Below are 50856 nucleotides of genomic sequence, written 5' to 3' on the forward strand. Positions count from 1 at the left end.
ATAATTCGTAAACCATTTAGTCAAAGTAACAATGATGGATTATCATATTTGAAATAGTTTCAAGCGAAGACATATCGCATTAAGCGTCGGCGGATTTTTAGTTATGGTCACTAGGCAAATGACCAAAAAAAAATATAAAAAAAATATTGATAGTTTTTTGATAACATTAATCTCAAAAAAATCAAACATATGGTTAACACTGTTTAACGTAATCGGGCCAAATGTTGCTGCTAGCTTGATGCGTATAGAGGAATAAGTTTAATCTCGACAAATTTATAGGGGCAGTTTTTGCTACTACTTAAGCTGTACCGTAGCGGTGCCAGTAAGCATGTCCAAAAGAAATAACCAACACAGCTAAAGTAACTCCGACAAATTTTGGCGCGGACGGCTTTTTTGTATATGCTCCTGGTGAACGCAGCGCAATATCGGCCAGGTTTTATATAAGAAATGTGTAAAGTGCCAACAGTAGCGCGTTTTCTTGCCATTTTGAACTGTCAGCAGAATGAACAAGTTAGGCCATCAATGTAATGGCCTTTTCTTTACTTTTTATGGAGCGTCATAATCCACCCTGGAGGGTTGATGTGGATGTTCTTCACTTGGTCTTCAGATAATAAGTTGAATTCAGAGATATCCTTCGCAAAACCCACGTCAGCATAAGGTTGCATACGAAAATCTCGACTCACCAAAAGCAGGGTGAACAAGCACAGGGCTGGAAGGGCAAACTTACCTGCTTTGCCGGCCTTAGAAATCATAAACAAAATAAAGCAGAAGAAAGCAAAATTAGTAACGAAAAAATATCTTTCGCCACTGCCCGGGATAAAAAATACTGGCCACTGTGGGTCTGTAATGCTCATCATTGGTTTAGCTAACGCAAACCCAATCATCAATGTGGGAAAAATGAGCGCGATCTTAAATCTCCATCCCGCCCGGAAGAAGTAGTACACTGCCGGTATGATAAAAAGAAGGAACAATGCCAGGCAGAGCCACTTATTGAATAGAATAAAAGGTATTGCGTCATTAGGCAAAAAGGTGCCAGCAATAATTCGATAGGATACAATTTTTATCAAAACACCTATCGATGCACCGAGAGGGGCAGAGGATCGAGCAGTGTCAGGAGATAAGAGTATAGCGGCTACCTGAATAACGCAGCAGGAAGCCATAATGAGATCGAAGGAATTAATTCCCTTTATAGCATTTAAAATACCGCCTCTTTCATAAACTCTTTTAATGAATAAGCATGGCGCGATAAATACAACAAATGGACCACTGAGCGAGCTCAGTATTAGCAGGCCATAATCATGGATCTTCCATGATACACTCTTTGGTTTTTCAGCCATCACAACCGCAACCAAATACATCGAAAGATACCAGTGGGAGTTAGTAGAGTTGGTATTATATGCTAACCTATTGAGTTAAAATGATTTTACTTATACCGAACACCTTGTGGGGCGCTGATGGGGCAAAATCGTTTAATTTACTGTTAAGAAGGTCAACCTGATCGTTGTTATTTTCGCTCATCCAGCGCCCATAAACGTTGTACACCATTTGAGCATTTCTGTGCCCCATCTGGCTGGCAATGAAGTTGGGGTTAGCTCCTGCAGAGAGTGACCAGCACGCGTATGTGTGGCGCGTCTGGTATGGCCGGCGGTGCCTGACGCCCGAACGTTTGATTATATTTTTCCACATGCCATTTATAGACATCACCGAATAGTTTCCCAGGCTTCTGCTGTTGGTATCCGTTACTGACGAGTTGAAAACGAATGTTAGTTCCGCTTCCTCTGTTCGGGCGTACTCTCTTCCGGAAACTCTGACAGCCTTTGGTTTGAGCATCCTGGTTATAGCCATCTGACTTTTCAGTGCCTCAATCGCTGGCGCTATAAGATGAACAACTCGTTCACCAGATACGGTTTTCGGCATGCAAAACTCACCCAAAGGCGTCAGGCTTCTACGAACCTTAACTGTCCCGTTAATCATATCTATATCCTCCCATGCCAGCGCACAAAGCTCACCGTGCCGCAAGCCCGTGTAGACGGCAAACGCCCAAAGATTTTTGATTTGTGGGTGAAGTGCCGCTTCGATCAACCTGACAAACTCATCTTTAGTGAGTGGGTCTGGTTCATTGCGGTCCTTTTTCATTGGGTTTATGCCTTCAGCGGGGTTGCTTTCCAGGTATCCATTTCGTACGGCGAACGAAAGCACCTCTTTGAGTAAAAAAATAGAGTTATTGACTGTAGATACGGCTCTTCCTTTTTTCGTTGATGGCTGGAACATTCTCTGAAATTGGGTTCCATTGAGCAGCTCATTTCTCAACCTGAGAACGTCCTCTTGCCGGATAGTGGATATTTTTCTGTCTTCGCCAAGCAAGAGGCATACCGTTTTCAGCCGAGCCCTCGTATTTTTCATCGTTATGGCGGTAATGGTCGGCTGTTTTAGGGCCAGAAATTTATCACACATTTCTTTCAGTGTGATAGTAATCATTTCTCTGGTTTTTTCGGACCTGGTTGAGTTGGGAAACTGCTCCTCATAGTTGAATGTTCCCGTTTTGATGCGGTACATGATCACCATGCGAAGCTCACCTGCCGCCTTTCTATTCTTCGGCGTGTCAGGCACACCAAGCGACTCACGCACTCTTTTACCCTGATAGACAAACCAGATCCGCAGAAAGCCGCCATGGTTTTCTACTCCGGTCGGATACGCTGACTTTGACATGCGTCTTCTCCATTGGTTGAAAGGGAGGTCAGGTTAAGCTTTTTTCCGCTCAGCCGCATCTGGTTGACGTTGCGCCTGAGCCTCGATCCACTTGTCGATGGCCTCGCGGTTGTACATTGCCTCACTGTTTGGTTTCGGATCGTTGACCGGAGAGAAGAGAAGGTACTCTCTGCCCTGTAGCCAGCAGTTCTCTCTGGCTCTCTTGATTGTGCCTGGTCGTAAACCAGTGATTGCGATCAGGACATCTTCAGTAACCCACTTGCTTGGCATCAGCTGAATTACGTTTTCCATATCTACTCCTTATCAGGCCAGTACCAGGCCACTATGCAGGCGATAAAAAAGGCGAGCCACAGAGTGAACTCGCCGGGGGAGATGTCGCTGAGGGTATTCATGCTGCACGGTCGTGACTTCTTGGTGCGCCGCGATAGCGAGGCTTCGGCTCCCGCGCTGGGCTGCAGATGGCGCTTTTTAGAATGACGTCCCAGTTTGCTTTTGTGTTGGGCACCCATGTGCCACCATCTCCGTCGAGCCATCCCGGCTTAACATCGGCTGCCATCTCCTCCAAGGCCGAGCAGGGAACAGCAAGAGTGTGGTAGCCATTGTTGTAATAGGAAGGATTAGAAATTACACGCTCATATCCATAACGGCCGGATGTCTCTAACCGTGCCCGATATCCACTGTCATCATGGCCCCACAGCGTAATATAAGGCTGGCGCCGCTCCGTCCACTTAACTGAAACTATGAAATATTGTTGCTCTTCAGACATAACAACTCCTCACGCAGAGCGCGATAGTGAATAGGGTGAGTGGGGCCGGGAGGATTACTTAGACTTGAGTGCTTCTTTTTCTGACTTCGTGGCCAGGCGCGCATACCCCATGCGGCTGCGGATCAAGACGGGCTCATCCTTCTTCCACTTTGCCACCTCGCTTTCGCGGTACTTACGAGGCGCGTTTCCATTAACCGACGCAATTACGTGGTCTTCGTGCACCTCTTTAATGCTCACGCGATACATTGACACGGTGTTAATGGTGGTATTGCCCATTTTATGGCGGGAAAGGCTATACACAGTATCGCCTGGCTTTAATGACTTAATCTTCACGCAACGCTCCTCTGCTTCTGCGCCCATAATAATCGTTCATGGTCCTCGCGACACCCTGCATCGCAGTAATGCCCCTTGCTTATCGTCTCCTCGCAGTAGTGACATTTGCCGGTGAACTCGACCGCCGGCCGTGGCCTGTTCGCCAGCGCTACCTCAATCATCTGCTGCTCTCTTGCTGCCGCTTCATCTGCTGCATCTGGAAAATTCATACAGCCTCCTTAATCGCCTGTTCGCATTGCTCAGACACCCGGCGAATATGCCGTTCCATCTCCTGCAGCGACTGCACATCCGACATCTGCACGTCCAAATGAATAAGGCCAGCAATTGCCTGGCTGAGCTTCGGGAAGTAGCCGACCAGTGACAGGTATTCCCCGCCGGCGTTCTTTCCTTCCTTCACGACTTTCCTCTCCTGCACGATGAACTGGAACTGGTCAGCGGTCAGGACGTACTTGTCACCAATATTAATTTTCATGGTTATCTCCAAAATTCAGGCAATAAAAAAACCGCCTCGTGGGCGGTCATTTCGTTAACTGTTTTCTTTGTGCGTCACTCAGCGCAGAACTTCTCGTAGGCGAACACGAATGCGGCATTCTCCGATTCAAACAGGCTGTCGCTTAACCTGAACCATTCATTGCCCACGCACTCCATCACGTCCCAGCCACCCTTGCGCGGCCAGATTACGAAGCGCACCGGGTCGTAGCGGTGAAATATCTCATTCTTGGTGAGCTTCTCACCCTTATCGAGCATGTAGAACGCTACTGCGCCACTTACGAATTTGCGCATATATCCACCAATATACTGTTTATGCGAACAGTATATCAGAGGTGGTCAGATGGGGAAGGCGCTGCTGCCAGCATATCGTCATAGATTTCCCGCGCCATATAGCTAGTAACGCAGCCCCCTTTCCCCGCGCTAATCATCTCAGGCGTTGGCTCAACCGGCACTATCTTCCAGCCATCGGGCACTGCTGGCGCGGTGGCGTTCATGGCTGCTGGCAGCGGGTCACGAAAAACGGCTGCGATTCGACCCATCAGATCAGCCTGAATTTCCTCCGGCGTCTCAGGCTCACCCGGCGAGCCTATTCCCGCGCAAAAGTCGGACACCTCGCTTTCAATCAGCAGGCGAAGCGTTGGAAGAGTCAGCGCGGCAACGGGCGGGGCAGCCAGTGCAGCCAGGGCGATTTCCATCAGCTCGACCATATAGCGCATATTCGGGTTCGCTTCTGATGCGACTTTCCAGCGTTTGATCTCGATATTGCAAAGTCCAGCCAGCGCCTTTCTCTGCTCTTCCGTAAATTGCATCATTTGGCCTCCTGCATATTTGCATTGAGAAAGTCAGCCACTTCATGCGCGGTTGCTCTAGCCACTGTCTCTGAGCACTCATCGCAGCCGAGATAAAACAGCCCTGAGACCTCATGCAGTCTGAGAAGGCCATCTTTGACGCTGGTATTTTTGACGACTGTGGCATCCCATGTGAGCGACTTGCTGCCACATCGGGGCAGCATACGATGTCAGTTAGTTGCTTCATTTGGCCTCCTGTGAGCGGAGTTGGGCAGCGAAATCATCAGCGCCCAAAGCGATCATTTTGCAAACCGATAGTTCGGTCGCGTCACTGCGAAGACGAGCTGCGAACATCTCCACGCCCTCAGCCCGCACAGAGTTGAGGTAGGCGTTAATGTCCGGGGTATTGAGCAGGCATTTAAATCCAGCGTTATTGGCATACTGAATTGCGATTTTTGCTGCGGCGCACTCAACTGCAAACTTTTCCCGCTCCGCCGCCAGCGCATCCAGCTTTTGCTGCAGGGCGGCATTTTCTGCAACCACATCGTTGTAGGCGTCAAGTCGCACGTAAAGCCTGTCGTCGCCCAGGTATGGGCCTTTATAAATCGCAACTTCACTCATCTGTCATCTCCTGAGCCGCTGAGCGGCGAAATAGTTAGCCAGCCTTTTTGCGCTCTTCACGGAACGACACGCGACACTGATACGCCATGCGGCGAACAGATTCGTATGAGCGGTTAAGTTGTCTGGCGATTAATTTGGGCGGGGTAGTTGCTGCGAGTTCTTTGAGGATGCCGAGCTCTGTGTAAGTCCACCGTCGGCCGAGGCTTATCTGGTTGCCCCGGCGTTTGTAGTCGGGCGTTTGTATCATGCAGCCTCCTTGCCGCGGTTAAGAATCGCCTCCACTTCCTTTTCCAGTTCGGCGATAAACTTCTTCACCTCTGCCGTAATTTCATCAACAAGCTGGCTGTCCAGCGCTACACGGGTTTCAAAGTAAGCCAGTTCAGGGGGCAGCCTGTCGTCGTAACTGACGAAGTCGCACCAGTTACGGCCAGTACACATCATCTGCGCGTGCATCTGCAGGAGATACTTTCTTGCCGGTTGGCCGGTCTTCAGCGTTTCGAGATGCGTCCAGGTGTTCGGGCATTTAATTTCCAGAAGCCCGTCGCTATTGACCAGACCGTCCGGGCTGGCTCCGAATCCCTTCAGGGTTGGGTGGTTAACAAATCCCGCTTCGTTAACGTTGGCGTCAAACTGATTCAGCACATACATTTCTCGCGCGACCGGCTCCAGCTCCGTACCGCGCTGCATTGCTGCATTACTGAATCCTTCCTGAGATTTCCCGGTCAGACGCTGGCAGATAAGCTCTGCCATATAGTTCTGCCGGCTGGCAGCGTAGCCTGACTTTGTCTTTGCCATTACGTCAGCCAGTCGGCTTGCTGTGACCTTTCCACAGCGCGCCGCGAACCACTCGTCAGTTCTCTGTTCCATTCGGCACCTCGCTGAATTCTGCGTCTATAGCGATGCTGTTTTTGATGCGCTCTTTCTCTGCGTTGCCGATAATCTGGCGCTCTTCCTGGCTGAGGTTCTTCCATGTCTCAGCGAATATTTCGAGGCTTATTTGCGCAGCTTCTTCGCACTTCGCAATCAGAGCTGGACGGCGTCCGTCGCTTTCCTTGCCTGCGGTAACACCTGCTGGAGTGCTCTCGATAATCCGCTCTGCTTCGTCCTGGTCAAATATGCCGGCGAAACCGAATGCCATGCGGGCGCACTGGATAAGTGACTTATGGCGAAGCATGCGGGTAGGGTGTGACTGCCATGGCTGCGTATTGCGCTTACACTCCGCCATGTACTCAGTTACTACGGTCGGATGATTGCGGTCTTTGCGGTAAATCTTGCAGGTACTGGCGCCTTCTTCCTTGTCGTAAATGAACTCCATGCCATCAAACTGCGGATGCTCGTTGATGATGCGAGCCCAGCCATCAACGCCAACGACCGGAACGATGCCGCCTTTATCAGGAAAGGCGTAAATCTCTTTCGTCCACGGGTTGAGGCCGAACTGGTTAGCAACAATGAGCAGGGCGGTGAACTGCTCATCCGTGACGTTGCCACCTTTGAACGCTGTATTCTTCAGCGTGTTCATCAGGTCGGTGCCGGGGTCCATTCCAAGGCGTTCTGCCAGCTTGCCGGCCATCGTTGTTAATGCAGTTGTCATCACGCTACCTCGTCATAGCTGTTTTTGTTTTTCCAGATACCGATCGCCATTTCCCGCTTTGCCACCTTCACCAGCGCATCGCGCAGGAAGTTTTCGGCGGCTTCGTACTGCTCGTCGTCTTCGTCGACCATTTCTATGGCCGGGTAATCGAAGTGCTTCGGCAGGAACGCGCACAGCGCGGTCATCAGCGGGTTAATCTTGTGCCGCTCCATCATCGCGTCAACTTCATCACCGATGCGCTCTAAATCGGTCTCAGAGAGGTTTTTCATGATCTCTTCGACTTCCTGCTTAGCACGCCATGAAAGTTTCACTGGTGCGCCCTCCGTAACAACAGCATTGCCATAGCCCATTTCGCGCTGTCGCCGAACAGATGGGCCTCACGTGAAAGCTCCTGCGCTTTCTGGAAATAGCGGATTCTCATGGCTGGCCTCTTTGGTTCAGGGTTTCGATGAGAGAACGCCAGCCAGCACGAAGGCGGCGAGTAATGGTTTCGAGTAAAGATTCAGAGCAGCCAGCAACGGGCCACCCTGCAACGGCGATCTGTTGCATGGCTTATTCCTTGTTGTGAGTGGATTATTTAGTTTTCAGAAAAAATTCGCCGTGGTTTTGTTTAGCGAATTCTTGGTACTTTTTGATGGCATCTTCTTTGTTAGCAAACAGGCCTAGGTAAATTTTCTTGCCATCAATCTTTCCAGTAGCTCTCCACCTCCGTTTCCGCTTGACCCAATCAACCCCCTTGCACCCAGATGTATTGGCGCAAGATAGCTTGCTGTTCATCATGTTCTGGGAGTAATCGGCTTCTCTTAGGTTGCAGAATCGGTTGTCGCGCTTATCGCCATTGATATGATCAATAAGCTTTTCTGGGGGGCTTCCTGTCATGTAATACCAGGCAAGTCTGTGAGCAAAATAAACGCGCCTGTTTATGCATATTCGGGTGTATTCAGAGCCGCTATTGGATCCTGCTGGCCTTTCTTTTTGGTATTTGGTTAATGCTTTCTTTGTAAACAACCCCGTATCAGGGTCATAGCGAAAATTCTTTGTGAGCTCCTCCCAAGAAAGGTGGGCACTCATATCTAATGGCTTCACGTTTCTATAGCCTCAAAAAATGGCCCCTGCATTCCTGCAGGAGCCAAAGGCGAAAAACTCTCGTACCGCATTGCGGCTCATTACGCGTCTGGTGCAAATGCACCGCAATGACCTGTCAAAACAGGTCATTGCGGTGTCACTCAAGGCTGACGCCACAGAAAGGGCAGTGACTCATCTTCACGGCCATTTCTTTGCGGCTGGCGTTCTTAGCGCGGCTGCCGTCTTTCTTGCGTGGATACCAGCCCATTTTGTAATTGAGCATCACGCGAATTTTGCCATCGCCGAGCGACATGACTTGATTGTCCCAGCCGCTGGCTCCCCAGCTTTCGTCGATTTCGGCATCATCCGGTTTGCTTTTGAGCATCTGCTCCCGGACCTTCTGGCCAACCTCTTCAATGCAATTGCACATCGTTACTCTCCTGAATTCGGGCGTAAAAAAAGCCGCTTATGCGGCAAGTAATTTAATTTTTTCTGGCTAAACCTGAGAAGGGTGCCAGGGTTAGCTACCACTAACTAAAATTTAAGCGGAGTCTCCTAATGGGCCGGGTTAAGTTTCGGTGCCCTGAGTGCGGAGCTCGCCGTTTTCAGTTCACCTTTCAAGACGAAAAAAAACATACTCCGCATGGGGCTGTCTGTTCCCTATGCGGGAAACAGGTTAAAGCCAGCAATCTGTACCAGCTTCACCTCGCTTACCGACGCAGAAGCTGGGATGAAAGAGATTAGATAAGCGGTACGCTTTTCCCGCGCATCTTCTGCACTGCGTGAATCTGACGACCAGCTTCGTTGCTGACCTTCTGGTATTTGGTGCTAACGCGCAGTGCTACTTCATCGTTCTTTTCACGAAAGCTCGGCGCCAATACAGCGCGCGAGACGCGCTCGGCACTGACGTCAACGCGTGCTTTGCCTTCTGCCGCTTCTGCACGGCGTTTTGCGATCAGTTCGCCACGCTTGAGGTAGCGACGGCTGACGCTGTTGGTAGCTGCAAACATATTTACCTCCGGTAATTGGCTTAGGTGATTGGATGGCCGGTGCTGATCTCCGGCTTTCGGAAGTCGGCAGCTTGTTCATAGCCTGAGCCGTGTCCGCCACGCTCGATCCGACTGAAATCTATGTCGGCATGGGTGCCGCTGCCTTATCGCGCATCAGCCTGCGCATTCATCCAATCCCAAAGCCAACTGCTCTTTGGTCTCCCACAAGGGCGGGAGAAATAAACCCCATCAATGTTAAAGAGCGATCCAACATCCTATTGGGTACTGCGTCCTGCTGATGGAAAGGATATTCACATATTGTGATTTAATGGTCAATCACGATTTGTGTATAAAATGCGTGTAACACGTTATGTGTATGATTTCGGTGTGAATTTATTTTTGGCGGTGATCGGCAGGCACAAAAAAGCCCGTCACTCGAGGAGAGATGACGGGCAACGTGGTAGATAGCGAGTTGCTTTTAGAATCCCACCCATGACACACGATTTATCTGGCTGGTCTGCTCATAATAATAACCACGCTTCAATATGCAAGCGTAAGCGGTTGATTTAATTAGCGGTTGCGCTTATTTCATAAAAAAAGCCCGCTGCAAGAGCGGGCAATTGAAACATCGCTTCAAATGGGGAAAGCCATCGCACACAGCAAATGTGCTCTACAATCTTAGGCAATTGCCGCTGCGCTGCTGTAAAAGATAGCGCAGTAATTTTACTCGTCAGGATTGCGTTACTTGATGTATTGAAAAGAAAAAAGCCCGCTCAGTGGCGGGTTGCAGGTTTAGCAGCAGAGTGCAGGAGAATGAAAAAAGTGCAGGAGTAAAGAAAAGGTGCAGGTGGTGCAGGTATGAAAAGCCCGGCGCGGTGGCCGGGATACTTAAGCAACCAGTGATTCAATCCAGGTGTCCCTGTTATGGAAAGGAAGCACAAGGGCGCTATCGTTGAACAGCAATGACAGCTGTTGCAGTTCGGGACTTAATCCCTCGCTATCGACAATAACGAATCGATTGCTGATTTGAGGTACTGAGTGACTAATATCTACAATCTTTCCAACTGTAGAGTGGGCTGTATTCCAGCCTCTTGAGCCTGAAAGGCTGACAGTGAATCCTCTCTTAGGTGCAAGAAGTTTTGATTCTTGTTTAAGCGTTATGGGAATAGTAATGTCATGACCACTTATTCCTCTCACTTTTTCTTTAAGAGAAAGCCTGGCGCCTAGCCCCTGCGATTTCAGGTAGCTAATGACACACTTTTCAAACCGGTCATCTTTAACTTCTGCATACCAATCAGCCGATTGGGCTGAGGCAAGTAACCCACCTCGAATGACATTTGCCGTCATTGACCCGACATTCTTTTCTGTTGCCCATGCCGAAATCTCACCAGACTCGTTAAGTGTCACGCCTTGAGAGGCTAGAGAAGCCCGGATGAGATCGATTTTTCTTTTTGTCAGGTTTATCCCTCGAGACTCAATGTTCATCAAGGTGTCGCAGTAATCGGTTATGCGATATTGCCCACTCATCTCTTGAACAAAGACGCTGATTTGTTCGCTATCATCATAGTACGTGAACGGGCTAATGACGCGCAGCAGTGTATCGCTCATTGGGTGACATTCGAACCCGAGCTTAGTTATGACTGTTGAACACGTTACATTTCCCATGATAGCTGGCCTGAGTTGTCTTGATGTGGCAAAGGAGGGTTGCCTGTATAAGTGATATTAAGCGCAGAACAGAAGTAATTCCAGTAGCCAAAGAAGTCGTCTGGTTTGATGTCTACATCTAGCTTTAATGCAACCTCTTCCCCAGCAGACTCAAAGTACAGGTGGTAATGAGGTCCAATGGCCACGTCAACGAAATCAGGATGATCAACCTTGCTTCTGTTACGGTGAGGCTTGTTGTCGGCAGGATATGGGTCTAGAGCAAACACCCTGCGGTCATGCAAAAACATGACATAAGAAAGTTTGACAATATCCACGCCCTCGACAATTGGATAACGCCAATGCAGCATAAATCTTATGCCAACTAAGGGGTTTCCATTGCCATCAAAAGCTTTAAGGTCGAGCTTATACCAGATTGGCGTCCTGCCTTCGCTAGCATTCCAGGCTACCCCCGAGAAGGTGACTCTTTTTGGAACGCTAATGGCATCATCAACCTGTTTTTGTGTAGGCCTGAAATCATCTTTCTTAGCCACTGAATGTTTTCATCCTGAATAAATTTAAGAAATTGGTTTTCTATCTCACCCAAACGTCTCTTCCGGCCACTGAGCCTTAACCACCTTGCCGATGATTCTAATGCTGTGGTCACAGTCCAGAATCCTGTATGCAGGGTTCAGCGGCACAAGGTAACTAACGCCGCCATCCAGCTCGTACTTCTTGAAAGTTGCCTCTGAATCACCATTCGCTGAAGCGACGCAGAAGTCGCCCGTCTCAACCGGTTCGGCCGGATCAACCAGAATCAGCATGCCCTCTGGAAAGCTCGGACGGACGCCTTGCGGTGCCGTCATAGAGTGACCTTTTACCTCAAGCCAGAAAGCGTTCTCGCTGGCTTTCTTTGTCGTTGCCACCCATGCCTTAGCATCGCTCGCGGTGTAGCTGCCCACTTCAGAAAATGGGCCAGCCTGGACGTAGGCGAACAATGGGTATTCGTATTGCTTGAAAACAGAATCGGCTTCATCGCCAAACATGATTTTGGCTGGTGATACTCCAAGGGCTGAGCCAAGGACTACCGCGTCGTCAGCACTTACCTTACGCGTGCCTAATTCATAATTCCCCAGACGAGACGGAGCTGCCCAACCGCAAAGTTTGGCTAGCTGTACCTGGCTAAGTCCTTTTGCTTCACGCAGGGATTTGATCCTTTCCCCGATTAACTCATGCATTGTTTTCATCCAGTAAATTTACCACGGTTCGTGATTGCACTCCGTACACGAATTGAGGTTGACTGTTAATCACATTTTGTGTGTAATGGTTCTGCATTTAATGTTATGGAGGCTGCAATGAACAACATTGCTCAGCAGCGAAAAAAAATCGGAGTTTCGCAAGCTGTCTTGGCTTCAGCCATTGGTTGGGGTCAATCCCGTATCGCCAACTATGAACTGAACATCCGTACTCCAAGCCTTAATGACTGTCGAGCAATCATTGAAGGTTTAAAAAAACTGGGCTGCAAGTGCTCGCTGGATGAAGTTTTCCCACCGTCCAAAGACAAAGCAGCTTAAGCATTACCGCTCTTTAACACTCTGAAACCCGTCCCCGCCCGTGTGGGGAAACCTTAAGTGACTTGCTCACCGAAATGTCGCGCAACCAATTAACCAACAAAGGAATTATCCAAGATGGAACATGCAACTCAAAGCAAGAACGCGCGCCGCATTGAATCGGCGTTGCTGAACAAGCTGGCGTCTATCAGCCAGAAAACATTCGCGGAAAAGCTGGGGATCGCTGAATACCAGGTCAGCCGCATGAAGAAGAACTTTTTCCGCCAGATGAGCATGGCTATCGACATCCTCGAATACGGAATTGTTGATGACGATGCTGCGCAGTTGGCTAAAGCGGTGGCGAAGGAAGTGGCCCTGATTCTGGGCAAAGAAAAGGCCCCGAGCTGCGCGAACAGCTTCGAGGCCTGATGCGAAAAGACTGGATCAATTCACAGGGGTAATTATGAAACAAGTGGCTGAAGTTTTCAATCTCGGAGGCGCCAATGGCTAAGAACTCAATCGACGCTTACGGCGCCAGTGGCAAAAGCAATGTGCTGTTTTTCGAACCGGTCGCCCTGTATCTGGTTACTGACCCGGCGCACCCGCTTTATGACGAGCGTATTCATCTGCCTATCGACGAAGCGATGGTGCTGAACATCATGGATCAGGGCGTTCTGGAGCCTGTTCTGTGCTGGAAAGATCCCGAATCCGGCAAGGTCTGCGTTGTCGACGGTCGTCAGCGGGTCCGGCATAGCCTGGAGGCAAATATTCGCCTGGCGGCAGAAGGTAAAGAACCGGTACTCGTGCCAGCAATCGCTAAGCGGGGATCAGCAGTGCGCATGTCCCAGTACATGGTCAGCGCGAACGAAATCCGGCGTGCCGATACCCCACTGGGGCGGGCGAAGAAGATGGCGGCGATGCTTGAACGCGGACACGATGAGCAGGATTTAGGACTGCTTTTCGGCTGCAGCCTTCAGACCGTAAAAGCGACCATGTCGCTGCTGGATTGCACGCAGGCAGTGCAGGATGCAGTGGAGGGCGGACAGGTCACAGTCACTCATGCTCGCCAGCTGTCAACAATGCCGCCGGAAGAACAACGCGCCAAGGTGAAGGAACTGACGCAAGTCGGCGCAGAAGTGAAGGGCCATGAAAGAGCCCGCCGTCAGCGCGCCGTGATGGGCGAAAGCAAACCCCGCATGAGATCCCGCAAAGAAATTACCCATGCACTGACAGAGGCAACCGGCGATTACGCTGCAGCGCTCCGTTGGGTGTTAGGTGATGCAACAGAGCCGGAGGAGGCAACATGAGCCTCGCTCTTGCAAATGTAACACCAATCAGGCCCGAACTCCGGGTCGTGGAGCAACGTGTGGCAGACACAGACGACGGATATACGCGTCTGGCAAACGAGCTGTACGAAGAGCTGATAGGGGCCAACCTGACCAGGAATCAGGCGAAGGTTGCGCATGCTGTTTGCCGGAAAACATACGGTTTCAACAAAAAGATGGATCGCATTGCTGACAGCCAGATAAGCCAACTCACCAGACTGCCGCGGCAGAAGGTGAACAAGGCGAAAAACGAGCTTATTCAGATGGGGGTTTTGGTCCGGGAAGGCATGCTAATCGGGCCTAATAAGAACCTCGCTGAGTGGCAAATTCCAGAGTGTCACCAAGATGGTGTCACTGTCACCAAAACAGTGACAAAAAGTGTCACCAAAACGGTGACAGGGTTGTCACCAAAACAGGGACACACAAAAGACACTATTACAAAAGACAAAAAAGACATTAAAAATACGTCCGAGAATTCTGGCGAATCCTCTGACGAGCGTCTGAAAAGTCTTCCTGTTGTCCGGCCTGATGCAGCGATTCATTCACCGAAAGGAGACAAGTGGGGAAACGCTGACGACCTTCTGGCTGCTCAGTGGATATTCAGCCGGGTTCAGGTGATCACCCCGACAGCACAGCAACCCAACTGGCCAGCCTGGGCAAACGACATTCGCCTGATGCGCGATTCCCTGAAGGTCAGCCACCGGGAAATCTGCGAAGTATTCACCTGGGCGAACGGCAATCAGTTCTGGCAGACAAATATCCTCAGCCCGTCGAAGCTGCGAAAGCAATGGGCGACCCTTAAAGCGCAGATGAGCCAGCCGGCTCGCAACGCGCCATCCAGTTCACAGCAGCAGATTCCACACTGGAACGACCGCAGAGAGTGGGAGGAAAATTTCATATGAGAAACCTCGTAGCCGCAATAAACAACCGCGACAGCAGCGCGCTGGCCCGCATGGCTGGTGACGGCCCGCAGCCGGTAGATCGTGGCGTCAACGAAACCGTTGAGCGTCTGGTCGACATGCTGTTCATGAGCCTCAAGCAGGTTTTTCCTGCATCGGTCAGCACTGCGCTGAAAGACCCGCGGGACGAAGCCTCGGCAAAGCGCCAGTGGGTTATCGCTTTCGCAGAGAACGACATCAGCAAGAAGCAGCAGCTGTCGGCCGGCATGAAGCACGCCCGCGCCAGTGCCTCGCCGTTCTGGCCGTCGCCGGGCCAGTTTATCCAGTGGTGTAAGCAGGGCGAACTCCGCTCCGCTGGTCTGCCGGACGAAGACGGCCTGTATGACATGGTGATGAAGTACTCCGCCCGCCGCGGTCTGATCGACAGCCCTGAGGCGTATCCGTGGGAAAGCAACGCCGCATACTGGATGGTCACCGGCCTGTACAGCACCATGCGCGCCAACAACCTCTCCGAGTCTGAGCTGCGTGCAAAATGCCGCGCCGAGCTTCGCAAAATGGCGTCGCGCATCGAGTCTGGCGAAGAAATTCCGCCACCGCGCGCGCAGCTGGAGAAAATGTATATGCCAACCGCCAGCGAAAAGGCTCTGGACAACGTTGCCCGGCTGAAAGCACTCGTCAGGAAAGGGAGGTAATCATGAGCGAAAGCATCAGAAACAGCTTCGAGCGTTTTTATCACAGCGTTCACGGCGACAAGCACAGCATGACCCGATCGCACCTCGGCTATCAGGATGAAACTGTCGACCGCGCGTTTTTCTTCTGGCTGGCAGGACGGGAAGGAGCAAGGGCATGACGCAGGTAACGCAGCTGATTATCCGACCTTCGCAGGACCAGACGCGCAACCTGGTGCTGGCGATCATTGACGTCGCCCGGAAGCAACCGGCATCGCAGGACACGCTGACGCATATCAGCACGCTGGCCGCAGAAGCTGTCGACCTGATGGGCTGTCAGTCACCTGATGATGCGCCACCACTCAGGAGCAGCAAGCAAGTCACCATCTCAAAGCGAGATTACCGGCAGATCTGCAACGCCTACATCAACGCCGTGAACGCCCAGCAGCAGCTCCTCATGGTTCATCGGGGTGACAAACCTTTTTCAGATGCAGCCGTAGGGCGCCTGGAAGATGCGTTTCACGTAATTATTCAGCAACTGAAGGAGGTTGTTGATGGAGATACCGAAAGAGGGCCTTCGGCTTCATAAGACTAACTTCAACGCCATCGGGCAACAGCTTCAACCTCTGCTCGAATCCGGCGACTGCTACCGCCTCATCTTAAAGCCCTGGCGGGACAAGAGAAGCCTTTCACAAAATGCCCTTTCCCATGTTTGGTACGAACAGCTTAGCGAATACCTCATCCGCCGCGGGAAAACCATCGCTACCAAAGAGTGGGTCAAAGACGCCATGAAGCACACCTATCTCGGCTATGAGCAGCGAGAAATGGTCGATGTTATCACCGGCGAGAAAACCACAATCAGTTCGCTTCGCCACACCTCAGATCTTGATACGGGAGAGATGCACTTTTTCCTGACGCAGGTAGAGGGCTGGGCTTTAAACATCGGCTGCAAACTGACGGTGCCGGCCGACAGCGAATACATGAATCTGAAGGAAAAACAAAATGGGTAAGCACTACACCACCGTTGAGATTAGAGCGATACGGGAAATGGGCCAGACCATGACGGCTGCGGAGATCGGAAAGCGTTTGGGTCGCTCACCAAGCTCGATTTATTGCGCCGCATCCGCATACGGCATCAGCCTCAATACCGGCTGTCGAAAGCATCACACCATGGAGCAGGTGCGGGAAGTAGTCCGACTTCGCCGCAGCGGCATGACGTTTAAGCAGGTTTCAGAGGCTACTGGCGTAGCGCTGTCATCATGCATGTACCTGTTCAGGACGCACGCATGAAAAAGACCTGGTTCACTCATGATCCGGTAAATACCGACACCGCCAACGAACTCCTTTCACGCTACGCCGCCCGCAACATACAAGCCCAAAAGACACTCGCTGCCGATCCCCGCTTCTGGCTGGTCAGCGCGCTGCTGCCTGAAGGGAATCGCGAACCACGGAGAGACACAACCTATGAGCACAAATGCTGGGCGTAATCGCTGCTGTAGCTGCAACACCGTGCTGACCAGTGAAGATAAATACCGATTCGGGATGAGCTGTGAAATCTGCGAAGAAGACAACTGGTTCTACGAGCACTTCGATTACGTCCCGTTCCACACCATCTGGCGATACGCCTGCTATCAGCTGCGCTGGCTGCGGTTCAGCATTGCCGCCGGAATGGGTGTATGCCTGCGCCCGCTGCTGCGCCGGCTGGATGCAAGACGACAACCTAAGAATGCACGGAGGGGACGATGAGTAAATTACGCAAAGAAGCGCGGGGCAGGGAATGTCAAGTGAGGCTTCCAGGCATATGCAATGGCAACTCGGAAACAGTCGTTCTCGCGCATTACCGGATGGTCGGCATTTGCGGCACAGGAATGAAGCCTGACGACCTTTTCGCCGCTTGGGCATGCTCATCCTGTCATGACGAGATAGACCGGCGTACGCGTCGCTGTGAAGTGACTGAGGCTCGCATCGCACATCTCGAAGGCGTCATCAGGACGCAGGATGCTTTGCTCAGAGAGGGGAAGCTAAGGCGATGAATGAATACAGGCTCGAATTACCCTGGCCGCCCGGAAACAATCATCTCTTCTCAGTGTTCCGCGGACGAAAGATAAAAAGCAAGAAGGGAAGGGAATACACCGCAGCAGTAACCAGACAAATCACCGAAGCAAATCAGCAATACCAACTGGCCGGCAGGCTAAAAGTAAAAATCCTCGCATATCCACCTACACGCGCCCGGCGTGACCTCGACAACCTATTCAAAGCCCCTCTTGACTCGCTCACCCATGCAGGCGTCATCGCTGACGACAGCCTCATTGATGACGTGCGCATGGTGCGCTGTGAAGTGGTTAAGGGCGGCAGGCTGGAAATCATAATCACAGAGATGGAGGCAGCATGAAATGCAAAGTCGATGGTTGTGACCGTGAAAGCGACTACATCTCGCAACAGGTCTGCCAGAAGCACTATTTCCGCATGCTGAGATACGGTACTTACGAATTAACCACAGTAGGAAAGCGTAGTTTTCGTTCTCAAAACTCCAAAGGCTATCAGATGCTTCACATTCCAGATCATCCATTAGCTATGGCAAACGGTTCAGTCTATGAACACCGTAAAGTGGTTTATGACCGATACGGAGCAAACCTTCCCCCGTGTGAGAAATGTGGAAAAGCCGTTACCTGGAAGACTACACATATCGATCATAAGGATGAGGTCGTTCACCACAATGAACCGGATAATCTCAGGGTACTTTGCCGGGCATGCAACGTTATGCGTTCTCGTGTGCATATTCCCCAGCATACGGTTAAAGGGAGACATTCGGTGACTTACAACGGTGAGACTAAAACACCAACTGAATGGTCTAGAGATTCACGTGTTCGGGTATCTCATTCCACGATCGTCAGGCGTTTAAAAAGCGGAATGACTGCTGAAGAAGCCTTATTTTCTGAAAAGGTTACTCACCGATCTGTTAAAGCAAAAAATCGACAGCCAGCTTACGGCGAGTATCAGGGACCGAGAAAGGAGAGCAGAGCATGAGCTTAGAAGCGACAGCCAAGTACCATTACGCGAAGACCCAGAACTTCAGCGGCATGGCACCCCAAACTTCACCAGACACGCTTACAGGCACTGATTACATCGCAGCTATGGGTATGACCATGTCCCGCGCCGCTATGGGTTACTGCGCTTTTATGGGCAAGATTGGAGTAAGCGAGAACGACGCCCGACGCGCCGTATCCCTGTTAACTGATTTTGCACTCCACACCTGCGACCGGGTTGCCGCCCTTCGCAAGCTTGAAACAGATATTAAACCAGCCGTGATGCAAGTGCTCGCAACTTACGCCTATCTCGATTATTGCCGCAGCGCTGCCAGCGTAAAGCCGTGCGAGTGCTGCAACGCCTCCGGTTTTATTGCAGCTGAAGTCGTGACAATGAAGTCGATGCTGTCCGGCGCCGGCCGACGCGAAGTGCGTGAGCAGGTCCGGGTGCGCTGCAAAACATGCGCAGGCAAAGGCGTTGTGTCTTCGGCGTGCCGGGACTGTAACGGGCGAGGGCGCGCGGTGATGCGCAAAGAGTCAGAGCGGCAGGGCGTACCGGTAATGGGGGACTGTAAGCGCTGCTGCGGTCGGGGATATGAGCGCATCCCGTCTACAGAGGCCCACGCTGCAGTTTGTGACGTAACTGATGCCATCAGCCTGGATACTTGGAAGAAGAGCGTGAAGGCGTTCTATGAAACGCTCATAGGCAAGCTGGAGATAGAGGAGTCGTGGGCCAATGCAGCGCTGAACAAGGTCACTGCATAGAGTTAAATAAAATAGCCTGTTATTTTATCGCAGGCTATTTACTTTTCCCGAAACTGGGGATACGATTCCTAACAGTGAAAGCTACGTCTTGTTGTTGAGCGGCAACAAACAAAGCAGTCCACGGCTTTAAAGTGGACAGAAATAGCCCTGCGGATTCATGCCGTGGGGCTTTTTTTTGGTCTGAATCCGGGTGAGAAGCACAGCGGTTGTGCGTTCGGCTGTTAACCGATTGGTCGCTGGTTCGAATCCAGCCTTGCCCGCCAGATATCAAGGCACTGCTTCGGCGGTGCTTTTCTGTTTTCGCCCCTGCCAATCACTGCACACTTCGGATTTCCCAATCGTGGCAGAGGGCGATTTTTATCCATAAAAAAATCCGCGCTCAGGCGGATTCTTCAACGTTGACTACGCAACGGCAGGGCGGTGCTTTTCTCTCTCGACAAGATTAAAGCTAACCGGGCTTGCTCAGTTCAGAAAGTAGACAATTCCTAATTGAGCCAGCTCCCTCACCGAGGGGGTCACATGAGTATCGATATGAGCAAACTGGCTTCAGGCGCAGCGTATGGCGCGTCAGCCGGGACGATTGCCAACGGTCTTCTGACCCGGCTTAGTCCCGATGAGTGGAGCGCTGTAGGCGTCCTGGCCGGTATTCTGGTCGCCCTGCTAACGCTCGGCATCAACTGGTATTACAAACGCAAAGCCACGCTGGCGCAGATCAAAGCGCTTCAACGCTGGCCCACCGCGCCCGACCTCACCGAGGAATAACCATGGCAATGTCAAATTCACTGCGCAACAAGCTGATTGCTGCTGCAGGCGGCGGGTCCATGCTTATCGCCACAATATTCCTCGGCGGCAAGGACGGTGTAGAAGGGCGCGTGTACGAACCCTATAAGGACGTTGCCGGCGTCTGGACGGTCTGTGACGGGCATACCGGATCCGACATTGTCAAAGGCAGGAAGTACAGCGACCGCGAATGCGATCGGCTGCTGTGGAATGACCTGCAGCCGGTAAAGAAAACGGTAGATGGTCTGGTCAAAGTCCCGCTGAGTGAATATCAGCGCGCTGCACTCTACAGCTTCACCTACAACGTTGGCTCCGGCTCGTTCTCTAAATCGACGCTGCTGAAGAAGCTGAATGCGGGCGATCAGGACGGAGCATGCGAAGAGCTGCGCCGCTGGGTATATGCCGGCGGCATGAAGTGGCGCGGCCTGATGAACCGTCGCGACATGGAGCGCTCAATGTGCCTGGCGGAGAGCGCCGATGACCTTAAGCAGAATTAAGTGGGATGCAGTCGCCATCGCGGTGCTGCTCCTGCTGGTCATCGTGCTGTGCGTCACCGTAAAGCTCCAGTCATCATCCAAAGCTCTTCTCACTCAGCAAAACGAGCAGCTGAAGCAGGAAAAGACATCAGCCGAGGCGATCACGACTAACGTCCTGAAGGCTACGGCACTCTTCAACGATATCGCCCAGGCAACCCACGATGACAATCAGGCCAGCAATGCAGAAAGCGAGCAAAGGGTGGTTGTCATCCGGGAGGCGCTTAAGGGCGACGGCTGCTCTGTGCAGTCTGTTCCTGCTGCCGCTGTTAACCAGTTGCGCGCGCACCGAGACAAAGTACGTTCAGGTTCCGCCAGTACAGATACCAGTAAGCCTGCTGGCTGACTGCGAAGTGCCGCTTATCCCTGACCCGTTCACATGGGGTGATAGCGTAGAGCTGAATGAGCGTCTGCTTAACTCCCTGGCTAACTGCAACAGGGACAAAGCCGCCATCCGACAAATCGAACTGGAACGGCAGAAATGAAAATCCTCGAATGGCTGAAAAGCCTGTTCATCCATCCCAAAGAAGAGAGTACCGAAATGTCAGAACCACTGAATGACGCAGCAACCGTACAGCCTGCAGTAGCGACCGCAGCAGTAACTCCGACACCGGAAGCAGAAGTAAAAGCAGGCGTGCAGGATTTCGAAGCAGCGCTGGCGTTTGTAGAAAGCGGCGTATCACAGTTGGGTGCGACTGCGAAAGATGAGCTAAAGGCGCTGGCGGTGAAGTACCTGTAGTCATCACAGGGCGCATTTGCGAGTGCGCCCGATGATGAATGCATAAAAGTTTGGTCTGCCTTCACAAGACCCATCATGAGTTGTAATGTGTAGAAACACATACAGCAAAGGAAATAGCTATGAGGGTTAAACTTGAAGACTTTAAATTCGATCCGCTTGTTGCTGCAGCCTACGCAAATCCAGATGCAAGAGCATTCTTTAAACCGGGTCCAGATGGTTACCATTTTCAGTGGAAATGGGAAGGCGGCGAACATGAGCTCTTTATTGAGCGGGAAAAGTTAAAGTTTCCTGACCTGATATTAGAAAGGCTCTTTGATGCAGCCATAGAGATGGCAAAGAAATAAAACAAGCCGCCTACGGGCGGTTTTTTGTTGGAGTTAATATGGCAAAGCTTAATGTTGAAATTATCCACCCAGCCAACGATGACGTAAACGCAGTGCTGGCAGAGATTGAGCGCAAATACGCGGGTAAGCCTGCAACGCGCGAAGTGATTGATGAGATGGAGCGAGAAGCGGCCAGACTCATCCGCCGCTTGGTAAAAACTAAAGTGACATTCGTTAAGGCATAAAAATGGCAAAGCTCACCGACAAACAAGAGCTGTTTGCCCGTGAGTACCTGAAAGACCTCAATGCCACTCAGGCAGCTATCAGGGCGGGCTACAGCGAAAAGACCGCCAAAGAGGCTGGCTATGAAAACCTCACAAAACCTCACGTACTGGAACTGGTTGCAGAGCTTAAGGCTCAACGCGTCGAACAAACCGGTATCGATGCCGCCTATGTGCTTCGCCGCCTGGTAGAGATTGATCAGATGGATGTGCTCGACATCATGACCGATGACATGAGCATTAAGCCCGTCTCCGAGTGGCCCGCGTCGTGGCGCCGTTACCTGAGCGGATTCGATCTGGCCGATATGTTCGAAGGCCGGGGAGAAGATCGTGAGATGGTCGGTATCCTGAAAAAAATTAAGTGGCCAGACAAGGTCAAGAACCTCGAACTGCTTGGCAAGCACGTCACAGTCCAGGCATTCAAAGACAACGTTAAAAACGAACTGGTCGGCCCCAACGGGTTACCGCTGGCTGCGCCTACGTTCGTGGTTAGCTTCGGAGCGGATGATGACGACAGCGGAGAAGAAACTTAGCTTCGCGCCCAAATTCAAACCGCTGTTCAGGCCTAAGCGCTATAAAACATTCCACGGCGGTCGTGGCGGCGCTAAATCTTGGGGCATTGCCCGCGCGCTGGTTATCATGGCTGCATCCAAAAAGCTTCGCGTCCTCTGTACCCGTGAGGTGCAAAACTCGATCAAGGATTCAGTGCACAAGCTGCTGAAAGACCAGATTGAGATGCTCGGCCTTAACCCGTGGTTCCGCATCACCAACGAGACGATCACCAGTGCCTGCGGCAGCGAATTCCTGTTCAAGGGGTTGCGCTTCGATCCGCTGGGCATCAAGTCGACTGAGGGCGTGGATATCTGCTGGGTGGAAGAGGCGCAGTCTGTATCCGCTGATTCGTGGGACATCCTGGTGCCGACCATTCGTAAAGAGGGGTCGGAAATTTGGGTATCGTTCAACCCCGGCGAAGAGAAAGACCCGACCTATCAGCGCTTCGTGGTAAACCCGCCTGACGACAGTATCACGGTTGAGGTGAACTACTACGATAACCCGTATCTGCCTGAGACGCTCCGCAAAGAGATGGAGTATTGCAAGCGGGTAGATTACGAGGCGTACGAACATATCTGGCTGGGCAAGCCTAAGTCGATATCTGAGGCGGTTATCTTCAAGCAGCGCTACCGCGTGGAAGCGTTCCCGGATGATCTCTGGCAGCAGGCAGATCGGCTGTTCTTTGGTGCGGACTTCGGTTTCGCTAATGACCCGAGCACGCTGATCCGCATGTTCATGCTGGGCGCGAAGCTCTACATCGAATATGAAGCATATGGCGTCGGCGTGGAGCTTGACGAAATGGCGCAGTTTTACGATTCAGTCCCCGAGGCGCGCCGCTGGCCCATCAAAGCCGACAGCGCGCGACCGGAGACAATCAGCCACATTGGCCGGCAGGGCTTCAGCATTGACGCCGCGGCCAAATGGAAAGGCAGCGTTGAGGATGGCATCACCTACCTGAAAGGGTTTGAGGAGATCATCATCCACGAGCGCTGCAAGCACACCGCCGACGAGTTCCGGCTCTACTCCTACAAAGTCGACAAAAAGACCAACGAGATTCTCCCGGTCATTGTCGACGCTCATAACCACTGCATAGACGCCATACGCTACGGGCTGGACGGTTACATCACCAGCTCAGACAGCCTTGGCACTTGGGCGCAACTTGGCAGAGGCTGAACATGTCCGAAACACAAAACGTGTCGCAGCCTGTACCGACGCGTGACAGCTATGAAAACTTTGTCGCCCGCATGGGCGTTAACGAATCGAACCAGTCCGGTGCCGGCACCTACCGCAACAACTGGACGTCGCGCAACAGGCTGCTGATTGAGCAGGCTTACCGTTCGTCCTGGCTGGTGGGGGCTGGCGTCGATGCTATCCCCGATGACATGACCCGCAAGGGCGTAACAATCACCTCAAAGCTCGATGACGGGGTGAAAAAGCAGCTGGACAACGCATGGGACGAGCTGGGCATCTGGGAGCACCTCAACGACACGCTGAAGTGGGCCAACCTCTACGGCGGCGCTGTTGGCGTCATCCTGATCGACGGCCAGAACTATTCAACGCCGCTGCGCATCGAGACCATCGCTAAGGGTGCCTTCAAGGGCATCATGGTTATGGATCGGTGGATGCTCAACGCCACTACAGAGCGTCGCGTGACTGAGCTAGGGCCTGACTTCGGTATGCCGGAGTTCTACCGCGTCGTGACGTCAGCTACAGGTATCCCGCCGTGGCGCATTCATCATTCAAGGCTGATCCGCTTCGACGGTGTTCCGCTGCCATATCAGCAACGCCTGACTGAAAACGACTGGGGGATGTCGATCATCGAGCGATGCTTTGACCGCCTGCTGGCATTCGACAGCACCACTACTGGCGTGGCTCAGCTGGTATACAAAGCGCACCTGCGCACTTACAGCATTGATGGCCTGCGAAAATTACTGGCTATGGGTAAAGACAGCCCGATGTTTAAGGGGCTGATGTCGCACATGGACATGATCCGCCAGTATCAGAGCAACGAAGGCATGACCATCATGGATGCTGCCGACAAGTTCGAGGCGCACACCTATTCGTATGCCGGGCTTAGCGATGTGCTGGCTCAGTTCGGGCAGCAGGTGGCAGGCGCGTTCGGTATCCCACTGGTGCGCCTGTTCGGTCAGTCTCCGGCTGGCTTCTCTACTGGTGACACTGACCTCGCCAACTATTACGACAACGTGTCCACCAAGCAGGAGCGCAAGCTGCGTCGCCCGATCCGCAAGCTGTTCGAAGTGCTGCACATGAGCCTGTTTGCCAAGCCGCTGCCGGATGATTTCACGTTCGAGTTTAACGAGCTGTGGCAGATTTCCGATAAAGAGCGCGCTGACATCGCTAATGCTGTCGTCGATGCCACCACTAAGGCGGTGGATTCAGGGCTGATGACGGATAAGGCAGGCGCTCAGCACCTGCAGGAGACGTCCCGCGTAACCGGCTTCGGCGGAACTATCAGCGACAAGGATATTGATAATGCCAGTGACCTCCCGCCGCCGACAGAGAAAGACCTCGATAACGTCGAAACCACCGAACCTGAAGCGCGCCGAGAGGCAACTGGGAACACAGCTACGACAGATAGCGCAGGCGGTGGGCGCGATAGTCGAGGGCTCATACGATGGTTCAAACGATAGCGTCACCGACATTATGGACCGGCTGGAGCGCTATGCCGACCTGATAGAGCCATGGGCGGAAGCGGTGTCGAGTCGGCTGATAGGCACGCTGGAAGTTGCGGACGATGCAATGTGGCGTGACAGGTCACAGCGCATCTCTGCCGGGCTTCGTGAACTGATGAACTCCGGCACCGGCGCAGTAACGCGCAGCATCATCGACGAGCAGGTGAAACTGTTCAAATCGCTTCCCCTACAGGCTGCCGACCGCGTTTATGACATCCACAATCAGGCGATTGAGGCTGTGGTGTCCGGTAAGCGTTCCAGCGCGCTCACTGACGCAATCATGCGCACCGGCGAGGTGACTGTGGCGCGGGCCCGCACTATCGCCCGTACCGAGGTTGGCCGGGCATCTACCGCAATCACCCAAGCGCGCTCAACTGCCATTGGCTCACGCGGCTACATCTGGCGCACCGCAGAAGACAGCGATGTGCGCCACTCTCACAAAGAAATGAACGGGCAGTACGTTGACTGGGCAAAGCCTCCGACTCTGGATGGCATGACCGGTCACGCGGGCCAGTTCCCTAATTGCCGCTGTTATGCGGAGCCTGTCGTTCCCGAGGACTAAGCATGAAAAAAATCTACGTCACCCACGAAGTAAAGGGCGATATCTCACGCACAGTCGTAAAAGCATGCAGCATGAGGGCTGAGCTCTTAAAAATTGGCCGCCTGTCAAAGTTGACCGTCATCGGGCGTGGCAATGTGCGGATGCTCAAGGAAGTGACCAGGAAGCTGGCTAAGGTCTGACGATGCAATATTTTTTCACCACCCGCCTCGGCAACACTCGCTTTGAGATGGCCGACGGCTCCCTGCTGTGTAAAGACGTGCCGATCGCCCGTACTGGCGCGCAGGTTTACGACGAAAGTGAACTGCCCGGCATCGAAGGCGATGAGGACGGCGAAATCGTCGTTACCCGTGACGCTGATGAGGTGTTCCGGCCTGAAACGCTGGCATCTTTTGAAGGCATGGCATTCACACTGGGGCACCCGAAAGACATGGTCAATCCGGGAAACTGGAAGGACTACGCCCACGGGCATATCCAGAACGTCCGGCGCGGTACCGGCTACCAGTCAGATTTAATGCTGGGCGACATCCACATCAAGACCTCTGAGGCTATCCAGAAAGTAACGGATGGCCTGGAGCAGATTTCCATGGGCTACGACGCTGAGTATCAGCAGCAGGGTCCGGGTAAAGCACGACAACACACAATTATCGGTAACCACTGTGCGGGCGTCCCCAATGGTCGCGCAGGTATTCGCTGTTCAATTGGAGATAGCACATTCATGACTACCAAAAATCAGGGCTGGCTTGGCCGGCTGAAACGGGCGATTAAAACCAACGATGCCGACACCCTGGCTGAACTGGTGGAAAACGCGCCATCAGAGCTTGTCGAGCCACCACTTGATATGGCTCGTGCACTGAATATCACCATCAACCCGGCCCAGCCTTTCCCTCCGAATAAAGAACTCGGCGGCCTGACCACCGACGAGGATGGTGAAGGCGGCGCGCAGACTAACAGCGAGCTTGAGGCGAAAGTCGATGCGCTGACGCTGCTGGTTCAGCAGCTGATCAACCCGACCTCTACGGCAACCGTCGACAGCGACGATCCGGAGGAGAAGGAAGAGAAAGCCCGCGCAACTACCGATGCTGCTTACCATCAGGGCGTCGTGGCTCGTGCCGAGCTCATCCTGCCAGGCGTGAAGCTGCCGGAAGGCGGCAAGCTGGCGGCGTTCAAACGCTCCACCATGGACGCGGCATTCAAAACGCCGGAAGGTCAGTCGCTGCTGACCCCGCTGGTTGGCGCTTCGCCGGACTTCGCCAAAATGCCAAAGGCAACGCTGGACGCGGTATTCGTGTCTGCCAGCGAAATCGCAAAAGCACGTAACAGTGCGCCAGCTACTGCGTCGCGTGCATCGTTTTACGACTCATCCAACAAAAACTCTCCGGCTGCTCTGAACAAGGCATTCGCCGCCCACTGGAATAAATAAGGGAAAAACCCATGGTTGCATACCTGTACCGGATGCCAGTAGGCATCGCCGGGGCTATCTCACGCCCGCAAGACCTGACCACCGAGCCGGTTATCCTCAATGCCGCGAATACTTTTAGCCAATACGGCCTGGCAGGTAAAGACAGCGCAGACGGCAAGTTTATCCCGCTGGCGGCATCGGACGAAGCAACGGTCATCACCGGCCTGTACGTGCGTCCTTACCCGACCACCTCTACGCCTGACATGGCGCGGCAGGTTGGCGCAAATGCCAATTTCACTGGTGATGTGATGAAGCGCGGTTACATGACCGTGAACATCGGCAGCACCGCAGTTGGCCTGACTAAAGGCGCACCGGTTTACGTGCGCAACGCCAATCCGACCGACGCCAGCCCGCTGGGCGCAATTCTGGGCGCGGCTGTCACCGACGAAACCGTCGTGCTGCCGAATGCCGCATTCACTGGCGCAGGCGATGCCGCTGGCAACGCTGAAATCGCATACAACATCTAAGGGAATCGCTAAATATGTACACTTTTGACCAAGCCACTCTCGACGGCACTGGCGCTTTCCTGGTTGGCGAGCTTGAGCGCCTCGATCAGGAGCTGAACATGCCGCTGGTCGGTTACACGTGGTCGCGTGATATTCAGCTGCGCGAAGACGTGTCGATCGCCGATGACATCAGTTCTTTCACCAACTCCACCTTTGCCGCAGCAGGTACGCCGAATCCGAACGGTAAAAACTGGATCGGCAAAGACTCCACCGCCATTGCTGGCCCGAACGTCGACATCGCAAAAACCGGCTTTCCGCTGACTCTGTGGGGCATGGAGCTGGGCTGGACCGTTGTTGAACTGGCTGCTGCTGCCAAAGTCGGTCGCCCGATCGATACGCAGAAATTCGATGCGATGCAGCTGAAATGGAACATGGACACCGACGAGCAGGTTTATCGCGGTGACAGCCAGCTGGGCGTGAAAGGTCTCCTCAACTACAACGGCGCGGCAGCCACTAACGCTCCGAAGACGTGGGCAACGTCCACGCCGGACGAAATCCGGGCGTCAATCAACCTGCTGCTCTCCAATGCCTGGGCGGCGTCTGGTTATACCATCGTCCCACGTGACCTGCTGCTGCCACCTGAGCAGTTCGCTCTGCTGTCCAGCATCATCGTTTCCTCAGCCGGTAACCAGTCACTGCTGACCTACCTGCGCGAAAACACGATCGCCTTCCATCAGAACGGTGTTCCGCTGAACATCCGCGCGGTGAAATGGTTGAAAGGTGCAGGCACCGGCGGCACTGACCGCATGATGGCTTACACCAACGATAAGAAGTTTGTGCGCTTCCCGATGGTTCCGCTGCTGAGCGTGCCGGTGCAGTATCGCGGCATTTACCAGCTGACCACCTATTACGGCAAGCTGGGCGCTGTTGAGTCTCCGTATCCGGAAACCATGGCATATATGGACGGCATTTAACCAACCCGGCCCCGAAAGGGGCCAACAGGAGTAGCAAATGGCTAAGAAGACGATTCGCGTCCATACCCCGTTTAATTTCACATCTGAAGACGGCACCAGCCAGCGCTTTGAAACTGGCGAGCACACCGTTGACGAAAAAGTTGCCGATCACTGGTTTGTCACCGCGCACTCTGACGTTACCGGCAAGGCCAAGGCCAGCGCCGACACGAAAGAGTTTCAGGCACAAATCGACAGCCTAACCGCGCAATTGGCAGAGAAAGACAAAGCGCATGGCGAGCTGCAGCAGTCGGTAGCGGAGAAGGACCAGACCATCGCCGACCTGACCGCGCAGCTGGCAACTCTGCAGGCGCCCGTAACTGAACCGGCAGCGGAAGGTGATGCTGATGGCAAGAAACCGAAATCTGCCGACAGTAAGTGATTTTCGCCGCGACTTCCCGCAGTTCAGTGACGATACCAAATATCCCGATCCAGTAATCGAGTTCCGCCTTAACCTCGCCGACATGCTGATTGATGGCTCCGCCATGGGGAACATGTTCCCTTATCTGGCAGAGCTGTTTGTCGCGCATTACATGGTGCTGAATGCCGCTGATACGGCAGCAGGCGCGCTGGGTGGTGCTGGTGGCGCAACGAGTGGCGTGGTCGCGTCCAAGTCGGTGGATAAAGTCAGCGTGAGCTACGACAACAGCGCGACGCTTAATGCCGATGCGGGCTTCTGGAACTTCTCCCGCTACGGCGCAGAATTCTGGCAGCTGCTGATGCTCTTCGGGTATGGCGGTATTCAGCTATGAAATCAGGCCTGACCATTCGCGCTGACACGGCGCAAAGCATTCTGGACGCCCTTAAAACCCTCGCTAACAAGGATGTTCTGGTGGGCATCCCGGAATCAAAAGACGAGCGCGATGATGGCGACATCGGGAATGCGGCGATCGGCTACATCAACGAGAACGGGTCGCCGGCGCAAAATATTCCGCCGCGCCCGCATCTCAAGCCTGGTGTGAAGTCGGTCGAGCAGGATTTCATGCCTCACCTGAAGGCGGCCGCGCAGAAGGCGCTGGAAGGTAATGCGGAAGGGGCAGTGACGTCTCTCGATCGCGCCGGAACGGTGGCGGCCAATGGGGTGAAGCGTTACATCACCATCACTGGGTTTACTCCCCTGGCTGACGCCACGATCGCCAACCGACTACGCCGGGGTCGTACTGGCAACAAGCCACTCATCGACACCGGCGAATACCGCCGTTCCATAACGCACGTTGTGAGGGATAAAGATGCCGACACTTGATGTAAGTGACGTTCTGCTGTCGCCTGAATTCCTCGATACGACGCTCGTGGTAAAGCGCAACGAGCAGACGGTTGATGATGATGGCTTTGCGGTAAATAAAACGACTGTGACGCCGTTTGGCGGTGTGGTGACGGTTGACCGCTCACTGGAGGCCCGTCGAATGCAGGCCGGTCAGGTGATTAATGGCGCAATCCTGATTATCACCACCTACCGGCTGAGCAGCGGCAATACCGGCATTGATGCCGACATCGTGACTTATCGCGGTCGCGACTATCGCGTGACCTTTGTTGACCCGTACACGGCTTACGGCGCCGGTTTCGTCCAGGCGCATTGTGAGCTGCAGCCATTTGACGGAGGCCCGCGTGAGTAACAGCAGCACATCAGCCGGGTATTTAACCCCTGTCAGCGCGTCGCAGGCTTATGACGAAGCGCTGGAGCGTGAACTAAGCCAGTGGGTGCGGGCATTGTCGGGATTGCCGGCAGGAGTGGTCCGCCCGCGCTGGACTGCGATTCAGGCGGCAATTCCTGCAGCGGACGTGGACTGGTGCGGCTTCGGCATTATCGGTTTCACTGCTGACAACGCTCCGGCATTCGTGCGGCAGACCGATGACAGTAATCAGCTGTGGCGCCATGAGGTGATCGAAACGCTCGCCTCGTTTTACGGCCCGCAAAGCCAGTCCATCGCGACGCTGTTCCGTGACGGGCTGTCGGTTGAGCAGAATAACGAAACCCTTAAAACCAACGAGCTGTCGCTTGCTGATTACAGTGAACTGACCGCTTTCCCCGAACTCATCAATAAACAGTGGGTGCGCCGGTACGACATCACCGTGCGCCTGCGCCGCAAAGTTATCCGCGATTACGGCATCAAATCTCTGGTCAGCGCGCCAGTATCATTCTTTGGAGATTAACCTATGGCACAGGGCTTACCTGTATCCAACGTTGTGAACGTTGACGTGATCATGTCGCCCACTGCGGCGACGGGTCGTAATTTCGGTTCACTGCTCATCCTCGGCACATCCACAGTTATCCCTGTATCAGAGCGCATCCGCCTGTATACCGGGTCGGAAGAGATCGGCGCCGATTTTGGCGAGGACAGCCCGGAATATGCTGCCGCGCTGGTGTATTTTTCACAGTCACCGCAGCCTACGCAGGTTTATGTGGGTCGCTGGGCCAAGACCCTGGCCACGGACGAATCCGGTAGCGTGGAGACGCTGGCGCAGGCTATCACCGCCGTGCTTCAGTTCACCAACTGGTATGGCTTAGCCATTGCCGACGACGAAGACCTCACTGCAGCGGAGATCACCGCGACCGCCGCAGCTATTCAGGCATCAAGCCTCAGCCGCGTGTTTGCCGTAACGTCTGACGATTCGGGCATTATCGACTCAGCGTCTACCACTGACATCGCCTCAACGCTCAAAGCCGCTGGCTACGGCCGCACTTTTGTTCAGTATTCGACGACGAGCAAGTATGCTGCGCTGTCAGCGTTCGGGCGCGCGTTTACCGTCAATTTCACCGGTAACAACACCACGATCACGCTGAAGTTCAAAACAGAGCCGGGTGTGACGTATGAAACCCTGACCAGCTCACAAGCGGCGGCTGTCGATGCGAAAAACGCGAACGTTTACGTTTACTACGCGAACGATACGGCGATCCTGCAGCAGGGCGTGATGGCTAACGGCGATTTCTTCGATGAACGCCACGGCCTGGACTGGCTGCAAAACTACGTGCAGACCAACCTCTTCAATCTGTTGTGCACCTCAACCACCAAGATACCTCAGACAGAGGCCGGTATTACACGTTTGCTGTCGAACGTTGAGCAGTCACTGGATCAGGCTGTGTCGAATGGTCTGGTTGCCGCGGGCGTATGGAATGGCGGCGACATCGGCCAGATCACCGCAGGCGACACGCTGACCAAAGGCTATTACGTCTATGCGCAGCCGCTTTCTTCTCAGGCTCAGGCCGATCGCGAGGCTCGCAAATCACCGCTTATCCAGGCGGCTATTAAACTGGCCGGCGCGATTCATTACGCCGATGTTCAGATCAACGTTGTTCGCTAAGGGGACATAAATGGCGACTTATTCTTTTATGGACGTCGTCGCGTCCCTCACCGGACCGACTGGCTCTATCGACCTTGGTTATGGCTCTGCTAACTCCGAGGAAGGCATTACCGTCACCATGACGGAATCTAAAAACACCATGACGATCGGTGCTGATGGCGAGGTGATGCACAGCCTGCACGCAGGTAAAAGCGGCACCATAACAGTTACGCTGCTGAAAACCTCCCCGGTCAACAAAAAGCTGTCCCTGATGTACAACGCACAAAGCCAGTCCTCGGCACTGTGGGGCAACAACGTCATCGTGCTGCGCAACCATGCGTCTGGTGATATCACCACTGCACGTTCGGTCGCGTTTCAGAAACAGCCAGACCATGCAGACGCCAAAGTAGGCAACACCAAATCTTGGGTGTTCGACTGCGGCAAAATCGACCAGGTTCTCGGGGAGTTCTAACAGATGGAATTTGAAATTAACGGCGTGCAGTACCGCACCGCAAAGCTCAGCGTATTCGACCAGCTCAAAGTTTCCCGCAAACTACTCCCGGTTCTGGCTGGGTTGCTGGCTGACTTTCAGGGCATCAAAGCCGCGGCAGAAGGCGGTGACGTGTATAAGGCGATGGAAACCGCGTTGCCGAAAATCGCCGATTCACTGGCGGGCATGAGCGACGAAGACACAAACGCGATCATCTTCCCCTGTCTGTCTGTGGTTTCCCGCCAGAACGGTAAAGGTTGGTCGCCTGTCATGACGCAGGGAACCCTGATGTTCGATGACATCGAGCTGATGAGCATGCTGCAGATGGTTGGTCGGGTGGTAGGCGACAGTCTGGGAAATTTTTTGCCCGCACTCCCCGCCAGCGAGACTGCGGCCCCGCCAGCGGCCTGACGCTGGAATCACTTCCCGACGGTGAAGACTTTCTGATGCGCCCGGTAGATGCCGGGTACATCAGCTATTCAGCCCTGAAGGATGGTTCGGTCGACCTGGCGGACATCGCCCGGATGAATGACTGGCTGGACCTGAAGGCAGACAACAATAACCGCATAGAGCGCTGGAGAGAGGCAAATGAACGCTGAGACTATCAAGGATTTTCTGGTAAGCCTCGGCTTTCAGGTTGATGAGGCTGGCGCTCGCAAATTTGATACGGTCATCGCCGGAACAACCGCGCAGGCTATGAAACTGGGCGTAGCCGTTGAGGCTGCAGCGGTTTCCGTGGTTGCCTTTACTGCGAAAATCGCCAGCGGCCTTGACCAGCTCTACTGGGCGTCTCAGCGTACGGGCGCAACGGTCGCGGGCATTCAGGCGATCGGCTATGCTGCGGCTCAGGCCGGGTCGAGTGCAGAAGCTGCGCGCAGTTCTCTGGAAAGCCTTTCACGCTTCATGCGTAACAACCCCGGCGCCGAAGGCTTCCTGAATCGCCTGGGTGTGCAGACGCGTGACGCCAGCGGCAACATGCGGGATATGGCGTCCATCTTTACTGGCGTCGGCCAGCAGCTGAACAAAATGCCTTACTACCGCGCTAATCAGTACGCGCAGATGCTGGGCATTGATGAAAACACCCTGATGGCAATGCGCCGCGGGATGGGGCAGTTTGGCGCGCAGTATACGCAAATGGCGAAAGCTATCGGCTTCAATGCTGACCAGGCGGCCGCCAGCTCTAACCGCTTCATGACTTCACTGCGTGCTTTCGGCCAGATGGCGGGGATGGCGCGCGACAAGATCGGTTCTAACCTGGCTGAGGGGCTTTCAGGCTCTATCGACACGCTGCGCAAGCAAATCGTCGACAACTTCCCGAAGATTGAGCAGACGATTACCAGCGGCGTTAAAGGCATCCTGTGGCTGGCTGAGGTAATTGGCCGCGTCGTGTATCGGCTGATACAGGCCGGCGGGGACATCATGCAATGGTGGTCATCGCTGGATAAGTCAACGCAGCGCCTGATCGAAGTGTTTGGCGCGCTCGTTATCGCCTGGCGCATCCTGAACGGTGCGTTCGTGATGTCGCCGATAGGGATGATAACGTCGCTGGGCGTTGCTATTCTCGCGCTGTACGACGATTACAAAACGTGGAAGGAAGGCGGCCAGTCGCTAATCGACTGGAAGAAGTGGGAGCCACAGATCAAAGGCGCCATCAAAGGCGTCGACGATCTGAAAGATGCCGTTATGCGGCTGCTTGGTATTGACCCGCAGACATGGACAGCCAAATGGGACATGAGCAACCTCATGGAAAACCTCGGCGAGCTGTCCAAAATGCTCGACGGGATAGCGCGCCTGCTCAACGCCATTAAAGACGGCAGATGGAAAGATGCCTATGCAATCGGGCGTGAGCTGATAAATCAGGGGCAGGGTAATCCGGATGCATTACCTGCCGTGTCTGCCAGCGCAGACAGTGCTGCAGACTATATCAAGGATAAAACCGGATTCGACCCGCGCAGCATCGGGGCGGCCATGAAAAGATGGTTCGGTGATAGCGCTGTCCAGCCGATGGCGGCGGAAGCATCTGGACCAGAGAGAATCTATCCGGTAAATGGCCCTGTGGAACAGTATGGGCAGTCTTTCAAGCGGCCTCAGGCGAGTAAGGAAGGCAGTCAGTTGCTGGGGTGGCTGCAACCGATGTTCGGCAAACTGGAACAGCTTTATCAGCTTCCTGCCGGACTGCTGAAAAGTGTTGCGATTACCGAGTCTGCAGGTAACCCGAATGCAATGTCCGGCGCCGGCGCGCAGGGTCTTTTCCAGCTGATGCCCGGCACGGCTAAGGATCTGGGCCTGCGTGGCAATGAAGCATTCGACCCGGTTAAGTCTGCCCAGGCTGCGGCAAAGTACCTCGCTCAGCTGCTAAAAGCCAATAACGACGACCTTCCCAGGGCGCTCGCGTCCTACAACTGGGGGATCGGGAACGTGCAGAAGCATGGCATGGCGCTAATGCCGGAGGAAACCCGGAATTACATCCCGCGCGTTCTCAGCAATATGCCTGCCAGTGGGGCCAGTGTTCATCAGGAGACCGTTATCAACATCCATGGTGTATCTGATCCCCGAGAGGCCGGGAATATTGTGGCAGACAAACAGAATCAGGTTAGCGCTCGCGCTACTCAACAGCTTATGAGAAGAGGTGGCTAATGGATGTCCTGTCGGTGCTACTTCATCAGCGTTCGAGAAAGATAGGGATCATCATTCCCGACGTTGTTATCTCAGAAAAGCACAGCGATGTGCTCGAAATAACTGAGCATCCTGTTGAGCGACCAACCAGCAGCGGGACGGGTTTTGTGGCTGATCACGCTTATCGTCGAGCTTCTGAGCTTGTAATGGAGGTGGGCTTTTCTGGCGGCGGCTCATTGCTGGATATGGTAGACACCTCGGCAATAGGCCTTTCAGTTGGGTCAGGACCAAAGGAAATTTACAGCCAGCTCCTAGAGCTGCAGCGCAGCAAAGAACCTTTCGATGTGGTGACCGGTAAGCGGCTTTATACCAACATGCTGATCCGCGTACTGGATGTAACGACTGACCGTACATCGGAAAACGTGCTTATGGCCAGTGTGACTATGCGCGAGGTAATTACCACACAGGCTTTGACTATTACAGGTGCCTCAAAGGAAAACATGACACAGGGGGCCAACACTAGTGCTGTGCAGGATGCAGGAGTGAAGTCAGCGAAACAACCCAGCCAGTCTCTGCTTAGCCAGGCAGCTTCGGCCGCACAGAGTATTTTCTCATGACAATCACCGAAATCCCTCTGCAGCCCCAGAACCAGACTTTTACCACAACGATCGCCGGAACCATCGTCAAGATGGCTATCATCTGGCGTGCTGATTGTTGGTATCTCGACATGTATAGCGCCGATGAGGTGCTTATTGTTGGCAGTATACCGCTGGTTACCGGGTGCGATCTGCTTGGCCAGTATGCTTATCTGAATCTGGGTTTCTCCCTCTTTGTCGTCTGCGATGCACAGGGGCAGGATTACCCGACAGAGAATGATCTGGGCTCGGTCAGCCACCTTCTCATTAAAACGGAGTAAGCATGTCACAGAACTGGATGCGTCACTTTGAGCTGCAACTGCTGGATGATAAGGGGAATGGAATCTCCCTTACTGATTTAAAGGTCACCTTCAGCATACAGAAGATGCCCGCGACCATCTTCAACGGTTTTGTGGGTGACTTTAAAATCTACAACCTGTCTCAGGAAACCCAAAGCCGCGTCGCCCGGCAGGAATTCAGCCGTATTCAGGTCATCGCTGGCTATAATGGCAACCCTGATGATTTGGGAAACTACCCTGATCAGAATATCGGGACCATTTTTAACGGTGACATTCGTTTCACCGTGGCCGGAAAAGACAATATTACCGACTCCTGGATCATGCTTCAGTGCATCGACAGTTGGCAAGGGCATCTGTATGCAGGGGTAAGGACCACCGTAGCCGCTGGCTGGAAATATTCTGACCTTTTCACTGCAGGCATGAAAACCTATGAGCCATACGGCATTACTGCCGGCTCAATTCCTGATTTTCCTGATACCGTATTCCCACGCGGTCGAGTGCTTCTCAGTAACACCGCCGACCTCATGAATAACATTGCTGGGCAATGCAAGGCCGACTGGTGGTATGAAAACAATCAGGTGCACATGGTGCCTGAGACTAAATATATCGATGAGGTAGTGGTGCTGAATGCCAATACCGGGCTGATCGGAATGCCCCAGCAGACAATGGGAGCTGGCGTTAACGTGAGGTGCCTAATAAACCCAACCATCAAACTGGGCGGACTCGTTAGACTGGACCAAGCGTCGGTATACAGGACCGCGCTCAGTACTGAGCAAGTGGCTGGGCGGCAAGGAGCGGGCGGCATTCTGAAAGAGTCAGCATCAGATGGCAATCTGTACGTAGACGGGCTTGCAGGCGCGCAACCTGCTGCAATTAATACGGATGGCGATTACATCGTAGGCAGCATTGATTATACTGGTGATACGCGAGGACAAAACTGGTATATGGACCTACTTTGCCTAGCTAAGGGAGCTAGAGAGCTCCAAAGCGTGTCTACTACTAATAAGGTTGCATAGTGCGAACTATCAAAGCTGCATTAATTTTGCTCCTCTTATCTCCTGCCGTCGCCTCAGCTGCATCGCAGTGCGGGCCGTTCTTTTTAAAAGGCGAAAATGACGGGCTAATGCATATTAATGGCCAGACACCAGAGACACAGAAGATGACGTTCCTGAAGCAAAAAGACGACTTCGATAACGTCATGATGCAATGGATGCTGCCGGACGCTCGCGTTGGTCGCTGGTTAGGCCTCGATTACGTTAAACGCAATGGAAAAGCTATCCTCAACGTCGAAGTAGTCCGCAAAAACATGGACGAACCTCGCCAATTCTGGACCTATGACTGTAAAAGGGTAGGGTGATGGAGCCAGGAGTCATTTTAATTGCTTTTGTCATTGCTTTAGTACTCTATAAAGCGGCCAAGAAAAGGCGAATTAAAAAAGAGGATAATTTTTTATCTAATTACGGAAGGCGTCGGCGAATAGCTTACCCTAAAGCCAGGCATCCAAATGGTCGTCGCAAAACCCCTTATGAACGTGAGCAGGATATAGAAGCTTATCTGCGCGATCTTGCACAGGCTGGCAGAGATGCTGCTAAAGCTGAAGAGATAAAACAGAAGCGGCTAGGGGTTACGCATTACATATGGCGGTCGGCGGAAGACGCGGACACGTGTGAAGAGTGTAAGAAAAATAACGGTAAAAAATTCTCATGGAATAGGCCGCCTAAAACAGGTCGCCCAGGTGAAGGAAGGTGCTGCCCTAGAAATCTGTGTAGATGCTATCCAGAAGCCATACTCAAATAACCCGCCGAGGCGGGTTTTTTATTGCCCGGAGATAAAATGCCCGTATCCCTTAACTCACAGGTTGGCAGTAGCGAGCAGATGAGCGAGCAGCTGTATAACAGCATCTTCTCCATGCTGCGCGTTTCGATGCCTGGCATCATTCAGTCGTTCGACCCTATAGCGTGCACCTGCACTGTTCAGCCGGCCATATCAGGTCAGGTTACAGATGAGGCAGGCGATTTTAAATCTGCGCCGTTACCGCTGCTCGTTGACGTGCCGGTAATCTTTCCGCGCGGTGGCGGCTGCACTATTACCTTTCCTGTTAAAGCAGGCGACGAGTGTCTGGTGGTGTTTTCCGATCGCTGCATTGACTTCTGGTGGCAGAACGGCGGCGTGCAGGAGCCGGTCGACCCTCGGCAGCATGATTTGTCAGACGCCTTTGCGTTTATCGGCCCACAGTCGCAGGCGGAAGTGATAGGGAATATCAGCACCTCCACACTGCAGATGCGCACCGATGACGGCGCGGCATATATCGAGCTCGACCCAAACAGCCACGCCGTAAATATCGTGGCGCCGGGCGGACTGAATGTAACGACGCCTCTCGCTAAATTCAGCCAAGCGGTGACCATTACAGGATTGCTGACATGGGCGGGCGGAATGGTCGGCAGCCTGGCGACCGGAACCGCGGCGAAAATTACGGGCGCCATCCAGTTTATTGGCTCGCTGACATCCAACGGTAAAGACATCAGCGACAGCCACACGCACAGTGGCGTGCAGACTGGTAGCGGCAACTCTGGCAAGGTGAACTGATGCGATACAGACGCGAAGATGACGAGGGTGATTACACCTTCGGACAGGGCGACGATACATGGCTGATAAACTCACCCGAAACAGTGGCGCAGGCGGTGAAAACACGCTTTCTCCTCTGGTACGGGCAGTGGTTCCTCGACACCACAGAGGGCACGCCGTGGATACAGTCGGTGCTTGGAAAGCAGAAGCCGGAAACCTACAACCTCGCTATACGCCAGCGCATCCTTGAAACACAGGGCGTTAACTCGATCATGTCGTTCGATACGACGCTAAACACCTCATCCCGCCGCGTTGTATTTACCGCGACGATTGACACCATCTACGGAACGACGACAGTCACAAGCGAGGCGTAATGGCTCTCAATTTAGACACGCTGGGGCTCTCCGCTACGGTGACCGCCTCAGGGATAAGTGCGCCTGATTACCAGACAATCCTGAGCACTATCACGGAATATTTTCAGCAGATTTACGGCACCGATGCCTATCTTGAGCCTGACAGTAAAGACGGGCAAATGGTGTCACTTGTAGCGCTGGCAGTACACGATGCCAACAACACGGCGATTCAGGTTTACAACTCCTTCTCACCATCATCAGGCATGACAGACGCCCTGACGCGAAACGTTAAAATTAACGGCATTGCGCGCAAAGCCGCTACCAATTCTACGGTTGACGTGACCCTCACCGGCACGGCCGGGACAACGATTACCAATGGATCAGTGAAGGACGCTAACGGTGTCATCTGGAACCTGCCGGCCAGCGTGACTATCGACGTAGGCGGCTCGGTGACGGTAACGGCTACCTGCGCGAATTCTGGCGCAGTTGCGGCAGTCGCCGGCAGCATCACCAAAATCAACACGCCAACGCGTGGCTGGACGGCGGTTTCTAATGCCAGCGCGGCAACTGTTGGATCGGCTGCTGAAACCGATGCAGAGTTGCGCGCGCGCCAGGCGCAGAGCGTGGCAATTCCTGCTCTGACACCGTTTGATGCCGTCGACGGTGCGATTGCCAACGTGACCGGCGTTACGCGTCATAAGCTTTACGAGAACGACACCGGATCAGTAGACAGCAATGGTATCCCCGCGCATTCAATCGCGGCGATTGTCGATGGTGGTGATGCGACGGCTATAGCTCAGATCATCCGCGGGAAGAAAGGTCAGGGTGTCAGCACCTACGGCTCGACTACTGTCGCTGTGCCGGATAAATATGATAACCCGCATGCAATCAGCTTCTCACGCTCAACCAATGTCCCGATATTTGTCGCCATTACGCTGAAGGTTTTCACCGGTTACACGACGCAGATTGGCGAGCAGATTAAGCAGGCGATAGCCGACTATATCAACAGCCTGACAATAGGCGATGACGTGCTGCTTAGCCGTATTTATTCACCGGCTAACCTTGGCGTCGTGAGCGGTGGCAATTCTAAATACTATGACATCAACGCTCTAGCTATTGGCAAATCGGCCGGAACGGTAGCGTCCTCGAATGTCGCCATCGCCTTTAACGAGTCGGCTTCCTGCAGCACGGCGAACATCGCGCTCACGGTGACATCATGAGCAAATACACCGACCTGATTACTAATTATCACAGAGGTAAACCTCTGTTTGTCGATCACGTCGACCTGTCAACGCGTCCGCTTACCGATACATCCGCAGCCCTACAAAATCTGCTCACTGCCTTCGATATAGACAGCGCGGTCGGTGTGCAGCTGGATGTTCTGGGAGAGTGGATTGGTCGAACGCGAATCGTCAGCCAGCCCATCGCAGGGGTTTACTTTTCCTTTGATACCGATGGGCTCGGATGGGATCAGGGCGTCTGGCAGGGGCCATATGATCCGGATGCCGGATTCACAAGTCTGAGTGATGACACATACCGCATTGTCCTGAAGGCGAAGATAGCCATCAACAGCTGGGACGGGCAAAACGACTCATTACCACCCATCCTGGAAACAGCGCTGGAAGGCTCTGGCTTGAAAATGCAGATCGTAGATAACCAGGATATGACCATATCCGTATGGGTTTTCCCTGAGGAAGATATCTCCCTGGTTTCAAAAGAGCTGCTGGCAGCGATTAAACAGGGCTATCTCACCGTGAAAGCGGCTGGTGTATGGGCCGGTGATATTCAAACCCCTTCAATAGAAACCCCATCAGTCGGAAACCGGTTCTTTGGTTTCGACATGGATAACGAGTACATCGCCGGATTTGATGATGGCGCTTGGGAGAAAACACTTTAATGGCTACCAACAATTTTAAATCATTCGGCATTGGTGCTGGGGCCAATGTAACCAGCCAGGCTGACTATGAAGCGTTGGCTGCATTGCTGACGGGATTCCAGTCGGGAAAGGCGTCATCAGCTCAGATCAACAAAGCTCTGCGCCAGTCATCGACAATGGCCTATGTGTTGGCTCAGTTCATCTCAGATTCAGCAGCTGTTGATGTTCTTGATAACGGTACTCCTGCAACGATTCTGGCGAACTTAAAAGCTGCAATGACATCAGTTACACCCGGCCGATTACTCAATGTCCAGGTAATTACCGCCACAGGCACATACACCCCGACCACTGGGACGAAAAGTATCGTTGTGGAGCAGGTGGGCGGTGGTGCAGGCGGTATGCCGTGCGCGGGCTCAAACTCAACGACAGCCACCCTTAGTGGCGGCGGCGGCGGAGGCGCTTACGCTAAATTTCGCATTACGACCGTTCCTGCTTCCGTATCCTGTACGGTAGGTGGTGGGGGTGCAAGTGGAGCAGCGGGAGGTGCAACTACATTTGGATCTTACTGCACAACACCTGGCGGCAGCACCGGCAGTAACGGCAGCACTACATCTGGTGCGACAATAGGCGGTGGTAGCGGCGGCGTAACACCAACGATAGGTGCGGGAGCAACACAGTTGGTTTCAAGTCACGGTGACCCTGGGCTTAACGGAACTGCGGTAAATACCGCTGGCGGCAACGGCGGCAGAGGAGGAAGTTCTCCTCTAGGTCTGGGCGGCAGAGGTGCCGGCAACGGAGCTGGTGAAGCCGCTGGAGGTTTTGGGGCCGGTGGTGGTGGCTGTTTCCTTCCGGCTGGCGGCTCAGCCGCCACACAATTAGGTGGCGCAGGATCTGGCGGCGCAATCATTGTTTATGAGTATGCTTGAGGCTGAAAATGTCAAAATACGCACTGGTGAAAGATGGGCAAGTTATTAATACGATCCTTTGGGATGGTGAAGCAGAAGCTGATTTCGGTGATGGCGTTGTAGCTGTTGAATTCGCAGACGATGAACCAATACAGATCGGTTACCTTTACGAAGACGGCAAATTTTCTGAGCCGCCATTGACGGAGGAAGAACAAGCGCAACAGGATGCTGCCGCAGCGCTGGCCAATAGCTCCACTAAAACAGCGCTTATGGACGAAGCCAGCCAGCGCATCAGCGTTCTGCAGGATGCGGTTGATCTGGAAATGGCAACAGACGAAGAGGCAGCAGAACTTCCGCTGTGGAAAAAATACCGTGTACTGCTCAGCAGAATTGATGCAAACACTGCAGATGATATTACTTGGCCCGATAAGCCAGAATGAAAAAAGCCCACATAGTGTGGGCTTACATTTATTTTTTCAATAACTTCATATTCCATCCAGGGGGTAGTATCCTGATTGAAACAGTTTCCCCACTACTTCTTGCGTCAAATGCTTTGACATCCTGTGAGTAACCAGACTCAGGAAGAGACGGCAGGCGAAAATGCGCAGGGACAAAAATGAGAAAAACCATAAAGCCTGCAGCAAGTGCGATATTTCTGAACTTACTGAGTGAATATGTAGCCGCTATCGCAAGGCAGGCGAGCGCTATGTTAGTAACATAGAAATATCTCTCACCACTTTCAGTTTCAAATATAAGCGGCCACTGGGGTTGACCTATGGCAATGACCGGACTTTTCAGGGCAAATCCAATCATTAGCGCTGGAAATAAAATCAGACACTTAATTCTCCAGTTATATTTCACGAACGCGAAGAACAACGCCGCGCACAATGCGATGAGCAGGATGATGTTAACGTTACCATGCGCAGCCATTTCTCTTGCAAGATTGTAAGGGAGGAATGAGCCATAAATAATCCTGCAGGCAACGATGTCGGCTAAAAGGCCAAAGCTGTAACCTAGCGGGGCATCGATGCGTGTCGCGCCAGAGGTTGTCAAAATAGCCCAAAGCTGAATGATGCAACAAACAGCCATGACAACGTCAAATGTGTTAATTCCTTTTATGGCATTAATAATGCCACCGCGCTGATAAATGCGTTTTATAATCAAGCACGGTGCAATAAATACAACAAACGGACCGCTCAGCCCACTAATAACAAGAACGGCGAAGTCGTGCGCCTTTGCTTTGATACTTTCTGCATCATTAGCCATAACCACAGCTAAAAGATATATGGATAAGTACCAGTGCACGTTGGTGATGTTAACGAAGCCCTCCGCTACATTGGGCATTAATATAAAATACAGAGCGATTGCAATCCTGTATTTTATACCAATGAAATCCATCCTGCGCGAAAGCAAAAGCCCTACAAAACAACACCGAATAAAGATAGCAATAACATTAGCCACAAGAGCGGCATGAGATAAACCAAACCACAAAGCTACACCGTATGTTAGCCGCGAGATGGTCTGGAAATATCCATTCTGCGGGAGGAACAGGGATGACCAAAAACCATTGTTATAAATCCCCGCCATCCAGACCCTGCCGTCTTCCGCCCATGGCTGGGCGTGCGTAACGATATCGGGTCGCCTTAAAACCAGAAGCACGAACGCCAGGAACATCAACCCGGCGATGGAGGCTGCATTCAGCCCGCTTTTTTCCTTCATCATACTTTCCTCTCTTGATGCCTGAATCTTTGAAAAATCTGTGGGGCATGTATGGGGCAAAAAATTGCCGCAATGTAACCTGCTCTGCGCTAACAGTTCAGGGTAAATTGCGGCAATGTTCTGTTTGTTCGTGCTCTTACGCGAAGTAACCCGAACGATTTTTTATACCATCTCAAGTTAGTAATATTTACGAAGCCTTCAGACAGGTTAGGCATAAGTACAAAATATGCCGCTGCAGCCAGTCGGTAAGCAACTGGAATGTAGTTCATTCTGGAAGAAAGGAGAAAACCAACAAAGCAGCACCGAATAAGAAGCGCGATTAAGTTAGCGCCCAAGGCCGCATGCTCAAGGCCGAAAGCGAGCGAAACTCCATAAGCAATTCTTGATATCGTCTGGTAATAACCATTTTGAGGCAGCAGAAGTGATGACCAAAATCCATCATTATATATACCTGCCATCCAAATTTTTCCGTCTTCAGCCCACGGCTGGGCATGCGTAATGATATCGGGTCGCCTCAAAACCAGAAGCACGAATGCCAGGGCCATCAATCCTCCAACCGAGGCAGCACTAAGCAAACCTTTTTCCTTCAACATCCTATCCTCTCTCAGCACATATGTTGCATGAATTTCAACCTTGGGGCATCTATAGGGAAAAAATTGCCTTAATGTAGCCCGTCCTGCACTAGCTGCTCAGGGTAAATTGAACTAATGCTCTGTTTGTACGATTTCTTACAAGAATTATATAAATAAATCAAGCGTTTAAAAAATGGTGGCGTTGGTTTGAGAGTTTAAAGGAACATTCATGGCCATTTATGCTCGGCATCTTTTTTTTCGTTTTTCACTACATATCTAGGCCTTTCTTTTGTCTCGATATATATTCTTCCAATGTATTCGCCAAGCACTCCAATTCCTATTAACTGAATGCCCCCGAGAAAAAGAATTGATACAAGGATTGACGGATATCCATGAACCGGATTTCCGAAAAATAATGTATCAAGAATCATGTAAGCGCCATAGCAGAATGACAGACCTGCAACAAATAGGCCTATGTATGTCCACATGCGTAAAGGGAAAGTTGAAAATGAAGTTATTCCCTCAAGCGCCAGATTCCATAGTTTCCAGCCATTAAATTTTGTTTTACCAGCAACGCGGTCAGCACGGATGTATTCGACAACTTCAGTTTTTCCTCCGACCCAACTGAGTATGCCTTTCATGAAAAGATTACGCTCCTGGAGCAGTTTAATATTTTCAACTACATCACGTGACATTAGCCTGAAGTCACCGACGTTCTCCTCAATCTTAGGGGAGCTGATTTTGTTGTGAAGCTTATAAAACCACTCGGCGGTTACTCGCTTCATGTGACTGTCTGAACTACGATCTACACGCTTTGCCAGAACAACATCTGCTCCTTTTTCCCATTTCTCAATAAGCTTGGGGATGACCTTTATTGGATCTTGCAGGTCGACGTCGATGGGGATAATAACGTCTCCCGTAGCACATTCGAGGCCTGCAAACAAAGCAGGTTCTTTACCGAAGTTGCGAGTAAAGGACACATGCTTCACAAGTTCATCTTGTTTCTTGCAATGGAGAATGACTGTTTCGGTACTGTCTGTGCTTCCATCATTCACGAAGACAATTTCGACTTCATGTTCTGCGAAGGCGGGAAATCCGCGAACTTCTTGATAAAAAAATGGAATGGCATCTTCTTCATTAAAGACAGGCACGACCAGAGAAATTTTCATTTTCGATCCTTGAAAACAACAAACCTGGAGTAGATGAAGCCACAAACCAGGCTTATGGCTGAAAAGACGATAAGTGTTACAACAGGATTAGCGTGAGTCCTGTCTGCATACAAACCCACAGCAGATGCCATGCCGCCCATGAAGAAAAGGTAAAGCAGATAGCGCATCGTGGTAGCTTCTGCGCTAAAGGTCCACTTTGCGTTAGCAAAGAAAGAGAACGTCACCGCAAAGCAGAAAGCAGCAAAGTTTGAAAGGGATTGCGTCTGGCCCTCTGTATACAGGATGGTAAAAACCATCCAGTGAATAAGCGTGTTGATAACGCCGACAGAGGCATACCGCGCGAAAAGCTTAACCATTAAGAATATCCCCATTAGCAGAAGTTGCGGATCTTGTCATCAGATTGGCGTTAAGGCAAGAATTCGTAAGGGGGGAGAGGCATAAAATAAGCCCCAGTAGTTGGGGCGAAGGCAATGCATGCCGGCCTAAGTCAGCAAAGTCGTAAGGCGTTTAAAGCCAGTGCTGGTGGAATACCAAACCTAACACGAGCGTCACTGATGCGATGACATTAAGCGCAACGATAGCCCGAGGTGAAACGTCCATCACGTAACCTCCTTAACTAAATGTCTTGTAAGGCTAGCAGATTGAGAATCTTTTGCGACGCTGCACGGCTAAATCCTTTCTCTAAAACACATCACCCTTAACAAGTATAAAGCTTCTCAAAACCCCTCATATTCCCCCGATTAAACTGAAACATCTCACAGTAAACTTATGATACACCCTGACCTTACAACAACCTGACGCTGCCCATTTACCTCAGGCACTCCAAAGCAGATCCCCCCTATGAACAAACTATGTTTAACCCTGGCCGCGCTGACACTCTCTGCATGCGCTACCAAGCAGTACCCTCAGGCACCGGCGGTAACAGACGAAGAGGCTGTCTCACTGAACTGCACCGCGCTCCAGCAGGAGATCGCCAAAACGCACGGTATCCAGCAGGAGATCAAACAGACCAGCAGCTTTGACTATCGCACGGTGATGGGCTTTATAGGCGATCTGGGCATTGGAAATGGTCTTGCGCGCCGCACCGCCAGTGAAAAAGCGAAATCGCGTCTCTCCGAGCTAGAAGCGCTGCGTGATGTGAAATGCGCCGCCTCGCGAGGTTAAGGCTTACTGGTCAACAGGTGTCTGGCGAGTGAAGCTATTCAGTAAGTAAAACAAGCGCCTTGCTATATGAAACGTTATATCATAACATTTTACACTCTTTCACAAAGGGAGGGTAAGATGTTGGCGAAAAAAAAGACATTGCTGGCACTGGTTATGCTGACGGTAAGCGGGCAGACAATGGCGCATGGCCATCATGCGCATGGTCCGGCATTGACCGAGGTAGAGCAAAAAGCGGCCGAAGGGGAATTTGATAATAAGGATGTCAAAGATCGCACGCTGGCGGACTGGGAGGGCGTCTGGGAATCGGTCTATCCGCTGTTAGAGCAGGGGAAACTCGATCCGGTATTTGAAAAGAAGGCGGCCAAAGCGGGAGACAAGACGGCAGAACAGATTAAAGCCTATTATCGCAAAGGCTATGCGACTGATATTGAACGTCTGGGTATTGAAAATGGCATGATTGAGTTTCATCGCGGCGACAGCGTAGCAGCCTGCCATTACCGCTATGCGGGCCATAAAATTCTCACCTATGCGTCTGGTAAAAAAGGCGTGCGCTATCTGTTTGAGTGTTCCGACGCCAGTAGCAAGGCGCCGAAGTACGTTCAGTTTAGCGACCATATCATCGCGCCGCGCAAATCGAGCCATTTCCATGTTTTCTTCGGTAACACCTCCCAGCAGGCGCTGTTACAGGAAATGGATAACTGGCCTACCTATTATCCCTGGCAGTTAACGCAGCAGCAGGTTGTTGACGAGATGCTGCACCATTGATAATGGTTCAGGCGGGAATATTAACGGCCCGTCTGATTTACCTCTTTAAAAGAAATGTTTTGCCTGAGAGCAACAGGCTAATTTATTCCCTAAAAGGAAATGGCGTAATTTATAACAGTTAATCGCTTAAATAAATATTAACCCTGAGGAACTATCATTTTATTCAATAAGATAGATGCCAGCAACGATCGCGCTAACCGAGATGATATGTAATAGTTCAGTCATTTCCCTTTCCTTATCAATAACGCTTTCCTTTATTCAAGAAGCTATAAAGCGATCCGTCAATGAAAAGGCCGAAATTAATGCCTGCAGCGGGCTTGCATCATGCAGCTGAAAGGAGCATCTCTGCGCGCATAAGCCAAGCGGTAGCACGACTATGTTTTTTGTTTCACGTTTCGTTCACGTTTCCTGCATCTAGACACAGATCTAAATAGTCACAGCACTAAACTTTAATCACCCAATACGGGTAACTGGAGGTGCGTATGTCAGAACGTCCCGATGTGGAACCCCTTCCCGACGATGGTCAGGTTCCTGGCAGCATAGAAGATATCCCCGGCGAAGATGATGAAGAAAGTGAATTCCCGGAAGAGGATGATGAGGTGACCGACGAGACGGACTATCCCGAGGATAACGATCCCGCCATCTGAAATAGCAAGCCGTCTACGGGCGGCTTGCAGCAAAAAAATTGCCCGCGCGAGGCGGGCAAATCCATATAGCAGAACTCTCGTTACCATTACGTAAAGGGTATGCGCATAGCGCCTGGTTATATTCTCACCAGCCTCATCAGAAGGGAATGAGAGAGTCACGGGTGCGTCAAAGGAAATTCTTATAGGCAAAAAAAACCCGCTCGCGGCGGGTAAAATCGTTACATGGAATAATCCACATGCCTGTTAGGACGCTACCTAATAACAAAAGTTCGAGCGTAGCGGGAATTATCCTTTTTTTAGGCCGTTACCCTATCGCGATAACGGCGCCACTCCATCAGCGTCCCCAACAGAACCAGCGACTGCTCCGTTGAAGAGAGCAACGGATAATCCTCGTTCAAGGGCACCAGCTCAAAACTGTCATGGCTGCGCGCCCGATATTTGCGCGCCACCATATCCCGCTCGTTGCATAGCGCCAGCACCAGATCGCCCGGCTGCGGCGCTACTTCTGGATCGATAATCAGCAGATCGCCGCGCTGGCATTGCGGCGACAGCGCGCTGTCCCACAGCACTAACGCAAAGCTGGCGCCGGAGTAGTCGCGATCCGACTGCACACGCCGATGGATCTCGACCTGGTTAGCCTCTGATAGCCAGACTGAAACCTGCTCTCTCTCCAGCACCGGCAGTCCGCTTTGTGTCTGCGTTTGTACAGTAAAGACCGGTCCGTCGCCGTCAACCAGCCACGCAGGCGCGCAGCCCAGCGCCTCTGCCAGCCGCAACAGATTTTCTCCACGCGGCAGCGTCTCCTCTTTTTCCCACTGTGATATCGCCACATGAGAAACCGAAATTTTTTCCGCTACTGCTTTTTGCGTCAAATTCAGTGCCTTACGGCGGAAGCGGATACGTTCACCTGTTGTTTCTTTTTCCATCGTCTTGACATCTCCTGTGAGCCAGACTTAAGTATACTTAAGCTGTTAATTTAAGCAATCTTAAGTTTCGGCGAGGGAGGCGCTTTGCGTTTTACGCCTGACGTCAGCAGCCATTACCCGTCGAGGCACAGAGGTGAGGCATGGAAAGTAGTCTGATTACCAGTGTTGGCGCGTTAGTACTTGGGGGCGGAGCGGCTGCGCTTTTCTGGAAGCCGCTCATTGCAGGCATCGCCTCTATTGTCACCAGTAACCGTGCCGGTGGTGAAATTATAACCAGCTATAAGGAGCAAGTCCTGCTGCTGAAGGAGAGCAATGTGCTGCTCCGTCAGGAGAATGATGATTTGCGTATACGTCACGACACGAACCTGCGGCGGATATCTACCCTGGAAACCGATCTGCGTTTGATTAAAAACGCGCTCGGTATTTTGGTGGTGATGACTGATGCCGATCAAAACAGCAAGTTCCGTAATGAGATTGACAGGCTGATTTCCACCTTAGAGGAGCGTAGCGATGGCCGAGATACACAGTGAAATAAGACCACGGCTCCACAAGCGCAAATTAATGCTGGGCGTGCTGATGCTGGGCATGTCGATGCTGTGCGTTGTGATGACCATTCTCTTTTTATATGTCAGCAGCACCGCTAACCGACGCGTGGAGGAAATTCGGCGCGAATCCCGCGAGTCGGCTGCCCGGCGCGAATTAAAAGTGGATCAGCTGTCGAAGCAGGTCACCGTGCTGCAGCACAAGCTGGACGCGCTGCCCGACCAGACTGCCGACCAGACGGCGGATAAGGTCAAGCGAGTCGTGATCCAGGATGAATCCACTGTGAAGCCGTAACAGGAGAACCGCATGCGAATTTTTAACCTGATTGGGGAAGGCTTCCACGCCCTCCGATCGTTTATCAACACGAAGGAGTCTGCCATGACTGATAACAGCATCATTAACGCAACCGCACAAACTAGTGACGCCGATCTGCCGCAGTTTGCCGTTCCGGACAGCAACGTGCCGACCGATCCGCAGCTGCAGCGTTTATCCTCACCCTCTACGGTGGCGCCCGCCACCTCTGAGGAGACGCCGGGAGAAACCCATGTGGCGCCTGGTGCAACGGCGCAGCATACCCCAGCGCCGTCTGCCGATCAGAGCGCCGCAACGGATGCTGCCGCTGCACAGCCTGCGGATCAAGGCGTCGCAACGGACACCGCTGCCGCGCAGCCCGCAGATCAAAGCGCTGCACCGGATGCCGCTGCCGCGCAGCCCGCAGATCAAAGTGTCGCACCGGATGCCGCTGCCGCGCAGCCTGCGGACCAGAGCGTCGCAACGGACACCGCTGCCGCGCAGCCTGCAGATCAGAGCGCCGCACCTGACGCCGCTGCGGCACAGCCCGCGGATCAGAGCGCCGCACCTGACGCCACCGCCGCGCAGCCTGTGGACCAGAGCGCCGCACCTGACGCCAACGCCGCGCAGCCCGCAGATCAAAGCGCAGCAGCGGACGCCTCCGCTAGCCCACAGCCCCAGGCGCAGGCATCCGTGGCGGATGCCGCTGCCGGGCAGGCGAGTGCGCAGGCTGTTACCGACGCCGCGCTACAGCCGACGGCTGCCGCTGAGCCAGCAAGCAACGACGCTGCGGCGTCTACTCAGGCGAGTAGCGAAGGGGAGCAAAGCGAATTTAGCGCGTGGGTAAAAGATTTCGGCGCCGCGTTTGATTTCGTGCAGCAGGGGATAGAGCATCTGGGCACGGCCGCCAGAAAAGAGTTGGTTGAACTGGCGCGTAAATATCTGTAATGAACAGGCAAGCAAAATCGTAAAAGGGGACAACGCGTCCCCTGTTTTTTTCAGAATATCATTGTGCTTTTAGCCGGATCGGCATCCTGCTGGAGCCGAAAGCGAATCGTCATCTGCAGATCCTTTACCGGCTTATGCTTCTCATAGCGCCACTGGCTGACGGCAGCGATCACATAGGGCTCGAACAGGCCGCGCGGCTCTGACTGCAGGATGCGCATTTCGCTGACTTTGCCCTCCGCATCCACGTCAAAAGCGAAGCGGACGTAACCCTCAATATGATGGCTTAAGGCATAATAAGGATAGGACGGTCGCACCCTTTTTATCTGTTTGGGGATATTAGCGGCGTCAGGCGGTGAAGAGGCGCAGGCGGAGAGCAACAGCGAAGCGATAAGCAGTAGAGGAATTTTCATTTTAACGTCCTGTTAAAATTGCGATAAGCAGGAATGATAACCTTTCTCATCTTTACCTGCGAGCGTCGGGTCACGTCA

At 52.7% G+C, this 50856-nt stretch carries 83 protein-coding genes and 1 tRNA gene; 58 read left to right on the forward strand and 26 right to left on the reverse strand.

Features of this window, described 5'->3' with window-relative positions; translation table 11 throughout:
• Positions 1–539: 539 nt before the first annotated feature.
• From B2J69_RS09880 to B2J69_RS09980, 20 genes are all read right to left on the reverse strand, one after another.
• Positions 540–1358 (reverse strand): hypothetical protein, encoded by an 819-nt coding sequence (locus tag B2J69_RS09880; protein ID WP_081138879.1) that lies wholly within the window; start codon positions 1356–1358, stop codon positions 540–542.
• Positions 1359–1404: 46 nt separating this feature from the next.
• Positions 1405–2709 (reverse strand): tyrosine-type recombinase/integrase, encoded by a 1305-nt coding sequence (locus tag B2J69_RS09885; RefSeq protein ID WP_081138881.1) that lies wholly within the window; start codon positions 2707–2709, stop codon positions 1405–1407.
• A 33-nt stretch (positions 2710–2742) separates the two neighbouring features.
• Entirely contained in the window at positions 2743–3000 is a 258-nt protein-coding gene (gene xisR / locus B2J69_RS09890) for an excisionase family protein (RefSeq protein ID WP_081138884.1), read from the reverse strand.
• A 97-nt stretch (positions 3001–3097) separates the two neighbouring features.
• Positions 3098–3475 carry a hypothetical protein gene (locus B2J69_RS23800; RefSeq protein ID WP_143806266.1) on the reverse strand — a complete coding sequence of 126 codons (378 nt, stop codon included), beginning with the start codon at positions 3473–3475 and terminating at the stop codon, positions 3098–3100.
• 54 nt (positions 3476–3529) lie between these two features.
• The gene (locus B2J69_RS09895) at positions 3530–3808 is read right to left on the reverse strand and encodes a hypothetical protein (protein ID WP_081138887.1); all 279 of its coding nucleotides are present in this window, start codon (positions 3806–3808) and stop codon (positions 3530–3532) included.
• Complete coding sequence (locus B2J69_RS09900; protein WP_081138890.1) at positions 3805–4017, reverse strand: hypothetical protein; 213 nt, start codon at positions 4015–4017, stop codon at positions 3805–3807. Before B2J69_RS09900 ends, B2J69_RS09895 begins: the two co-directional genes overlap by 4 nt.
• Positions 4014–4280 (reverse strand): DUF5405 family protein, encoded by a 267-nt coding sequence (locus B2J69_RS09905; RefSeq protein WP_081138893.1) that lies wholly within the window; start codon positions 4278–4280, stop codon positions 4014–4016. The genes B2J69_RS09900 and B2J69_RS09905 overlap by 4 nt, the downstream gene beginning before the upstream one ends.
• 74 nt (positions 4281–4354) lie before the next feature.
• The gene (locus B2J69_RS09910; RefSeq protein WP_081138896.1) at positions 4355–4591 is read right to left on the reverse strand and encodes a hypothetical protein; all 237 of its coding nucleotides are present in this window, start codon (positions 4589–4591) and stop codon (positions 4355–4357) included.
• 35 nt (positions 4592–4626) lie between these two features.
• Entirely contained in the window at positions 4627–5112 is a 486-nt protein-coding gene (locus B2J69_RS24315) for a hypothetical protein (protein ID WP_236722703.1), read from the reverse strand.
• 219 nt (positions 5113–5331) lie between these two features.
• A complete protein-coding gene (locus tag B2J69_RS09925) occupies positions 5332–5709 on the reverse strand; it encodes a hypothetical protein (protein ID WP_081138901.1) in 378 nt (125 codons plus the stop codon).
• Between the two features lie 243 nt (positions 5710–5952).
• The gene (locus tag B2J69_RS09935) at positions 5953–6576 is read right to left on the reverse strand and encodes a lambda exonuclease family protein (RefSeq protein ID WP_081138907.1); all 624 of its coding nucleotides are present in this window, start codon (positions 6574–6576) and stop codon (positions 5953–5955) included.
• Positions 6560–7300 carry a phage recombination protein Bet gene (gene bet, locus B2J69_RS09940; protein ID WP_081138910.1) on the reverse strand — a complete coding sequence of 247 codons (741 nt, stop codon included), beginning with the start codon at positions 7298–7300 and terminating at the stop codon, positions 6560–6562. Before bet ends, B2J69_RS09935 begins: the two co-directional genes overlap by 17 nt.
• Positions 7300–7611: a hypothetical protein gene (locus B2J69_RS09945; RefSeq protein WP_143806267.1), complete on the reverse strand. Its 312-nt coding sequence runs from the start codon at positions 7609–7611 to the stop codon at positions 7300–7302. Before B2J69_RS09945 ends, bet begins: the two co-directional genes overlap by 1 nt.
• Positions 7612–7717: 106 nt before the next feature.
• On the reverse strand, positions 7718–7849 hold the full coding sequence (locus B2J69_RS09950) for a protease FtsH-inhibitory lysogeny factor CIII (RefSeq protein WP_081138916.1): 132 nt from the start codon (positions 7847–7849) through the stop codon (positions 7718–7720).
• Between the two features lie 24 nt (positions 7850–7873).
• Positions 7874–8386, reverse strand: a complete 513-nt coding sequence (locus B2J69_RS09955) for an HNH endonuclease signature motif containing protein (RefSeq protein ID WP_143806268.1) — start codon at positions 8384–8386, stop codon at positions 7874–7876.
• 136 nt (positions 8387–8522) lie between these two features.
• Positions 8523–8795 carry a hypothetical protein gene (locus tag B2J69_RS09960; protein WP_081138922.1) on the reverse strand — a complete coding sequence of 91 codons (273 nt, stop codon included), beginning with the start codon at positions 8793–8795 and terminating at the stop codon, positions 8523–8525.
• A 310-nt stretch (positions 8796–9105) separates the two neighbouring features.
• Positions 9106–9375: a hypothetical protein gene (locus tag B2J69_RS09965; RefSeq protein ID WP_081138925.1), complete on the reverse strand. Its 270-nt coding sequence runs from the start codon at positions 9373–9375 to the stop codon at positions 9106–9108.
• An 867-nt stretch (positions 9376–10242) separates the two neighbouring features.
• Entirely contained in the window at positions 10243–10962 is a 720-nt protein-coding gene (locus B2J69_RS09970; protein ID WP_236722704.1) for a DUF1828 domain-containing protein, read from the reverse strand.
• A gap of 44 nt (positions 10963–11006) precedes the next feature.
• A complete protein-coding gene (locus tag B2J69_RS09975; RefSeq protein WP_081138931.1) occupies positions 11007–11549 on the reverse strand; it encodes a hypothetical protein in 543 nt (180 codons plus the stop codon).
• 45 nt (positions 11550–11594) lie between these two features.
• Entirely contained in the window at positions 11595–12242 is a 648-nt protein-coding gene (locus B2J69_RS09980; protein WP_081138934.1) for a LexA family protein, read from the reverse strand.
• Positions 12243–12350: 108 nt separating this feature from the next.
• Here B2J69_RS09980 and B2J69_RS09985 point away from each other — a divergent pair, with 108 nt between their 5' ends.
• The 52 genes from B2J69_RS09985 to B2J69_RS10215 all read left to right on the forward strand — a co-directional run bounded on the left by B2J69_RS09985 (position 12351) and on the right by B2J69_RS10215 (position 42064).
• Positions 12351–12569, forward strand: coding sequence for a helix-turn-helix transcriptional regulator (locus tag B2J69_RS09985; RefSeq protein WP_081138937.1), 219 nt, complete (start codon positions 12351–12353; stop codon positions 12567–12569).
• A 114-nt stretch (positions 12570–12683) separates the two neighbouring features.
• Positions 12684–12974 carry a CII family transcriptional regulator gene (locus B2J69_RS09990; RefSeq protein WP_081138940.1) on the forward strand — a complete coding sequence of 97 codons (291 nt, stop codon included), beginning with the start codon at positions 12684–12686 and terminating at the stop codon, positions 12972–12974.
• Between the two features lie 74 nt (positions 12975–13048).
• Positions 13049–13852 carry a ParB/RepB/Spo0J family partition protein gene (locus tag B2J69_RS24320; RefSeq protein WP_081138943.1) on the forward strand — a complete coding sequence of 268 codons (804 nt, stop codon included), beginning with the start codon at positions 13049–13051 and terminating at the stop codon, positions 13850–13852.
• Complete coding sequence (locus B2J69_RS10000) at positions 13849–14772, forward strand: replication protein (RefSeq protein ID WP_081138946.1); 924 nt, start codon at positions 13849–13851, stop codon at positions 14770–14772. The genes B2J69_RS24320 and B2J69_RS10000 overlap by 4 nt, the downstream gene beginning before the upstream one ends.
• Positions 14769–15461 carry a replication protein P gene (locus tag B2J69_RS10005; protein WP_081138949.1) on the forward strand — a complete coding sequence of 231 codons (693 nt, stop codon included), beginning with the start codon at positions 14769–14771 and terminating at the stop codon, positions 15459–15461. Before B2J69_RS10000 ends, B2J69_RS10005 begins: the two co-directional genes overlap by 4 nt.
• Positions 15462–15463: 2 nt before the next feature.
• The gene (locus B2J69_RS24060; protein WP_158083425.1) at positions 15464–15619 is read left to right on the forward strand and encodes a hypothetical protein; all 156 of its coding nucleotides are present in this window, start codon (positions 15464–15466) and stop codon (positions 15617–15619) included.
• Complete coding sequence (locus tag B2J69_RS10010; protein ID WP_081138952.1) at positions 15616–16026, forward strand: hypothetical protein; 411 nt, start codon at positions 15616–15618, stop codon at positions 16024–16026. Before B2J69_RS24060 ends, B2J69_RS10010 begins: the two co-directional genes overlap by 4 nt.
• Positions 15992–16447: a YbcN family protein gene (locus tag B2J69_RS10015; RefSeq protein ID WP_081138955.1), complete on the forward strand. Its 456-nt coding sequence runs from the start codon at positions 15992–15994 to the stop codon at positions 16445–16447. The genes B2J69_RS10010 and B2J69_RS10015 overlap by 35 nt, the downstream gene beginning before the upstream one ends.
• Positions 16440–16727, forward strand: a complete 288-nt coding sequence (locus B2J69_RS10020) for a hypothetical protein (protein WP_081138958.1) — start codon at positions 16440–16442, stop codon at positions 16725–16727. Before B2J69_RS10015 ends, B2J69_RS10020 begins: the two co-directional genes overlap by 8 nt.
• Positions 16724–16924, forward strand: coding sequence for a hypothetical protein (locus B2J69_RS10025; RefSeq protein ID WP_081138961.1), 201 nt, complete (start codon positions 16724–16726; stop codon positions 16922–16924). Before B2J69_RS10020 ends, B2J69_RS10025 begins: the two co-directional genes overlap by 4 nt.
• Positions 16902–17183, forward strand: coding sequence for a hypothetical protein (locus B2J69_RS24590; protein WP_236722705.1), 282 nt, complete (start codon positions 16902–16904; stop codon positions 17181–17183). Before B2J69_RS10025 ends, B2J69_RS24590 begins: the two co-directional genes overlap by 23 nt.
• Positions 17180–17470 (forward strand): DUF1364 domain-containing protein, encoded by a 291-nt coding sequence (locus B2J69_RS10035; protein ID WP_081138967.1) that lies wholly within the window; start codon positions 17180–17182, stop codon positions 17468–17470. Before B2J69_RS24590 ends, B2J69_RS10035 begins: the two co-directional genes overlap by 4 nt.
• Complete coding sequence (locus B2J69_RS10040; protein ID WP_081138970.1) at positions 17467–17829, forward strand: RusA family crossover junction endodeoxyribonuclease; 363 nt, start codon at positions 17467–17469, stop codon at positions 17827–17829. Before B2J69_RS10035 ends, B2J69_RS10040 begins: the two co-directional genes overlap by 4 nt.
• Complete coding sequence (locus B2J69_RS10045) at positions 17826–18464, forward strand: HNH endonuclease signature motif containing protein (RefSeq protein WP_081138973.1); 639 nt, start codon at positions 17826–17828, stop codon at positions 18462–18464. The genes B2J69_RS10040 and B2J69_RS10045 overlap by 4 nt, the downstream gene beginning before the upstream one ends.
• The gene (locus tag B2J69_RS10050) at positions 18461–19228 is read left to right on the forward strand and encodes an antitermination protein Q (RefSeq protein WP_081138976.1); all 768 of its coding nucleotides are present in this window, start codon (positions 18461–18463) and stop codon (positions 19226–19228) included. Before B2J69_RS10045 ends, B2J69_RS10050 begins: the two co-directional genes overlap by 4 nt.
• A 188-nt stretch (positions 19229–19416) precedes the next feature.
• Positions 19417–19491 (forward strand) — tRNA-Asn (locus B2J69_RS10055).
• A gap of 256 nt (positions 19492–19747) precedes the next feature.
• Positions 19748–19990, forward strand: coding sequence for a phage holin (locus tag B2J69_RS10060; protein ID WP_081138979.1), 243 nt, complete (start codon positions 19748–19750; stop codon positions 19988–19990).
• A gap of 2 nt (positions 19991–19992) precedes the next feature.
• Complete coding sequence (locus B2J69_RS10065; protein WP_081138981.1) at positions 19993–20505, forward strand: lysozyme; 513 nt, start codon at positions 19993–19995, stop codon at positions 20503–20505.
• Positions 20486–20887, forward strand: a complete 402-nt coding sequence (locus tag B2J69_RS24065; protein ID WP_158083426.1) for a hypothetical protein — start codon at positions 20486–20488, stop codon at positions 20885–20887. Before B2J69_RS10065 ends, B2J69_RS24065 begins: the two co-directional genes overlap by 20 nt.
• Entirely contained in the window at positions 20865–21026 is a 162-nt protein-coding gene (gene lysC, locus B2J69_RS24595; protein WP_456238494.1) for an Rz1-like lysis system protein LysC, read from the forward strand. Before B2J69_RS24065 ends, lysC begins: the two co-directional genes overlap by 23 nt.
• The gene (locus B2J69_RS10075) at positions 21023–21280 is read left to right on the forward strand and encodes a hypothetical protein (RefSeq protein WP_081138989.1); all 258 of its coding nucleotides are present in this window, start codon (positions 21023–21025) and stop codon (positions 21278–21280) included. Before lysC ends, B2J69_RS10075 begins: the two co-directional genes overlap by 4 nt.
• Before the next feature lie 119 nt (positions 21281–21399).
• Complete coding sequence (locus B2J69_RS10080; protein WP_081138993.1) at positions 21400–21624, forward strand: hypothetical protein; 225 nt, start codon at positions 21400–21402, stop codon at positions 21622–21624.
• Between the two features lie 38 nt (positions 21625–21662).
• On the forward strand, positions 21663–21848 hold the full coding sequence (locus B2J69_RS10085) for a hypothetical protein (protein ID WP_081138996.1): 186 nt from the start codon (positions 21663–21665) through the stop codon (positions 21846–21848).
• A 2-nt stretch (positions 21849–21850) separates the two neighbouring features.
• Positions 21851–22417, forward strand: coding sequence for a terminase small subunit (locus B2J69_RS10090; protein ID WP_075050762.1), 567 nt, complete (start codon positions 21851–21853; stop codon positions 22415–22417).
• Positions 22392–23609 carry a PBSX family phage terminase large subunit gene (locus tag B2J69_RS10095; protein ID WP_081139160.1) on the forward strand — a complete coding sequence of 406 codons (1218 nt, stop codon included), beginning with the start codon at positions 22392–22394 and terminating at the stop codon, positions 23607–23609. The genes B2J69_RS10090 and B2J69_RS10095 overlap by 26 nt, the downstream gene beginning before the upstream one ends.
• Positions 23610–23611: 2 nt before the next feature.
• Complete coding sequence (locus B2J69_RS10100; RefSeq protein ID WP_081138999.1) at positions 23612–25087, forward strand: DUF1073 domain-containing protein; 1476 nt, start codon at positions 23612–23614, stop codon at positions 25085–25087.
• 13 nt (positions 25088–25100) lie between these two features.
• Positions 25101–25691, forward strand: coding sequence for a phage head morphogenesis protein (locus B2J69_RS10105; RefSeq protein WP_330847877.1), 591 nt, complete (start codon positions 25101–25103; stop codon positions 25689–25691).
• Positions 25692–25693: 2 nt separating this feature from the next.
• On the forward strand, positions 25694–25870 hold the full coding sequence (locus B2J69_RS24070; RefSeq protein ID WP_158083427.1) for a hypothetical protein: 177 nt from the start codon (positions 25694–25696) through the stop codon (positions 25868–25870).
• Positions 25871–25872: 2 nt separating this feature from the next.
• Positions 25873–27111, forward strand: a complete 1239-nt coding sequence (locus tag B2J69_RS10110) for a DUF2213 domain-containing protein (RefSeq protein ID WP_081139005.1) — start codon at positions 25873–25875, stop codon at positions 27109–27111.
• A gap of 11 nt (positions 27112–27122) precedes the next feature.
• The gene (locus B2J69_RS10115; RefSeq protein ID WP_081139008.1) at positions 27123–27617 is read left to right on the forward strand and encodes a structural cement protein Gp24; all 495 of its coding nucleotides are present in this window, start codon (positions 27123–27125) and stop codon (positions 27615–27617) included.
• 14 nt (positions 27618–27631) lie between these two features.
• Positions 27632–28570 (forward strand): DUF2184 domain-containing protein, encoded by a 939-nt coding sequence (locus B2J69_RS10120; protein ID WP_081139011.1) that lies wholly within the window; start codon positions 27632–27634, stop codon positions 28568–28570.
• A 37-nt stretch (positions 28571–28607) separates the two neighbouring features.
• The gene (locus B2J69_RS10125; RefSeq protein ID WP_081139014.1) at positions 28608–28988 is read left to right on the forward strand and encodes an STY1053 family phage-associated protein; all 381 of its coding nucleotides are present in this window, start codon (positions 28608–28610) and stop codon (positions 28986–28988) included.
• Positions 28954–29358, forward strand: coding sequence for a DUF4054 domain-containing protein (locus B2J69_RS10130; protein WP_081139017.1), 405 nt, complete (start codon positions 28954–28956; stop codon positions 29356–29358). Before B2J69_RS10125 ends, B2J69_RS10130 begins: the two co-directional genes overlap by 35 nt.
• A complete protein-coding gene (locus B2J69_RS10135) occupies positions 29355–29849 on the forward strand; it encodes a hypothetical protein (RefSeq protein ID WP_081139020.1) in 495 nt (164 codons plus the stop codon). Before B2J69_RS10130 ends, B2J69_RS10135 begins: the two co-directional genes overlap by 4 nt.
• Positions 29836–30219, forward strand: coding sequence for a head-tail adaptor (locus B2J69_RS10140; RefSeq protein ID WP_081139023.1), 384 nt, complete (start codon positions 29836–29838; stop codon positions 30217–30219). The genes B2J69_RS10135 and B2J69_RS10140 overlap by 14 nt, the downstream gene beginning before the upstream one ends.
• Positions 30212–30757 (forward strand): phage neck terminator protein, encoded by a 546-nt coding sequence (locus B2J69_RS10145; protein ID WP_081139026.1) that lies wholly within the window; start codon positions 30212–30214, stop codon positions 30755–30757. Before B2J69_RS10140 ends, B2J69_RS10145 begins: the two co-directional genes overlap by 8 nt.
• Positions 30758–30760: 3 nt before the next feature.
• Positions 30761–31906: a DUF3383 family protein gene (locus tag B2J69_RS10150; protein ID WP_081139029.1), complete on the forward strand. Its 1146-nt coding sequence runs from the start codon at positions 30761–30763 to the stop codon at positions 31904–31906.
• A gap of 10 nt (positions 31907–31916) precedes the next feature.
• The gene (locus B2J69_RS10155) at positions 31917–32357 is read left to right on the forward strand and encodes a DUF3277 family protein (protein ID WP_081139032.1); all 441 of its coding nucleotides are present in this window, start codon (positions 31917–31919) and stop codon (positions 32355–32357) included.
• A 3-nt stretch (positions 32358–32360) separates the two neighbouring features.
• Positions 32361–32786, forward strand: a complete 426-nt coding sequence (locus B2J69_RS10160) for a phage tail assembly chaperone (protein ID WP_081139035.1) — start codon at positions 32361–32363, stop codon at positions 32784–32786.
• Between the two features lie 35 nt (positions 32787–32821).
• Entirely contained in the window at positions 32822–32974 is a 153-nt protein-coding gene (locus tag B2J69_RS10165) for a DUF6889 family protein (RefSeq protein ID WP_048784607.1), read from the forward strand.
• Positions 32964–35012: a transglycosylase SLT domain-containing protein gene (locus tag B2J69_RS10170; protein WP_081139038.1), complete on the forward strand. Its 2049-nt coding sequence runs from the start codon at positions 32964–32966 to the stop codon at positions 35010–35012. The genes B2J69_RS10165 and B2J69_RS10170 overlap by 11 nt, the downstream gene beginning before the upstream one ends.
• Positions 35012–35608 (forward strand): phage baseplate protein, encoded by a 597-nt coding sequence (locus B2J69_RS10175; protein WP_081139041.1) that lies wholly within the window; start codon positions 35012–35014, stop codon positions 35606–35608. The genes B2J69_RS10170 and B2J69_RS10175 overlap by 1 nt, the downstream gene beginning before the upstream one ends.
• On the forward strand, positions 35605–35907 hold the full coding sequence (locus B2J69_RS10180) for a phage baseplate plug family protein (protein WP_081139044.1): 303 nt from the start codon (positions 35605–35607) through the stop codon (positions 35905–35907). The genes B2J69_RS10175 and B2J69_RS10180 overlap by 4 nt, the downstream gene beginning before the upstream one ends.
• Before the next feature lie 2 nt (positions 35908–35909).
• Positions 35910–36941: a hypothetical protein gene (locus B2J69_RS10185; protein WP_081139047.1), complete on the forward strand. Its 1032-nt coding sequence runs from the start codon at positions 35910–35912 to the stop codon at positions 36939–36941.
• Positions 36941–37282: a hypothetical protein gene (locus B2J69_RS10190; protein WP_094078499.1), complete on the forward strand. Its 342-nt coding sequence runs from the start codon at positions 36941–36943 to the stop codon at positions 37280–37282. The genes B2J69_RS10185 and B2J69_RS10190 overlap by 1 nt, the downstream gene beginning before the upstream one ends.
• Positions 37282–37722, forward strand: coding sequence for a phage minor head protein (locus B2J69_RS23815; RefSeq protein WP_143806271.1), 441 nt, complete (start codon positions 37282–37284; stop codon positions 37720–37722). The genes B2J69_RS10190 and B2J69_RS23815 overlap by 1 nt, the downstream gene beginning before the upstream one ends.
• A 36-nt stretch (positions 37723–37758) precedes the next feature.
• A complete protein-coding gene (locus B2J69_RS10195) occupies positions 37759–38511 on the forward strand; it encodes a Gp138 family membrane-puncturing spike protein (RefSeq protein ID WP_081139050.1) in 753 nt (250 codons plus the stop codon).
• Positions 38511–38864 carry a thioredoxin domain-containing protein gene (locus B2J69_RS10200; RefSeq protein ID WP_081139053.1) on the forward strand — a complete coding sequence of 118 codons (354 nt, stop codon included), beginning with the start codon at positions 38511–38513 and terminating at the stop codon, positions 38862–38864. The genes B2J69_RS10195 and B2J69_RS10200 overlap by 1 nt, the downstream gene beginning before the upstream one ends.
• Positions 38864–40063 (forward strand): baseplate J/gp47 family protein, encoded by a 1200-nt coding sequence (locus tag B2J69_RS10205; protein WP_081139056.1) that lies wholly within the window; start codon positions 38864–38866, stop codon positions 40061–40063. The genes B2J69_RS10200 and B2J69_RS10205 overlap by 1 nt, the downstream gene beginning before the upstream one ends.
• A complete protein-coding gene (locus tag B2J69_RS10210; protein ID WP_081139059.1) occupies positions 40060–40740 on the forward strand; it encodes a DUF2612 domain-containing protein in 681 nt (226 codons plus the stop codon). The genes B2J69_RS10205 and B2J69_RS10210 overlap by 4 nt, the downstream gene beginning before the upstream one ends.
• Positions 40740–41645 (forward strand): glycine-rich domain-containing protein, encoded by a 906-nt coding sequence (locus B2J69_RS24230; protein WP_174580895.1) that lies wholly within the window; start codon positions 40740–40742, stop codon positions 41643–41645. Before B2J69_RS10210 ends, B2J69_RS24230 begins: the two co-directional genes overlap by 1 nt.
• 8 nt (positions 41646–41653) lie before the next feature.
• Positions 41654–42064 carry a tail fiber assembly protein gene (locus B2J69_RS10215; protein ID WP_081139162.1) on the forward strand — a complete coding sequence of 137 codons (411 nt, stop codon included), beginning with the start codon at positions 41654–41656 and terminating at the stop codon, positions 42062–42064.
• Positions 42065–42092: 28 nt separating this feature from the next.
• Here the strand turns inward: B2J69_RS10215 and B2J69_RS10220 are convergent, their stop codons facing one another.
• The 4 genes from B2J69_RS10220 to B2J69_RS10235 form a co-directional block, all read right to left on the reverse strand.
• Positions 42093–43346, reverse strand: coding sequence for a glucosyl transferase (locus B2J69_RS10220; RefSeq protein ID WP_081139062.1), 1254 nt, complete (start codon positions 43344–43346; stop codon positions 42093–42095).
• A gap of 86 nt (positions 43347–43432) precedes the next feature.
• Positions 43433–43936: a hypothetical protein gene (locus B2J69_RS10225; RefSeq protein WP_174580896.1), complete on the reverse strand. Its 504-nt coding sequence runs from the start codon at positions 43934–43936 to the stop codon at positions 43433–43435.
• A 206-nt stretch (positions 43937–44142) separates the two neighbouring features.
• Complete coding sequence (locus B2J69_RS10230; RefSeq protein ID WP_081139065.1) at positions 44143–45084, reverse strand: glycosyltransferase family 2 protein; 942 nt, start codon at positions 45082–45084, stop codon at positions 44143–44145.
• Positions 45081–45440, reverse strand: a complete 360-nt coding sequence (locus B2J69_RS10235) for a GtrA family protein (protein ID WP_081139163.1) — start codon at positions 45438–45440, stop codon at positions 45081–45083. The genes B2J69_RS10230 and B2J69_RS10235 overlap by 4 nt, the downstream gene beginning before the upstream one ends.
• A gap of 484 nt (positions 45441–45924) precedes the next feature.
• Here B2J69_RS10235 and B2J69_RS10240 point away from each other — a divergent pair, with 484 nt between their 5' ends.
• The 3 genes from B2J69_RS10240 to B2J69_RS24190 all read left to right on the forward strand — a co-directional run bounded on the left by B2J69_RS10240 (position 45925) and on the right by B2J69_RS24190 (position 47660).
• Positions 45925–46248, forward strand: a complete 324-nt coding sequence (locus tag B2J69_RS10240; RefSeq protein ID WP_081139069.1) for a hypothetical protein — start codon at positions 45925–45927, stop codon at positions 46246–46248.
• A gap of 117 nt (positions 46249–46365) precedes the next feature.
• On the forward strand, positions 46366–47013 hold the full coding sequence (gene zinT, locus B2J69_RS10245) for a metal-binding protein ZinT (protein WP_081139071.1): 648 nt from the start codon (positions 46366–46368) through the stop codon (positions 47011–47013).
• Positions 47014–47495: 482 nt separating this feature from the next.
• Positions 47496–47660: a hypothetical protein gene (locus B2J69_RS24190; RefSeq protein WP_167376569.1), complete on the forward strand. Its 165-nt coding sequence runs from the start codon at positions 47496–47498 to the stop codon at positions 47658–47660.
• 296 nt (positions 47661–47956) lie between these two features.
• Here B2J69_RS24190 and B2J69_RS10255 read toward each other — a convergent pair whose 3' ends face one another.
• Positions 47957–48586: a helix-turn-helix domain-containing protein gene (locus B2J69_RS10255; protein WP_081139077.1), complete on the reverse strand. Its 630-nt coding sequence runs from the start codon at positions 48584–48586 to the stop codon at positions 47957–47959.
• Between the two features lie 140 nt (positions 48587–48726).
• Here B2J69_RS10255 and B2J69_RS10260 point away from each other — a divergent pair, with 140 nt between their 5' ends.
• The 3 genes from B2J69_RS10260 (at position 48727) to B2J69_RS10270 (ending at position 50368) form a co-directional block, all read left to right on the forward strand.
• Positions 48727–49116, forward strand: coding sequence for a hypothetical protein (locus tag B2J69_RS10260; RefSeq protein ID WP_081139080.1), 390 nt, complete (start codon positions 48727–48729; stop codon positions 49114–49116).
• Positions 49097–49423: a hypothetical protein gene (locus B2J69_RS10265; RefSeq protein ID WP_081139083.1), complete on the forward strand. Its 327-nt coding sequence runs from the start codon at positions 49097–49099 to the stop codon at positions 49421–49423. Before B2J69_RS10260 ends, B2J69_RS10265 begins: the two co-directional genes overlap by 20 nt.
• An 84-nt stretch (positions 49424–49507) precedes the next feature.
• The gene (locus B2J69_RS10270; protein ID WP_143806272.1) at positions 49508–50368 is read left to right on the forward strand and encodes a hypothetical protein; all 861 of its coding nucleotides are present in this window, start codon (positions 49508–49510) and stop codon (positions 50366–50368) included.
• 50 nt (positions 50369–50418) lie between these two features.
• Here B2J69_RS10270 and B2J69_RS10275 read toward each other — a convergent pair whose 3' ends face one another.
• Complete coding sequence (locus B2J69_RS10275; RefSeq protein WP_081139089.1) at positions 50419–50778, reverse strand: TonB family protein; 360 nt, start codon at positions 50776–50778, stop codon at positions 50419–50421.
• Positions 50779–50856 lie beyond the last annotated feature (78 nt).

This window comes from Pantoea latae, assembly GCF_002077695.1.
GTDB classification, from domain to species: Bacteria; Pseudomonadota; Gammaproteobacteria; order Enterobacterales; family Enterobacteriaceae; genus Pantoea; species Pantoea latae.

Bases quoted from the DNA above. Each gene is read 5' to 3' on its own strand.
- B2J69_RS10240 (WP_081139069.1), top strand. From the start codon at position 45,925: ATGAACAAACTATGTTTAACCCTGGCCGCGCTGACACTCTCTGCATGC.
- B2J69_RS10180 (WP_081139044.1), top strand. From the start codon at position 35,605: ATGACAATCACCGAAATCCCTCTGCAGCCCCAGAACCAGACTTTTACC.
- B2J69_RS10235 (WP_081139163.1), bottom strand. From the start codon at position 45,440: ATGGTTAAGCTTTTCGCGCGGTATGCCTCTGTCGGCGTTATCAACACG.
- B2J69_RS10160 (WP_081139035.1), top strand. From the start codon at position 32,361: ATGGAATTTGAAATTAACGGCGTGCAGTACCGCACCGCAAAGCTCAGC.
- B2J69_RS10230 (WP_081139065.1), bottom strand. From the start codon at position 45,084: ATGAAAATTTCTCTGGTCGTGCCTGTCTTTAATGAAGAAGATGCCATT.
- B2J69_RS09905 (WP_081138893.1), bottom strand. From the start codon at position 4,280: ATGAAAATTAATATTGGTGACAAGTACGTCCTGACCGCTGACCAGTTC.
- B2J69_RS09910 (WP_081138896.1), bottom strand. From the start codon at position 4,591: ATGCGCAAATTCGTAAGTGGCGCAGTAGCGTTCTACATGCTCGATAAG.
- B2J69_RS10130 (WP_081139017.1), top strand. From the start codon at position 28,954: ATGGCAAGAAACCGAAATCTGCCGACAGTAAGTGATTTTCGCCGCGAC.
- B2J69_RS09935 (WP_081138907.1), bottom strand. From the start codon at position 6,576: ATGGAACAGAGAACTGACGAGTGGTTCGCGGCGCGCTGTGGAAAGGTC.
- B2J69_RS10220 (WP_081139062.1), bottom strand. From the start codon at position 43,346: ATGATGAAGGAAAAAAGCGGGCTGAATGCAGCCTCCATCGCCGGGTTG.
- B2J69_RS10080 (WP_081138993.1), top strand. From the start codon at position 21,400: ATGAGGGTTAAACTTGAAGACTTTAAATTCGATCCGCTTGTTGCTGCA.
- B2J69_RS10275 (WP_081139089.1), bottom strand. From the start codon at position 50,778: ATGAAAATTCCTCTACTGCTTATCGCTTCGCTGTTGCTCTCCGCCTGC.
- B2J69_RS10010 (WP_081138952.1), top strand. From the start codon at position 15,616: ATGACGCAGGTAACGCAGCTGATTATCCGACCTTCGCAGGACCAGACG.
- B2J69_RS10175 (WP_081139041.1), top strand. From the start codon at position 35,012: ATGGATGTCCTGTCGGTGCTACTTCATCAGCGTTCGAGAAAGATAGGG.
- B2J69_RS10150 (WP_081139029.1), top strand. From the start codon at position 30,761: ATGGCACAGGGCTTACCTGTATCCAACGTTGTGAACGTTGACGTGATC.
- B2J69_RS10040 (WP_081138970.1), top strand. From the start codon at position 17,467: ATGAATGAATACAGGCTCGAATTACCCTGGCCGCCCGGAAACAATCAT.
- B2J69_RS10085 (WP_081138996.1), top strand. From the start codon at position 21,663: ATGGCAAAGCTTAATGTTGAAATTATCCACCCAGCCAACGATGACGTA.
- B2J69_RS10225 (WP_174580896.1), bottom strand. From the start codon at position 43,936: ATGTTGAAGGAAAAAGGTTTGCTTAGTGCTGCCTCGGTTGGAGGATTG.
- B2J69_RS10205 (WP_081139056.1), top strand. From the start codon at position 38,864: ATGGCTCTCAATTTAGACACGCTGGGGCTCTCCGCTACGGTGACCGCC.
- B2J69_RS10125 (WP_081139014.1), top strand. From the start codon at position 28,608: ATGGCTAAGAAGACGATTCGCGTCCATACCCCGTTTAATTTCACATCT.
- B2J69_RS10015 (WP_081138955.1), top strand. From the start codon at position 15,992: ATGGAGATACCGAAAGAGGGCCTTCGGCTTCATAAGACTAACTTCAAC.
- B2J69_RS10210 (WP_081139059.1), top strand. From the start codon at position 40,060: ATGAGCAAATACACCGACCTGATTACTAATTATCACAGAGGTAAACCT.
- B2J69_RS10060 (WP_081138979.1), top strand. From the start codon at position 19,748: ATGAGTATCGATATGAGCAAACTGGCTTCAGGCGCAGCGTATGGCGCG.
- B2J69_RS10095 (WP_081139160.1), top strand. From the start codon at position 22,392: ATGACGACAGCGGAGAAGAAACTTAGCTTCGCGCCCAAATTCAAACCG.
- B2J69_RS24065 (WP_158083426.1), top strand. From the start codon at position 20,486: ATGACCTTAAGCAGAATTAAGTGGGATGCAGTCGCCATCGCGGTGCTG.
- zinT (WP_081139071.1), top strand. From the start codon at position 46,366: ATGTTGGCGAAAAAAAAGACATTGCTGGCACTGGTTATGCTGACGGTA.
- B2J69_RS10025 (WP_081138961.1), top strand. From the start codon at position 16,724: ATGAAAAAGACCTGGTTCACTCATGATCCGGTAAATACCGACACCGCC.
- B2J69_RS10170 (WP_081139038.1), top strand. From the start codon at position 32,964: ATGAACGCTGAGACTATCAAGGATTTTCTGGTAAGCCTCGGCTTTCAG.
- B2J69_RS10200 (WP_081139053.1), top strand. From the start codon at position 38,511: ATGCGATACAGACGCGAAGATGACGAGGGTGATTACACCTTCGGACAG.
- B2J69_RS09900 (WP_081138890.1), bottom strand. From the start codon at position 4,017: ATGAATTTTCCAGATGCAGCAGATGAAGCGGCAGCAAGAGAGCAGCAG.
- B2J69_RS10115 (WP_081139008.1), top strand. From the start codon at position 27,123: ATGGTTGCATACCTGTACCGGATGCCAGTAGGCATCGCCGGGGCTATC.
- B2J69_RS10255 (WP_081139077.1), bottom strand. From the start codon at position 48,586: ATGGAAAAAGAAACAACAGGTGAACGTATCCGCTTCCGCCGTAAGGCA.
- B2J69_RS10035 (WP_081138967.1), top strand. From the start codon at position 17,180: ATGAGTAAATTACGCAAAGAAGCGCGGGGCAGGGAATGTCAAGTGAGG.
- bet (WP_081138910.1), bottom strand. From the start codon at position 7,300: ATGACAACTGCATTAACAACGATGGCCGGCAAGCTGGCAGAACGCCTT.
- B2J69_RS10165 (WP_048784607.1), top strand. From the start codon at position 32,822: ATGCGCCCGGTAGATGCCGGGTACATCAGCTATTCAGCCCTGAAGGAT.
- B2J69_RS10065 (WP_081138981.1), top strand. From the start codon at position 19,993: ATGGCAATGTCAAATTCACTGCGCAACAAGCTGATTGCTGCTGCAGGC.
- B2J69_RS10075 (WP_081138989.1), top strand. From the start codon at position 21,023: ATGAAAATCCTCGAATGGCTGAAAAGCCTGTTCATCCATCCCAAAGAA.
- B2J69_RS10135 (WP_081139020.1), top strand. From the start codon at position 29,355: ATGAAATCAGGCCTGACCATTCGCGCTGACACGGCGCAAAGCATTCTG.
- B2J69_RS24070 (WP_158083427.1), top strand. From the start codon at position 25,694: ATGAAAAAAATCTACGTCACCCACGAAGTAAAGGGCGATATCTCACGC.
- B2J69_RS09960 (WP_081138922.1), bottom strand. From the start codon at position 8,795: ATGTGCAATTGCATTGAAGAGGTTGGCCAGAAGGTCCGGGAGCAGATG.
- B2J69_RS24230 (WP_174580895.1), top strand. From the start codon at position 40,740: ATGGCTACCAACAATTTTAAATCATTCGGCATTGGTGCTGGGGCCAAT.
- B2J69_RS10185 (WP_081139047.1), top strand. From the start codon at position 35,910: ATGTCACAGAACTGGATGCGTCACTTTGAGCTGCAACTGCTGGATGAT.
- B2J69_RS24190 (WP_167376569.1), top strand. From the start codon at position 47,496: ATGTCAGAACGTCCCGATGTGGAACCCCTTCCCGACGATGGTCAGGTT.
- B2J69_RS09885 (WP_081138881.1), bottom strand. From the start codon at position 2,709: ATGTCAAAGTCAGCGTATCCGACCGGAGTAGAAAACCATGGCGGCTTT.
- B2J69_RS10195 (WP_081139050.1), top strand. From the start codon at position 37,759: ATGCCCGTATCCCTTAACTCACAGGTTGGCAGTAGCGAGCAGATGAGC.
- B2J69_RS09925 (WP_081138901.1), bottom strand. From the start codon at position 5,709: ATGAGTGAAGTTGCGATTTATAAAGGCCCATACCTGGGCGACGACAGG.
- B2J69_RS09990 (WP_081138940.1), top strand. From the start codon at position 12,684: ATGGAACATGCAACTCAAAGCAAGAACGCGCGCCGCATTGAATCGGCG.
- B2J69_RS09965 (WP_081138925.1), bottom strand. From the start codon at position 9,375: ATGTTTGCAGCTACCAACAGCGTCAGCCGTCGCTACCTCAAGCGTGGC.
- B2J69_RS10090 (WP_075050762.1), top strand. From the start codon at position 21,851: ATGGCAAAGCTCACCGACAAACAAGAGCTGTTTGCCCGTGAGTACCTG.
- B2J69_RS10260 (WP_081139080.1), top strand. From the start codon at position 48,727: ATGGAAAGTAGTCTGATTACCAGTGTTGGCGCGTTAGTACTTGGGGGC.
- B2J69_RS23800 (WP_143806266.1), bottom strand. From the start codon at position 3,475: ATGTCTGAAGAGCAACAATATTTCATAGTTTCAGTTAAGTGGACGGAG.
- B2J69_RS10110 (WP_081139005.1), top strand. From the start codon at position 25,873: ATGCAATATTTTTTCACCACCCGCCTCGGCAACACTCGCTTTGAGATG.
- xisR (WP_081138884.1), bottom strand. From the start codon at position 3,000: ATGGAAAACGTAATTCAGCTGATGCCAAGCAAGTGGGTTACTGAAGAT.
- B2J69_RS10005 (WP_081138949.1), top strand. From the start codon at position 14,769: ATGAGAAACCTCGTAGCCGCAATAAACAACCGCGACAGCAGCGCGCTG.
- B2J69_RS10120 (WP_081139011.1), top strand. From the start codon at position 27,632: ATGTACACTTTTGACCAAGCCACTCTCGACGGCACTGGCGCTTTCCTG.
- B2J69_RS24320 (WP_081138943.1), top strand. From the start codon at position 13,049: ATGGCTAAGAACTCAATCGACGCTTACGGCGCCAGTGGCAAAAGCAAT.
- B2J69_RS10270 (WP_143806272.1), top strand. From the start codon at position 49,508: ATGACTGATAACAGCATCATTAACGCAACCGCACAAACTAGTGACGCC.
- B2J69_RS10100 (WP_081138999.1), top strand. From the start codon at position 23,612: ATGTCCGAAACACAAAACGTGTCGCAGCCTGTACCGACGCGTGACAGC.
- B2J69_RS09950 (WP_081138916.1), bottom strand. From the start codon at position 7,849: ATGCAACAGATCGCCGTTGCAGGGTGGCCCGTTGCTGGCTGCTCTGAA.
- B2J69_RS09970 (WP_236722704.1), bottom strand. From the start codon at position 10,962: ATGAGCGATACACTGCTGCGCGTCATTAGCCCGTTCACGTACTATGAT.
- B2J69_RS24315 (WP_236722703.1), bottom strand. From the start codon at position 5,112: ATGATGCAATTTACGGAAGAGCAGAGAAAGGCGCTGGCTGGACTTTGC.
- B2J69_RS10050 (WP_081138976.1), top strand. From the start codon at position 18,461: ATGAGCTTAGAAGCGACAGCCAAGTACCATTACGCGAAGACCCAGAAC.
- B2J69_RS10045 (WP_081138973.1), top strand. From the start codon at position 17,826: ATGAAATGCAAAGTCGATGGTTGTGACCGTGAAAGCGACTACATCTCG.
- B2J69_RS24590 (WP_236722705.1), top strand. From the start codon at position 16,902: ATGAGCACAAATGCTGGGCGTAATCGCTGCTGTAGCTGCAACACCGTG.
- B2J69_RS09980 (WP_081138934.1), bottom strand. From the start codon at position 12,242: ATGAAAACAATGCATGAGTTAATCGGGGAAAGGATCAAATCCCTGCGT.
- B2J69_RS10105 (WP_330847877.1), top strand. From the start codon at position 25,101: ATGGACCGGCTGGAGCGCTATGCCGACCTGATAGAGCCATGGGCGGAA.
- B2J69_RS09880 (WP_081138879.1), bottom strand. From the start codon at position 1,358: ATGTATTTGGTTGCGGTTGTGATGGCTGAAAAACCAAAGAGTGTATCA.
- B2J69_RS09985 (WP_081138937.1), top strand. From the start codon at position 12,351: ATGAACAACATTGCTCAGCAGCGAAAAAAAATCGGAGTTTCGCAAGCT.
- B2J69_RS10155 (WP_081139032.1), top strand. From the start codon at position 31,917: ATGGCGACTTATTCTTTTATGGACGTCGTCGCGTCCCTCACCGGACCG.
- B2J69_RS10000 (WP_081138946.1), top strand. From the start codon at position 13,849: ATGAGCCTCGCTCTTGCAAATGTAACACCAATCAGGCCCGAACTCCGG.
- B2J69_RS10265 (WP_081139083.1), top strand. From the start codon at position 49,097: ATGGCCGAGATACACAGTGAAATAAGACCACGGCTCCACAAGCGCAAA.
- B2J69_RS24060 (WP_158083425.1), top strand. From the start codon at position 15,464: ATGAGCGAAAGCATCAGAAACAGCTTCGAGCGTTTTTATCACAGCGTT.
- B2J69_RS10140 (WP_081139023.1), top strand. From the start codon at position 29,836: ATGCCGACACTTGATGTAAGTGACGTTCTGCTGTCGCCTGAATTCCTC.
- B2J69_RS10020 (WP_081138958.1), top strand. From the start codon at position 16,440: ATGGGTAAGCACTACACCACCGTTGAGATTAGAGCGATACGGGAAATG.
- B2J69_RS23815 (WP_143806271.1), top strand. From the start codon at position 37,282: ATGGAGCCAGGAGTCATTTTAATTGCTTTTGTCATTGCTTTAGTACTC.
- B2J69_RS10215 (WP_081139162.1), top strand. From the start codon at position 41,654: ATGTCAAAATACGCACTGGTGAAAGATGGGCAAGTTATTAATACGATC.